The following is a 56,680-nucleotide window of genomic DNA, read 5'->3' on the forward strand; positions in this document are numbered from 1 at the left end:
CACACAGCGGGCAGGCGTTGCGGCAAGCGTAACAGCGTATGCAGCGGTCCATGCTCTCTTCCCAGAAGGCGAAACGGGCATCCGGCTCCATGGCATCCAGCTTGTCCAGCGTACTTTCCGGAGCTTCGCCGGTCATGTGGCAGCCATTGCGTTCCGTTACCATGTGGTCGTGAATGAGCGGAGTCTGACTCGGGCAGTTGTAGCATTTCTCCATCAGCACATCCTGCATGGGGATGGTGCGGACGCCTTCGTCCGTGGTGACGGAGACGATGTCCTTGCCTGCCTCCACGGAGCGCAGCCGTTGGCCGTCTGCGGCCTCGCGCACTTTACGGATGTTCACAGCGCCGGTGCAGGGGATGCCGAAGATGGTTATCTCGTCTCGGTTGATCAGCTTTTCCTGCAGCAGCTCGATAATAGTGCGGCTGTCGCAACCGCGTGTAACAATACCTACCTTGCGCCCCTTCAGGGACGGCAGATAGGCGGCAAGGTTCTGTACATGCATGGGGCCGAAATCCAGCTTGTCCAGATCATCCTCTGCCGTGATGAACAGCGGAGCACTGGCCAGTTGGTTGGAGCCGGATGTCCAAGCCAGCACCACGTCCAGTTCGGGCAGGGCCTGTGCGATGAGCTTACGAAGCTCCTGAGTATGCTGTACCATGCGTCGGTCTCCTCAGATGGCGGCCTTCATGCCGGTTTCTACCGTGACAGCAGGGCAGTTGCTGAAGGATGCCGCCGGGCCGAGTTCATGGATTCGGGCGGTGAAATCCGAGACTACCTGCTTCCACTTCTGCCCTTCGGAAGCGGAAACCCACGTGTAGTGGAAGCGCTCGGGCTGAATACCCATTACATCCAGCAGTTCACGCAGAACTTCCAGACGTCTGCGGGCGTAGAAGTTGCCTGCGGTATAATGACAATCGCCGGGGTGGCAGCCGGAAACGAGCACTCCGTCCGCGCCATTAAGGAAGGCACGCACCACAAAGAGCGGATTTACGCGCCCTGTGCAGGGCAGCTTGATGATGCGCAGGTCCGTTGGCTGGGCAAAGCGCCCAACCCCTGCAGTGTCTGCGCCACCGTAAGAGCACCAGTTGCAGAGAAATCCCACGATGCGGAGTTCTTTTCCTTCTAGTACGGGCATAAGGCGTTCACCTCGGCAAGAATCTGGTTATCGGTAAAGTGCTGGAGCTGAATGGCCCCCTGCGGACAGGTTACCGCGCATACGCCGCAACCCTGACAGACGGTTTCCACCACTGAGGCCTTGGGCATGCCGCGGAACTCCGTCATTTCGATGGCTCCGAAGGGGCAGGTTGACTCGCACTTTGCGCAGCCCACACAGCGCTGCATGGCAACGCTGGAAACCTGCGGATCGCTTGCGAGCTTGTCCTTGGAGAACAGCGACTGCACTTTGCTTGCAGCCGCACTGCCCTGAGCCACGGATGAGGGAATGTCTTTGGGGCCCTGACAGGAACCGGCCAGATAGACGCCTGCCGTGTTGGTTTCCACAGGCTTGAGCTTGGGATGCCCTTCCATGAAGAAGCCATAGCCGTCGTAGGAGATACGAAGTTTTTCTGCCAGTTCTCCCGCGCCCTTGGAGGCTTCTGCACCTACGGCGAGCACCACGAGATCGGCTTCCACTTCAACCTGCGTTCCCATGATGGTATCCGCGCCCTTGACCACATAGTGGCCGTTGCGGGGCTGAATGGTGGAAACTCGGCCGCGTATGTAACGAGCGCCATACTCTTCCATGGCCCTGCGGGTGAACTCGTCATAGAGCTTCCCGGGCGAGCGGATGTCCATGTAGAAAACGTGGGACTGAGAGTCCGGAATGTGATCTTTGGTCAGAATGGCCTGCTTGGCTGTATACATGCAGCAAAAACCGGAACAGTATGGGCGGTTCACGGAAGGGTCGCGCGAGCCCACACACTGGATGAACACGACGTTCCTGGGCTCCTTCCCGTCGGAGGGGCGCTTTATGTGCCCCCCCGTGGGGCCGGATGCCGAGAGCAGGCGTTCATATTGTATTGACGTGATGACATCGGGATATCTGCCGCCGCCGTATTCTCCGTAGAGGGTGTGGTCGAACAGATCGTAGCCGGTGGCCGCGATGATGGCGCCCACCTGTTCCTGAACGACTTCGTCCTGCTGCTCAAAGCGGATGGCCTGTGTGGGGCACAGCTTGGCGCAAGCTCCGCATTTGCCTTTGGAAAGCATGATGCAGGCGTTGGCATTGATTACGGCTTTTTTGGGAATAGCCTGCGGGAAGGGAATGTTGATGGCCGTGGTGGTACCCACGCCTTCGTTAAAGTGATCTTCTGCCTTTTTACTGGGGCATTTCTCCATACATTGTCCGCAACCGGTGCAGGCCTCCCAATCCACATAGGTGGCCTTTTTACGGATGGAGACATCAAAGTTGCCCACAAAGCCGTTCACGCTTTCCACTTCAGACATGGCATAGAGCGTGATGTTAGGGTGCTGGGCAACGTCCACCATACGGGGACCGAGAATGCAGCTTGAGCAGTCCACGGTGGGGAAGGTCTTGTCCAGCTTGGCCATCTTGCCGCCGATGCTGGATTCGCGTTCCACGAGAATCACCTCAAGTCCGCCGTCCGCACAGTCCAGTGCCGCCTGAATTCCCGCCACGCCGCCGCCGATGACCATGACACGCTTGTTAATCTCGAACTCGCCCGCGTGCAGCTCCGTATTGTTGCGCAGCTTGGCCACGGCCATCTTGACCAACTCAGTGGCCTTGTTGGTGTTAGCCTCCTTGTCCTTGCCGATCCACGACACGTGTTCGCGGATATTGGCCATTTCGAAGAGGTATTTGTTCAGACCGGCGCGTTCCAGCGTCTTGCGGAATGTGGCCTCGTGCATGCGCGGTGTGCAGGATGCGACGACTATGCCGTCCAGCCCGTATTCCTTAATGGCATCTATGATGCCCGCCTGCCCAGGCTCCGAACATGCGTACATGGTGTCTGTGGAGAAGGCCACGTCAGGGAAGCTGCGTGCGGCTTCCGCCACCTTCTCCGTATCCACGGTGCCTGCGATGTTGGATCCGCAGTGGCACACGAAAACTCCAATATTCATCGTGCACGCTCCTCTTGGGCAGGAGCCCCGACCTGTTGCAGGGCTTTTGCCGGGCTGACGCACAGCTTGTCCATACGCAGGCAGGATTCGCTCTGGCCCAGTGCCAGACCGGCAAGCTGGGTGTAATAGAAAATCGGCATGCTGTGCTGCGTTCCATTTGCTCTGTTGATCTGGTTTTGCCTCAGATCAAGGTTGAGCTGGCACATGGGGCAGGCCGTGACAATGGCGTCTGCCCCCAGCGAGGCTGCTGCGTCCAGAATGCGGCCTGAAAGACGGGTGACCAGCTCGCGACGCACGAGGCCCAGCGAGGCACCGCAGCAGTCCACCTTGTGCGGGAAGGGGAGCACTTCTGCCCCCAGTGCACCCATGAGTCTGTCCAGACTTGTGGGGTTTTCCGGATCATCAAAGGTCATGACATCCGGTGGGCGGTTCATGATGCATCCGTAGTAAGGCACCACCTTCAGGCTCTTGAGAGGCTTGGATACATGTTCAGCAATGGACTGCGGAGAGCAATGCTCTACAACGGTCTGCAGCACGGAACGTATGGGCAGATCGGCACGCACGGGGCGTTCCACAATGCTCTCCACCTTTTCATGAAAGTCCTTGCGCTGCATGCGCAGACTGGTGGTCTTCAGATTTTTCAGGCAGCTGGGGCAAGGGGTGATGATGCCTTCCACGTCCATGCTCTCGGCAATGGCAAGGTTACGGGCTACCAGGCTGGCTGAAAGAAGATGGTCGCTGGCATGCGCGGGGGTTGATCCGCAGCAGTTCCAGTCGGGAATATCCACCAGTTCCACACCCAGCGATTTGCACAGGGCGCGGGTGGAAATATCGTATTCAATGGAGGAGCCCATGGCGGAGCATCCCGGGTAATAGGCGTATTGCTTGCTCATGTCGCCTCCCTAAAGCTGTTCCCTGAAGCGGGCAAAAATGCGCTGCACTTCATCCGGATGTTTGATGCCGTGCGGACGCAGCCCCAACTTGCCCTTGCCCAAGGCAACGGGGGCGAGGTCGGCATCGGTCCAGAAGCGGCCTGTGCGACGAACGAAGTTGGCCATCATGCCTGCTTCGAACACGCGGCCGTATTTTTCCACGGAATTGAGAAAGGCATCCCACATGTGCCGGACAGGCGGCTCCGCCACCAGCCCTTCACGGCGCGCCATGTGGCGCAGCACATCCATGATGCGGGCAACGTCTATTTCGTTGGGGCAGCGGGTGGTGCAGGTTTCGCACGAGGCACATAGCCAGATGGCCTTGGAGGATAGCACCGCGTGCTTTTCTCCAGCCTGCAGCATGCGCATGATACGGTTGACCGGAATGTCATAGGCAAATGAAAGCGGACAGCCTGCCGTGCAGTTACCGCACTGGTAGCAGCGGGTGAGATTCTGTTCGCTCCCTTCCTGTACTTCCTTGAGGAAATTACTGTCAAAACGGTCGGTTGTGCTTGATGTGGGCATCAGTCTCTACTCCGTTTTTAGGCAAGGGGCTCCTGCTCCCTGCTGCGGGGATAGCGCAGCAGGGTTGGGCAAGAGCAAGGATGTTCGGGAGGGGGGAAGGGGGTTTCTCCCCCCCTGCTATGGGCTACAGAGCTGCCTGGTAGATGGCCATGACATCGCTGTCCTTGGGACGGCGGGGGTTAGTCAGACCGCAGGCATCCTTCTGCGCGTTGGAGGTCATGGTGGGGATATCTTCGGCCTTCACGTCCTTTCCGTAACGCTTGCCGAGTTCGATGAGACCGGCGGGAATGCCCACGTCTGCGGAAAGCTGACGGATGGCAACCAGCGCCTTTTCAGCAGCGGCTCTGGGGCTCAGGCCTTCAATGTTTTCACCCATCCACGTTGCCATTTCGGCGAAACGTTCAACTCTGGCAATGAGGTTGAACTGCTCTACGTGAGGCAGCAAGATGGCGTTGCACTCGCCGTGCGGCAGATCGTAGAAGCCGCCCAGCTGGTGAGCCATGGCGTGCACATGGCCGAGGCTTGCGTTGTTGAAAGCCATACCGGCGAGGTACTGTGCGTAGCACATGCCTTCGCGGGCTTCGATGTCCTGACCGTTGGCAACGGCACGGCGCAGGAACTGGAAAATAAGCTTGATTGCCTTTTCGGCACAGGCGTCGGTCATGGGAGTTGCAATGGTGGAAACATACGCTTCAACAGCATGGGTCAGGGCGTCCATACCGGTGGCAGCAGTCAGCGCCGGAGGCATGCCCATCATGAGCAGCGGATCGTCGATAGCGATGGTCGGGGTAACGCGCCAGTCAACAATGGCCATCTTCACCTTGCGGGAGGTATCGGTGATGATGCAGAAGCGGGTCATTTCAGAAGCGGTGCCTGCGGTGGTGTTTACCGCAATATAGGGGGGCATGGGCTTGGTGGACTTATCCACGCCTTCAAAGTCGTGAATCTTGCCGCCATTGGCGACGACAAGCCCCACACCTTTGCCACAGTCATGAGAACTACCGCCGCCAAGGGTGATCAGGGAGTCACACTTGTTCTTCTTGTAGACTTCAACGCCAGCGTGCACGTTCTTGTCGGTGGGGTTGGGTATGGTTTCGTCATAGACGATGCAGTCCATGCCATTTGCCTTCATCAAATCAACGATCTGTTGGGTGATGCCGACAGCGGTGATGCCCTTGTCGGTTACCAGCAGCGGCTTCTTGCTACCGAGAGCTTTAATCTTGTTGGGGATTTCCTTGTGGGAGCCAATGCCCATAAGGGTTACGCTGGGAATAAAGAAACCATACACTTCCTCTCGTACTGCCATAACGCTCTCCTACCATACAGGTAATGCTTGAGGTTGATGAGAAGTCTGAAACGGCTCGCCGCAACGTTGATACCTGTTATAGGCAAACGCTGTGCCAATTGTGATTATCTATTGTTTACAGTGCGTTATGTCGATTGACGATAGGAAGTGATGTGACACTTGCATTGAGGGGTGTGCAAATATCTCTGCACTCGGGAAAGATAACGAGTACATAATTCCTGCTTTGCCGGTAGGTTATGTGGCAGTGTCGAAATGACCCTGCGTGACGGATGAATTGGGTCAGAATGACACAGTGTTTCAAAGTGCTGCAAAATGAAGCGGAGCCTTCGATTGAAGGCTCCGCCAAAAAGAGATTATCTAGCTGTAATGTTAGGAAATAGAATACTTCTCAAGCTTCCGGTACAGAGTCTTCCTGCCTATGCCCAAGGCCTCTGCCGCGTGCTGGCGGTTACCATTGAAGAAATTGAGAGCCCGCAGAATGTGCTCCCGCTCCACCTCTTCCAGCAGGAATATGCCGTTGCCGCCATTGCGGCGTTCAGACGCCTTGCCCACCAGTTCCTGCGGCAGGGCACGGTCTGTAATGACATTGTTCTCGCAGAGGATGAGGCTGCGCTCCAGCACGTTACGGAGTTCACGCACGTTGCCCGGCCAGTTGTAAGCCAGAAGGGCCTGCATTGCCTTGTCTGATATGGTGGGTGTCTGCTGGCCGAAGTTGGCGGCCATGCGGCCAAGGAAGTGCTCCGCCAGCAGGGGCAGGTCTTCCTTGCGTTCCTTGAGCGGCGGAATCTGGATGTTGAAGACGTTTATCCGGTGATAGAGGGCCTCGTTAAAGGTGCCTTCCTCCACTCCCTGCGCAAGATTGCGGCTGGTGGCAAAGATGAAGCGAATGTCTATGCAGCGTTCTGTTTTCTCACCCACCCTGCGGTAGCGGCGAGCCTCGAGAACGCGGAGAAGCGAGCCTTGCAGCTCAAGGGGCAGTTCACCGATTTCGTCCAGAAAGAGGGTGCCCGTGTCGGCAAAACCCAGCAAACCTTCGCGGTCATCCGTGGCCCCGGTGAATGAGCCCCGGGTGTGCCCGAAGAGTTCACTGCGAATAAGTTCCTTCTGCAATGTCGCGCAGTTCTTGATGATGAATGGTTTTTCACTGCGGGCGCTTGCACTCTGGATGGAATGCGCCACAACGTCCTTGCCCGCACCGCTTTCGCCGGTGATTAGTACCGGCACCTCAGTGGGGGCCACCTTGTTGATGAGAAAACGCAAGTGTTTCACCACGGAAGAGTTGCCTATCAGCTTGGAGGGCGGGGTACTCTTCTTGCTGTGGCGATAGGTTCTGTTTTCCCGCTGCAGGCAGGAACGTTGATAGGCGCGTTCCACCACCAGTTCTATCCTGTCCAGATTGAAGGGCTTGGGAATGTAGTCATATGCGCCTATACGCATGGCCTCCACGGCATTGTCTATGTCTCCGTGGCCGGTGATGAGTATGATCTCCACGTCCGGATACATGCTGCGAAATTCTGTCAGCAGATCCAGCCCGTCCGCATCCGGCAAACGGATGTCGGAAATAATGACGTCGAAGCGCTTCTTATTCAGTTTTTCGCGAGCCGCACGCCCGCTTGCCGCTGTCTCAACCGAGCGTTCCGTGGTGGCCAGCTCGCGTTCCAGCAGCTTCAGAATGGATTTCTCGTCATCAATGACGAGAACGCTGTAACTCTTGCTATGCATGTACTCCTGCCTGTTTTTGCGGCAACGTGACAGTAAAGCACGTGCCTTCCCCGAGTGTACTCATTACGCTGATATCTCCCTCATGTTCCTGTACAATGGTGTAGCAGGTGGCAAGGCCGATACCGATGCCCTTGCCCACAGGTTTTGTGGTGAAAAAGGGCTCGAAAAGTTTGTTGAGTTTGTCTTCCGCAATGCCGCAGCCCGTGTCTTGCACCATAAGGTGCACCCCTTGTGCCTTTTGGGCAAAGGCAGTGCTCACGGTGAGGGTGCCGTTGTCCTCAATGGCATCCACGGCATTGGTCAGCAGGTTGAGAGCCACCTGCTTGAGCTGGGCCTCGTCACCGAAGATGTGCGGTAGTCCTTTCTGCAATTGCAGCACAACGTTGAGGCCGGGCCGCCTCTTGAAATGGTGTTGGAGAATTCGCACGGTATCTTCCACAACTGAATTGATATCCACCGGGAGAAAGGCGGATTTGGTCGGGCGGCTGAACGTGAGCAGGGTCTGCACAATGGCTTGGCAGCGTTGGCATTCCTTGAGGATGGTGTCCGTGTATTCCTTGAAGTCGTTGACGAGTTTATCGTCCACCTGTCCCTCAAGTTTGGGAATGCGTCTGCGTATGCCTTCCGCAAAGCCGGAAACCGCCGTGAGCGGATTGTTAATCTCATGTGCCACGCCTGCTGCCAGCATGCCCATGGTAGCCATCTTTTCAGCCTGATAGAACTTGGCCTGATACTCTTTTTCCATGGTCACGTTACGCTTGAAGATAACAACCTGATGCTCTTTCAGATGCGGGCTCTTCAGCGGCGAGGAAACCATTTCAAAATGCATGTTTCGGTTGCCGATGCGGAAAATGGCTGTTTCCTTGCTCACTGTGTCATAGCGAAGCGACTGAAAGGCCGGACACTTGGGGCAGGGCACGTTGTTGCCGGTGAACAGCTCATAGCAATACTTGCCGCGGGGGTCGCCGTCGGGAAATATCTCCATGAAAACATGATTCACGGATATTATGCGCATGTCTTCCGAGAGAACCATCATCAGGTCGGTTATGCCGTCGAAAATGGCGGCAATCTCCCTGCGCTGGGCTTCGGATTTTTCGTGGCTGGCCTTCAGTTCCACTATGGTTTTCTGCAATTCCTGAAAGAAGTTGAGCTTGCTGTGCTCAATGCCGATGAGATCCTGAATGGTAGTGTTCTCTATCACCATGCCTCCTCGCAGATGCGGGTCAGGTCTTCCCATGAAGCCTGTCTGGGGTTGGTTATGGTGCAGGTGTCTCGTTCCGCCATGCGGCAGATGGCCTCCAGATCGGAATTTGAAGGCAGAATCTCCCGTAACTGAGTGGTCACCCCGAGTCGGACAAACATCTCGTGCAGGGCGTCTATGCCCTTCTCGCCGAGGCAGCGTTCGGAGCAGATGCGTGGGCCGAGCACCTCCTTGCCGATGCGGGCCATCTTCTTCTCCGTGGCAGGCAGGTTGAAGCGCATGACCACGGGCAGCAGGATGGGGTGCACTAGTCCGTGCAGCACGTCGTAGCGTCCGCCGATGGAGTGCGCCAGAGAGTGCCCGATGCCGAGCCCCGCATTGCTGAAGGACATGCCCGCGGCCGTGCTGGCGATGCTGAGCTGTTCCAGAGCGTGGAGCGAGCGGGTTTCCACGGCTTCGTTGATGTTGTCCAGAATGAGACGGATGGAGAGCAGCGCCTGATGTTCCGTGAACGGAGATGCCGCCTTGGAGACATACGACTCCACGGCATGCGCCAGCGCATCTACGGCGGAAGCAATGATCAGTTCCGGCGTCTTGGTGGTAAGCATGGTGGGGTCGATGATGGAAAGGTTGGGTACCAGCGAACGGCTGATGATGGACATCTTCACCTGTCGCTCCACGTCGGTGATAATGCTGTATTGCGACATGTCCGAGCCACTGCCCGCCGTGGAGGGGATGAAGATCATGGGCGGCAGCGGGCGCATGATCTTGTTGGCGCCTTCGTAGTCGCGTATCTGGCCGCCGTTGCCCACGATAGTGGCAATGCCCTTGGCCGCGTCGATGGGGCTGCCACCGCCCAGCCCGATGATCACGTCAGCCTGTGACTCCCGATACAGAGCCGCCCCTTCGTGCACCTGATGATCGCGCGGATTGGAATCCACGTTGTTGAAATAGACGCAGTCCAGCAGGTCCTCTTCCAGCAGTCCTTTGACCATGGAGACCCAGCCTGCCCGTTCAAGGCCGTCATCGCTGACCAGCAGTACTCTGCGCGCGCCCAGTCTGCGAGCACATTGGGCGAGATGTTTTACGCTCCCTTTGCCGAAAATGATTTCCGGAATGGCAAATTTGGTTACCAGCATATTCCTTCCGATGCAGCTAAAGGTGACCCCCGATAAGACACGTAACCAGTACTGGCTGACATGCAGCGCTCAATTTACACGACAGCCCTATAGCAAGAAGGCGGCCAAAATGACCCACGCTGCTTGGATAATGATCTGCATGACTTCCATGATAGCGGGCTGCGGCAATAGACGTTATCTTGTGTTTCGAGTAATATACTGTAATGTATGAATAATTGCAGAATATCTATGCGCATTGATGTGCGGTGTAGCATGTCGCGTGGTGCTGTGTGTCCTTGCAGTAGCTGTTTACTTTCTCCCTTATTCGGGATGAGAGCTGGTTCTGCTGTGTCATAATGATACAGTCTACTGTGTCACAACGACACAGTAATGCAAGCCCTAAGTCCGAAGGGAGTATCGAGGACATTCAACGTCATCGATGAGATAAAATTGTGAGTTGGAGCTGGTCGGAGTTTGCACCTTTATTACAAGGCGACGGATAGTCAGTGTGGTTGAGCGTCTTCGGGTTGATCGAGGGTTACTCGATGTTCTACGTATAGATAATGGGCCTGAGTTTCTTTCAGGTGAGTTCGTGGCATGGGCAGAATCCGTTGAGATTGACAACTCGATACGTGTAGCAAAGAGATTTATCAACGAATTCTGGTAGGGAGATGGTAGGGAGGCAATGTTTCACAGAAAAAGGGCTTACGACAATGTGTCGTAAGCCCTTTATTTTTATGGTCGGAGAGACAGGATTCGAACCTGCGACCCTCTGGTCCCAAACCAGATGCGCTACCAACCTGCGCTACTCTCCGGAAGATGTATGCGGACAGATAGACGAAAGCCTTTTGGCTTGCAAGTAAAAATGTGGCTATTTCGCAAACTTCCGAATCCGGGGAAATGACAGCCTGCCTGAACGGAGTGGGGATGAACGGTGTTCGCGAATCGGCAGGATGGGGAACTTGGAGTTTCGGAAGGCGCGGGGCGCACCACAAGCCACTATCTGCGGAGCTTAGATGTCCGACACGGCCAGTGTGAGGGTGTCGAGTTCATCATTAATCGAGACAAGATAGTCTTCAGGGGTACTTCGCGTTGTCCGGGATGTGCAAGCTGGCGTAGCGGTGGCGTCTGATGTGGTGTTGGCGTCTGGCGTGTTGAGCATGTCGTAGAACAGCCATTCAAGCTCGCTCGCCAGTTGCATAACCTTTTCGGCTCCCACCGTGGCGGCTGCGCCTTTGAGGGAATGGGACGCTAAGCGTGCACCGTCAATGTCATCAGCCGCCAGCCGTTCTGCTATGCGTTGCAGCTTGTGCGGAGCATCTGTCTGAAAGGTGTTCAGGAGCAGGGCAAATAGTTCCCAGTCTCCCCCCATGCGTTTCAGGGCAGCTTCGATATTTATGGTCAGGTGCTGCGGCATCAGAATTCAATTCCCTTTTGTGCCGGTATGCCTTGCTTGTATGGATGCTTGATTTCCGTCATCTCGGTTATCAGGTCGGCCTCTTCTGCCAGCCACTCAGGGCAGCCCCGGCCGGAAAGCACAAGGTGGATGTTCCGTTCTCGTGCCTTGGCAATAAGACCGCGCAATTCATCTTCCTGCAGCAGGTTGGACTTGAGCGCGTACAGGGCTTCATCAAGAATGACCATGTCTGCGTTTTCAAGCTGTTCGGCAGCCCATTCGATGAGCGTTTCTGCGGCTGCCCGATGCGAAGGGAATTGTTCGGGGCGTGTCAGAAAGCCCTTGCCCTGCGCGTGGAAACGGTCGCCAAGGAGGCGGGCAAGCATCTTCTGCTCACCGGCCTGTTCGTTGCGCTTCATGAATTGCCCGAAGGATACGGTGAGGTCTTGTCCGAGGGCGCGGATGGCAAGTCCTACGGACGCGGTGGTCTTCCCTTTGCCGTTGCCAGTGTTGACGAGAATCATGGTGTGAGGCTCCAAATGCCGGGAATGCTGGTGCCGCACGTCTGGCAGACATGGGCTCCTTTGAAGAGAGTTCTGTAACCGGTTCGGCGGATTACAATCTTTCCGCAGGAAGGACAAGCAGTATGCTCGGACGGATGGCCGTGAACGTTGCCGAGATAGACGTATTCAAGCCCGCACTGTTTGCCGATTTCCCATGCGCGCTCAAGGCGTTCCAGCGGGGTGGGGGGCCTGTCCAGCATCCTGTGCGTGGGATGGAAGCGGGAAATGTGCCACGGCACGTGTTTGCCAAGTTCGTCCCGGATGAAACAGGCAATGTCATTCAGTTCCGCATCGGAGTCGTTGGCGCCGGGAATGAGCAGGGTGGTCACTTCAAGCCACCAGCCCATGGACACGATATGCTTGAGGTTGCGAAGCACCGGCTTGAGCTTTGCGCCGCAATGCGTTTCATAGAACTCTTCCGTAAAGGCCTTGAGATCAATGTTGCATGCGTGAATGAGCCCGTTCAGGGAATCAAGACATTCCTTGCTCTGAAAGCCGTTGGAGACCATGACGTTCATCAGGCCGTGCTCAATGGCGCGGGAGGCTGTGTCGGCCATGAGCTCGTAAAATATGGTCGGCTCTGAATATGTATAGGATATGGACTGGGCATTCAGACGCAGCGCCTCGTCAACGAGGACTTCGGGAGTCACAAGTTGTCCCTGTACCGGCACGCCATGATGCGGAGGGTCGGAAAGCGAGTAGTTCTGGCAGAAGGAGCAGCGCAGGTTGCAGCCCATGGTGCCGAACGAGAACGTGGTGGTGGAGGGCAGGAAGTGGTAGAGCGGTTTTTTCTCCACCGGATCAAGGTTGGCTGCGGCAATGCGGTCGTATGTTGCCGTGAACAGGGCACCTTCCATGTTGTGTCGCACGCCGCAGCGGCCAACTGCTCCGGCCTTGATAACACATGCGTGCGCGCAGAGCCGGCACTGAACCGTATCGTCCTTGAGCGTCTTCCAGTGTCTGGCAGGATGCATACCGCTACTCCCGGTTATTGATTGGGGACTGATTTTTCCAGCTTGGGCGTAATTTCTATATTGATGGAAGGCGGAGGCGTGGTAGAATCAGTTCCATTGCTTCCCTGATTGCTGGGGGATGGGGCAGAGCGCAGGATGGTGTCGCCGGTGTCCGGATCTGTGCCGAGCTGCATGCCTTCCGTGAATGTTCCTATGGTTCTGTCCTGTCGTTCCGTGTCGCCGGTGCCCATGGTGCTGGCAACAAGGGGGGAGGAAACGACCAGCAATGCAAGCAATGCGTAAAGGGGAATGCGCGCAAAGTTAGAAATGTGTTTGATAACATTATGTAATGATACGCTTTTAATGGCCATGAGAGTTCTCCTTGCTCTTTGGGCTCTAAAAGCCTATGAAGGGCTTCCGAAAATCTCGAACCTACGCTGTTTAAGGAGCTATATACATGTCTGAAGATCGTGCAAGAGCGTACACCGAGGCGGGGGTGGATATCAATGCCGGCAACGCCCTTGTCAGCAGAATAAAGAATATTGTCGCCCAAACGCACACCAACGGCGTTCTTTCGGATATCGGCGGATTCGGTGGCCTGTTCAAGCCCGACCTTTCCGGCATGGAAGAGCCGGTTCTGGTGGCGTCCACCGATGGTGTGGGTACCAAGCTCAAGCTGGCGTTCATGTTTGATAAGCATGATACTGTTGGTATCGACCTTGTTGCCATGAGTGTGAATGATATCCTTGTGCAGGGTGCAAAGCCCCTGTTCTTCCTCGACTATTTTGCAACGGGCAAGCTTGACGTGGATAAGGCGCAGCAGGTTGTCGCCGGTGTGGCGGAAGGCTGCAAGCGCGCCCGCTCCGCACTGCTTGGCGGTGAAACCGCGGAAATGCCCTCCATGTACGCCGACGGCGAGTACGATCTTGCCGGTTTCTGCGTGGGTATTGCTGACAATGCGCGCATTGTGGACGGTTCTTCCATCCGTGTGCATGACGTGGTTATCGGTCTTGCCTCAACGGGCCCTCACTCCAACGGGTATACCCTTGTCCGCAAGCTGCTGGACAAGAGCGGCCTGAAGCCTGCTGATACCTTCCCCGGTACTGACCGTACCGTGGCGGAAGTGCTGCTTGAGCCCACTGCCATTTACGTTGAAACCGTCCGCAACCTGATGCGCGACTTTGAGATCAAGGGCATGGTTCACGTTACAGGTGGTGGTTTCTACGACAACCTGCCTCGCGTGCTGCCTGCCTCCGTTCAGGCTAACATCAGTTTCGGCAGCTGGGATATCGAACCGGTTTTCCATTGGCTGAAAGAACAGGGCGAGCTTTCTTGGCCTGAAATGCTGCAGATCTTCAACACCGGCATCGGTTATGTGCTGATCGTCAGTGCGGATGTTTGCGAAGAAGTCATGGGCCGCCTTGAAGCTCTGCACCAGAACGCCTGGGTGATCGGTACGATAGAGCGCCGACAGCAGGACGATTCGGAACAGGTTCACGTGAACTTTCCTGAATAAAGCAAATGCAGATACCAAGAAGCCGGGGAAACCCGGCTTTTTTGTTACACCCGCACTTGCCTCTTTGACGCTGAACGCCTAGTTTGACTGTGTCGCTTCCAAGCGAACTTTCGCGGGCAGGCATGGCGCCGGAAGCAGTGCTCATTTCAGAGAACTGCCAATGCCTGAGGAAGGAAACATATAGTTCCCCCAGAGCAGTAATAATCGCACTATGAACAAGAATATATATTCTCCAAGAATGCTTTGTGCCGCCGCAGCCCTTGCGCTGTGCTTCGCAGGAAACGCAGAAGCCCGCATGGCAAGCGGTGAGTGGATGGACAAGTTGCCCGCAGGTGCAACCTTTGAGGTTGAGCCGATGCGTTCCAAGGAGCAGGCAAAGCAGGGGGCCTTCGCAGATGCCGTGCTCGCCGAATCGCTTGAGATTCTCCGCGGTGCCATTTCTGATGAACGCAAGGTGTATCTGCAGGAGTATCTTAAGCCCAAGGCTTCGCACTTCATCATGAGTTACACTGAGCTTGGCGTGGAGAGCATGCCGCAAGGCCAGAAGCTTACCGTGGATGTTCATGTGAACCGCGACTCCCTGCGTCAGGAACTGAAGCGTCTTGGCTTGTTTGCCTCCGCTGTCGCGCCGCTGGCATATAGCCCTCAGTACAGTTCCGTGCAGCCGGACATGTGGGAAACCCTTGGCAAACTGCATGTGCTCTATGGGCTTACCCCCAGTTCTGACGCGCCGCTTGAGCTGCGTCTTGATCATGCAGGCAAGGTGTGGACTGTATCGCTGGTGGACCGTAGTGTGGCGGGTGCAGAGCCCTTGTTTGCCACAGCGCAGACGCTTGAAGATGCATGGGGCAAGGTGTGGGGCAGCCATTTCGGCGGGATGAACGAGGATAAGGCCGTAACCTCTGCAGTTCTCCTGACGGTGGATGGTTGGTTTACTCCTGACGGCGTGGAAGCGTTTGATGCCATGTTGCAGGAATGGTCCGACGTGCTGGATACGGTTTCTCTGCAGGATGTTTCCATGGAATCGGCTGGCATAACCGGAAATTGGGCCGTGAACATCATCAATGCGGATGTGCTGCGTGAGCGTTTGCAGGACTATACGTCCAAGCGTCGTCTGTCTTTTGCCTTGAAGGATAGATAACCGCACGGGGGGTGCCGCGGATGCGCTTGCCCGTGTCAACCTGAAGGAGAGTGCGTCATGCGTGACCTTCGCTCCCATGGTTTCCCGGGTAGCTTGAGATTTGCCTTGCCGGTACTCATTTTGCTTGTTCCGGTGCTGGTCTGGCTGCAGGTTGCTCAGGCAGAGTATGTGTTACCTCTTTCCGGCAAGGCTCGGGTAACCTATGTCGAGGGTAGCGCCCGGCTTGTTGCAGAGTCGGGGGATGTACTGCTTGCGCAGGGAATGGAACTTGTTTCTCCCTGTACCGTCGATACCGGTGACTCCCGGTTGGAACTGCTCATGCCCGACGGCAGCGTGCTCAGATTTGCGGCAGCTACCCGTTTTTCGTTCACAAAAGCGGTGGTGGATACGCAGAACCGCAAGATAGAGGTGGACGTAGCCGTAGGGGATGCCTGGGCCAACGTGAAGGATTTTCTGGGTGAGGGCAGCTCGTTTGAGATTGCGGCACCCACTGCTGTGGCAGGCGTGGCGGGAACAACCTATCGCGTGCGCGTCAGTCAGGCGAGGGAAACCTCGGTGTTCGTGTATGACGGCAGGGTGCGTGTCCGTCAGCGCTGGGCACCTCAGGGCTCAGGTGAGCTTTCGGTATCAGGCGAGCCTGTCAGGGTGCAGGGGCCGGAGCGCATTGAAGGGCCCGTTCGTGTGGAGCAGGCCCTGTGGGAACGTATGGTTTCCATGGGCATGCAGTTTGACATCAGCGCTGCAGGAACTTTTTCAGAACCGATCCGATTTGATGCTCAGTTGATGGAGCAGGATGAGTGGGTGCGGTGGAATCTTGAGCGCGACAGGTTTGACAGTGCACGCTAGCGCTGCCAAGGGACAGAAAAAACAAATCCCGAAGCGCGCCGTGCTTCGGGATTTGTTTTGAGAAAAGATCCGTGCCCTGAGATGGTGTTAGGCGTCGTCGTCTTTCTTCTTGGAAGACGGAGTAACGTCGATTTCGTCAGGCTCGGTGGTTGCCTTCTTGAAATTCTTGATGGCCTGACCAAGTCCGCCGCCGATTTCAGGAAGCTTTTTGGCACCGAAAACGATCAGCACCACAAGGAGAATCAACAGAATTTCTTGCATTCCTAATCCGAACATACATTGCCTCCGTGGGATATTGATGCAGCCTATACACAGAGGGCAAGGTGAGGTCAAGGAAAAGTGATGCAGATAAAAAACCCTTTGTGGCGCTAACTGTCTGTAATTGCAAGGTCTGGCGACTTGGGCTACCATGCCGCCATATTCGAGAATAAGGAAGAGGAAGAGTATAATGCGACGTATAGTTGTTATCAGTTCCGGACTTGCAGGTGCGAAGGCCGCAACCCGCATCAAGCGCCTTTCCCCTGAGGTAGAGGTGAATCTTGTTGTTCCCGGTGGTGAAGAAACTGCCGGCGATGGGCCCTTCTCGCGTATGGGCGAAAGCCGCCGTGTTTCCGAGGCTCTGACGGAAGCCCGTCAGGTCGGGGTCATCAAGGCTTCCGAAGTGCAATTCGATTTTGAGCAGAATCAGGTGAACGTGCGTTCTCAGCGCGGCTTGCTGCAGATTCGTTTCAATGAAGTGGTGCTTGAGGTGGAGGCTTCAGCCCGTTTGCCTCGCAATCTGCGTGCCGCCGGCAACGTTGTGCCGTGGCCGCTTGAAGACAGTGCCGTACTCGATAGCTGGATTCAGGAGACAAAGCCCGGTCGTGCCGTCATTGTGGGCGGCGGCATTGCCCTTGAGCTGATTGCTCCCTTGCTGGAGTCCGGTCTGGCCGTCACGTGGGTACGCACCGAGGATGGTTCCTACGACCCCGACATGTGGGATGTCATTGAGCGTCGTATCATTGAAGCAGGCAATGGCCGTGTGGATGTGGAGGACTGGACCGACGTGCGTGTGGAATCTCTGGTGCCCGTTCTGGGCGAAGACGGTTCCGTCCAGTCCCTGCAGGATGGTCGTGGCGGCGAGGTTGCGGGTGATGCATTCTTCTGGACCATTCCCCAGCGTGCGCTGCATCCCATCATTGCCCAGCCCGGTGTCGAGCTTGATGCTTCCGGCCTGATTGCCGTGGACGAGCATTTCCGCTCCGGTCCTGAAGGTCTGCACATCATCGGCTCCGGTGTTTCACTGCCCCGTCTTCCCCGTAAGACAAACGGTTCGTCCGTGCCCTCCGTGGCCATGGGCGAAGCAGCCATTTTGGCCTCTGCCCGTGTTGTGGCAAACCATCTGGCCGGCTTTGTCGGCGACACTGCCGTCTGGCAGGGAGCTTCCGGCGTATTCCGCGCTTCCGCTCCGGGCGTAACGGTCTGCAAGCTGGGGCTTACCTCGGAAGAAGCCACCGCCAACGGATTCGATTCCGAGTTCGCCTTGCTGCGCACCTCGGCGTCGTTGTTCAGCAACGCTGAACCGGTGACCGTCAAGCTGATCTGCGACAAGCATTCGCACGTTCTTCTCGGGGCTCAGATCGTTGCTTCCGAATCGTGCGGACAGGCAGACACCATTGCCAACACTGTGAACGTGGCCATAGCCTCCTCCATGACCGTAGAGCGTCTTTCCGTGCTCGACTTTGCAGGCGGCGGTGGAGAGCTTCTGCAGCGTGCGGCCTCCATTCTGTCCAACAAACTCATGTATCGTTTCTACGGTATTTCTGCTGAAGAGCTGGTGGCTTCCAAGGAAGCTGGCGCCAACTTCTTCATGCTCGACCTGCGCGACAATATGGCGTGGAAGGATGGGCACATTCCCGATGCCTACAACATTCCCTACACCCAGCTGAAGAAGCGTCTGCAGGATGAAGTTCCCCGTTTCACCCCCATCGTGCTGATCAGCCGTACCTCTGACGTGGCCTATTCCGCAGCCTGTCAGCTGTACGGGCTCGGAGCGAAGGACCTCTATGTTCTGGACGGCGGCATGGAGATGTGGCCCTACGAAGTGATGAAGGGCTGATGAAACCCCTTGGTTCGACTACGCAAAACGTTCTTCGTATGCCCGGCGTGCATTGCGCACTGTATGCCGCCGGGCATTGCACTTACGAAGAACGGTTGAATCCCGGTTATGAAGGGGAGTGGCGGTGCGCCGAACTGCTTCGCTTCATGGCAATGTACGATGCGCTGCTTGAACAGGCGGACCGTTTTTCCCTTACGGAAGACGAGGTCACCTCGCTGTGGGAAAAACGGGTTGCGGCAACACGCGCACCGGGGGAGGGCTGCTCGGCGTATGCCCCGCGTTCGTCCGGCTGTCCGGGCTGCCGCAAGCCTTCGGGAGCGTGTGCTTCTGATCGTTCTGCAGGCAAGGCGCACGAAGCGCCTTCCGTCTCTGCCGAATGTGTCGGGCAGGAAGAGGTCGTATGTGCCTTTCCCGTGCAGGATTTCTCGTCTGTATTGGACTGCGTGCATGGTCTCGGCTCTGCCTGCATCCTGCTCATGCCGCGTTGCGACGGGGTCTGCGGCAGGTTTATCCATCGATCCGGCTGATATTCAATGAAATGGTGAGGAATAATGACGAAGTCTGATGCCCCGTTACTGTTGCACGTACCCGGTATGCAGCCTGAACTGGCAGGTTCCGGTCTTCCTTCGCAAGTGCGTTTTCTCTCTCCCGGGCTGCCGCGGACTGATGGCGAATTGTTCTGGGTTTCGGAGGAGCTGCCGTTCTCTCCGGCAGAGGCGCGGGCCTGTCTGAACGAGATGATCAACCTCGGTGAGCAGTTCAGGAATACCCGAGATCTGGTCACTCTTGCCCTGCAGCCTGAAGAGGATCCCTACGGGCGCGATGGTTCCATGCGTCGTGAAATGGCGGAGCTGGAACGTTTTGCTGCCACCGGTGAATCCGTTGGGCAGGTCAAGACTACCGAAACCGGCGAGCAGCTTCGGGCCGCTACTGCTGTTGCAGCCCAGAAGTCTCTGATTCTGGCTTGGAATCTTGAATCCCGTGTGCACGAACTGGATGCGCTTCAGGCATCCTTTTCAAAGACAGCCGACTCCTTCAAAGGGCTGGTTGGCGTGGACGAGGAAGATCTGGAAGAATTGCCCGGATTGAGCACCACTGTGGCATCTCTTGTCGGCTCTGCCACGGATGTATCCCGCTTGAGCTGGCGCACCGTGCTTGATGCCATGCTGCGCTTTACGCCGGACAACGCCGTGTTCGTGACTCGCGAAGAGCGCCTTGTGGCTGCTCTGGCTGAGTTGACCGAGATGGTGCAGCCGGACGATGATGTTGCAGGATATGCGGATTCCGAGACTGCCGGAATGTACCGGATTGCGGCATGGACCCTGCTCGGGCACAGCACTCCGCCGGAAAACCGGCCTTGGCTGGACCGTGAACTGCGTTTTCTGGTGCTTCAGAGCCGTTAATCTGCTTTCAGGAGGATGAGCGGTGTACATTACTGCCCATAATCTGCATGAGTCACACCCCGCCGGACTTGCAGGGGTGATTTTTGACTGCGACGGGGTCATGTTCGACACCCGTGACTGCAATATCCAGTACTACAATCTCATTCTCGAGCGCATGGGATTGGATCCCATGACCCCTGCGCAGGAAGATTTTGTGCATATAGCGACTGTGACCCAGTCTCTGGAATATATCGTGCCCCGTAAAAGGTGGGATGAAATCCCGCAGGCCCGCAAGTCCGTCAACTATGTGCAGGAGATCATGCCGCATATGGTTCCCGAGCCGGGGTTGTTTGAACTGCTGGAGACCCTGCGTTCCATGAATATCCGTATGGCTGTTTTCACCAACCGGACAAATACCATGGAACTGGTGCTGGAGCGCTGGAATATCACCAACTTCTTTTTTCCCGTCATGACGGCTCAGAAGGTGAAGGGCAAGCCCCATCCCGAAGGAGCGTTCAAGATTCTTGATGCGTGGGGGGCAAAGCCTTCTGACGTTGCTTTCATCGGCGACTCCTCGGCGGATCAGCAGGCCGCTGCGGCATCCGGTATTCCCTTCTGGGCATTCAAGAATGAAAGTCTTCTGGCACAGCGCCATATTCCGGACTTCTGGAGTGTGCGGCGTGCGCTCATTCAATGGAATGGAGAGCTCTGCTCTCGCTAACTGATTGATTTACGACTATTTTGGGATAAAAACGCGTCTTCTTCATTTTTTGCTTGATTTCGGCTTGCAGGAAATGGAAAGATGACAATTAAGGAGAATCTCCATAGGTCACATGGACCGTGGAGTACCTCCAAGAATATTCGGAGGCTACATGGAGTTGCTTGCAGGAAATTTTCTCGGGGCCATCGCCGGAGTTCTTAACGCGGTCCTTTCTCTCTACTTCTGGATCGTCATAGCCTCGGCGGTGCTCTCCTGGGTCAACCCCGACCCGTACAACCCCATTGTGCGTATCATTCGCAATTTGACGGAACCGGTTTTCTACAAGGTGAGAAAGCTGCTTCCGTTTACTTATGTTGGCGGTCTTGATCTTTCTCCCGTGGTGATTCTGCTCGGGATCGAATTCATCAAGATGTTCGTGATACGTTCCTTGTACCAGTTCGCCGGACACATGTAGGAGGTGGACATGTCTGTCAGCCGTATCGATATTCTCAATCAGAAATTTTCCCGCTCCGTGCGTGGATACAGTGTTTCCGAGGTGGACCGCTGCATGCAGGATGTGGCCGACACCATCGGGCGTCTGAGCGAGGATCGGTCGGGACTTGAGGCGCGCGTGACGGAGCTTGAAGCTCGCCTGCGCGATTTCAAGGACCGCGAGAATGCGCTGAGAGATACCTTGCTCACCGCCCAGAAAGTGACGGATGAGTTGAAGGCCACCGCGCAGCGCGAGGCTCAGCTCATCATAGATGCGGCCTATGCCAAGGCGGAGAACCTGATCAATCAGGGACACCAGCGGCTGGCCAAGATCCATGAGGAGATCAACGCATCCAAGAAGATGCGGGCACAGTTTGAAATGAAGGTTCAGGCCGTTATCGACGCGCATCAGCAGTTGATCGAAATGAACCGCAAAGAAGACGAGCAGTTGGACGCCATGGAAAAAAAGGTGGCGTTCTTGAAGGCTAACAACGGGTAGGCATGTCCCTGCCGGAATATATTGTACCGGAACCGGATGGCAGTCATATGCTGCTTGTCTGGGCTCAGCCCGGTGCCAAGAAGAATGAGGTGGTTGGTCCGCATCAGGGGCGTTTGAAGATTCGTCTGAACGCACCCGCGGTGGATAACAAGGCCAACAAGGCTCTCCTTGAGTTTGTCGCGAAGCTTCTGTCGGTTCGCTCCAGTCGTCTTGAACTGGTGGCGGGGCATACAAGCCGGCAGAAGAAGATCCGTATAGAGTCAGCAGAAGAACCCGTGTGGAACTCGCTGATCACGGGTGTTGCTGAATAACCTCCAAAGGAAGGAGTAAGGCTTATGGAAGCACGTGACCTCGAAATGCTTGAAAAGTATCTTCCGCAAGATCTTGAACTGAAGACCCTTTGGGATGAACACATCATCTTCAAGAAACAACTCGAAAAGCTCGAAAGTAAAATCGCCCGTACGCCCTCGGAGGATTTGACTCTGAAGGAGATAAAGAAACAGAAACTGGAAGGGAAAACGCGGCTCCAAGATATATTGGACCGCTATCGCAACGCGGAGGGATAAATGGAACTTACTGGGGCCAAGATCCTGTTGGAAAGCCTTAAACTGGAAGGCGTTGATGTTCTGTTCGGCTACCCCGGCGGTGCCGTGCTGGACATTTACAACGAGCTTCCCAAGCACGAGAGCCTGCGGCACGTGCTGGTGCGCCACGAACAGGGCGCAGTGCATGCTGCAGACGGATACGCCCGCGCGACCGGCAAGGTCGGTGTGTGTCTGGTTACCTCCGGTCCCGGTGCCACGAACACCGTTACCGGCATTGCCACGGCGTATTGCGATTCGATTCCGCTCGTAGTGCTGACAGGACAGGTCCCAACTCCCCTGATCGGTAACGATGCGTTTCAGGAAGTGGATATCGTCGGCATCACCAGACCGTGCACCAAGCACAACTATCTGGTGAAGGACATTACCAAACTGGCTTCTACAATCAAGGAAGCCTTCTACCTGGCGCGCTCGGGCCGTCCGGGGCCTGTTCTTGTGGATATACCCAAGGATGTGCAGAATCAGCTGTGTGAATTCAGGTATCCTGAAGAAATCAAGATGCGCAGCTACAACCCGACCTACAAGCCCAATCTTAACCAGCTACGCCGTGCCGTGGAGCATATCATGGCTTCCAAGCGGCCTCTGGTATTTGCGGGTGGCGGGGTCATCACGTCCAACGCCAGTGCGGAACTGGGCGAACTAGCCCGCTCCTTGCGCATTCCGGTTGTTGGCAGCCTTATGGGGCTGGGGGCTTTCCCCAGTGACGATCCTTTGTGGCTGGGTATGCTGGGCATGCACGGCACCTATGCGGCCAACAAAGCCGTGAGCAATGCCGATCTGATCATCGCGGCAGGTGCGCGGTTCGACGACCGTGTAACCGGCAAGCTGTCTACGTTTGCCCCCGGTGCCAAGATTATTCATATCGACATCGATCCCACATCCATCCGCAAGAACGTGGAAGTGCATGTTCCTGTGGTCGGTGACTGTCGGCAGGCCCTTGCCGGTATTCAGGAAATCGTGAACGCCCGACTGAGTGAGAAGGACTGGCAAGGCGAGCACGAAGAATGGATCCGTCAGGTTGAAGATTGGCGAGCCGCACAGCCGCTTACCTACATCAAGAATGGTAAGCTGAAACCCCAGAAGGTGGTGGAAACGATTTTCGAGCTTACCAAGGGCGAAGCGATCATTACCACCGAAGTAGGGCAGAACCAGATGTGGACTGCCCAGTTCTACAAGTTCCGCAAGCCGAGGACGCTGCTTACCTCGGGCGGACTGGGAACCATGGGATACGGTCTCCCCGCTGCAATCGGGGCGCAGATGGGCTTCCCGGACAAGCTGGTTATCGATATTGCGGGCGACGGCTCCATCCAGATGAACAGTCAGGAGCTTATGACCGCGGTATGTAACCGACTGCCGGTGAAGATCGTCATCCTGAACAACGGATTCCTCGGCATGGTCCGGCAGTGGCAGGAGCTTTTCTACCAGAGAAACTACTGCAACACCTGCATGGACGCGCAGCCAGACTTCGTAAAGCTGGCAGAAGCATACGGGGCGTCGGGCTACCGCGTCACGGAAGAGTCGCAGCTTGAATCCGTTCTGAAGGAAGCGTTCTCCAATCCCAACACCTGCATCATTGACGTGCATGTGGAGAGGGAAGAGAACGTGTACCCCATGGTACCTGCTGGTGCCTCCCTTGAAGAAATGCTGCTGGTGTAGGAGGTAACCATGCGTCACGTACTGTCGGTACTTGTTGAGAACGAACCCGGTGTGCTTTCCAGAGTGGCCGGTCTCTTCAGCGGACGCGGATTCAACGTGGATTCTCTGAACGTTGCTCCCACGCTGGAAGAGGGTGTTTCTCTTATGACTATTACCACCACCGGCGACGATCAGATCGTGGAGCAGATTGTAAAACAGCTCCGCAAGCTCGTTACGGTGATTAAAGTTGTTGACTTTCAGGACCTCGCTGCCGTAGAGCGAGAGATGGCGTTGATGAAGGTGTATGCGGAAGATAACCGCAGAGCTGAAATTCTTCGCATTGCCGATATATTCCGCTGCAAGGTAGTTGATGTGAGCATGAATGAACTGACCATAGAAGCCACGGGCGACCATGGCAAGATTGAAGCGATCATCGCACTACTAACGCGTTTCGGCATCAAGGAGATTGCACGGACCGGCACTGTCGCTATGCGTCGATCCATGCAACCCGAGAGTTAGACAAGCACGCTAGGCAACCCGCCTGAGCGCCGGTCGGCTCTCAGGCGGGTTTTTTTATACCCTAACCTAAACGTGTGTGCCGTGCTTTGCACGGCAGGGAGTAGTAATGAAGGTTTATTATGAACAGGATGCCAACCTGGACGTCTTGAAGGGCAAGACCGTAGCTATCATCGGTTACGGCAGCCAGGGCCACGCCCACGCACAGAACCTGCGCGACTCCGGTGTGAACGTCATTGTCGGTCAGCGCCCCGGTGGCGCCAACTATGAGCTCGCCAAGGAACATGGCTTTGCCCCCATGTCCGCCGCTGAAGCCGCCGCCAAGGCCGACCTGATCATGATCCTACTCCCCGACCAGACTCAGGCCGCTGTTTATGAAAATGATGTGAAGCCCAGCCTTACCGCCGGCAAGTCGCTGGTGTTTGCTCACGGCTTCAACATCCACTTCAACCAGATTGTTCCCCCCAAGGATGTCGACGTGTTCATGGTCGCTCCCAAGGGTCCGGGTCACCTCGTTCGCCGTACCTACACCGAAGGTGGCGGCGTTCCCTGTCTGTTCGCTATCCACCAAGATGCGACCGGCACGGCACGGGAGAAGGCTCTGGCCTATGCGAAGGGCGTTGGTGGTGCACGTTCCGGCGTCATCGAAACGACCTTCACTGAAGAGACCGTAACCGACCTCTTTGGCGAACAGGCTGTACTTTGCGGTGGCATCAGCGCCCTGATCAAGGCAGGTTTCGAAACTCTCGTGGAAGCCGGTTACCAGCCGGAAGTCGCGTACTTCGAATGTCTGCATGAAACCAAGCTTATCGTGGACCTTCTGTACGAAGGCGGCCTCGCCAAGATGCGCCATTCCATTTCCGACACCGCCGAATACGGCGACTACGTGACCGGACCCCGCATCATCACCGAGGAAACCAAGAAGGAAATGAAGCGCGTTCTGGAAGACATCCAGTACGGCCGCTTCGCACGGGACTTCATCCTTGAATCCAAGGCGAACTACCCCACCTTCACCGCCCGTCGTCGTATCGAAGCTGCACATCCCATTGAAGAAGTGGGTAAGCGTCTTCGCGACATGATGCCCTGGCTCAAGAAGTAATTGAGTTCAGGAATAGAATAAAAAAAGCCGCTTCGAGAGAAGCGGCTTTTTTTGTGGTCAGTTCTGGAGCAGGGGGGCGGTGCGAGCAAGTTGTTTTGCTCTGTAGCAGTATGTGTCTTGAATTGTCGCAATTCGGGGTATACTGTCGTGCCTCCTTTCCATCATGTAACTGACTGCCGGAGATTCCTGTGAAGGCTGCCGATATATTCCTTGCCGTGCTTGTTGCTCTTGTCTGGGGGGTCAACTTTGTGGTCATCAAGGTGGGGCTTGGGGCATTTCCTCCCATCCTGTTCGTGGCGCTGCGCTTCTTTTTTGCTGCCGTTCCGGCGGTTTTCTTCATTTCGCGCAAAGGGATTCCGTGGCGTTGGCTTATTGCCATCGGCATGACGCTTGGTGTCGTGAAGTTCGGTTTGCTGTTCGTGGGTATGAACATGGGCATGCCTGCAGGGCTTTCATCGCTGGTTCTGCAGTGTCAGGCCATATTCACGCTGTTCATGACGGCGTTAGTGCTGAAGGATGTGCCAACCAAATGGCAGGCGTGCGGTGTGGCCGTTGCCTGTGCGGGCATGGGCTTGCTCGTTTCAGACATGTCCGGCACGCCCAGCTTCACCGGTCTGATGCTGGTGATTGCCGCCGGTTTCTTCTGGGGCGTTTCCAATATTCTCATGAAGAAGGTGGGGAAGGTGGATATGCTTTCGCTCATCGTCTGGATGAGCCTTGTGCCGCCGCTGCCCCTGCTCGGGCTTTCCGCACTCATGGAAACAGGGCAGTGGGAGGCTGTAACACACATGACCCTGACCGGTGCCAGCGTGCTGTTCTACATCGCCATCATCTCGACGGTGTTTGCCTTCGGCATCTGGGCACATCTGTTCAAGCAGTATTCCCCCAACATGGTAGCCCCGTTTTCCCTGCTGGTCCCTATCTTCGGCATTGTGTCCGCCTCTGTCGTTCTGGGGGAAGAGTTTACCGCCGTGGAAATGACGGCATCCTGCCTCGTGCTTGGCGGCATATTCCTCGTGGTGTTCGGGAACAGGATTGCGGAGAGGGTGGGTAAGCTAAGGGCTGCTTAAGTCAATTGTGTTTTTCTGAACGTTGAGTAGTAAAAAGCCGCCCATCTTGCGATGGGCGGCTTCATTTATTCTAACCACTCAAACCGTAACTACACTGCAACTCGCGGTGCCGTAGCGGCAAGCTCCAGAGCTTCATCCAGCGTGGGATGCGCCCAGATGATGGAGTGTACATCCTCAACCGCCCACTGCTGCTTGACCATGATGGTGGCAGCGGAGATGAGGTGTGACACACCATGGCCCACGGCGGCGATGCCCGCCATTTTACCTTCCACCCACAGCACCTTCACGAAACCGTGCGTCGTGCCGTAGGACTGGGCAATGGGGTTTGCGATGAGCTGCGATACGGAAACCTCCACAGCCTTTCCGGCTGCCTTGAGCTCCGCAACGGTGTTGCCCACGCGCATGACTTCCGTGTGGCCGTAGATGCAGGCGGGCATGGGGCCGGACTCATAGTCGCCCTGTACCTTGCCGCAGATGTGGCGCACCACGTAGCGGGCCTGATGGTCTGCTGCATGGGCGAGCAGGGTGCGGCCGTTCACATCGCCGATTACGTACACGGAGCCGGAAGCCTTGAGGCAACCGTCCGTCACGACCCATCCGGCACCAACGGTCTTTGCGCCGATGGCATCCAGATTCAGGGAACCGCTTGCAGGCTTGCGCCCAGCCGCCATGAGCGACTTGTCAGCGGTCAGGCTTTCGCCGTCCTCGAAGGTGAGCACGGCCTTGCCGTCAACGGTCTTGAGCGAGGCAACCTTGCGGCCCGTATGGATCTTCCAGCCTTCGCGCTTGAGCTGCTTGGCGAGCACGTCACCGATGTCCGCGTCCTCAGTGGGCGCGAGTCGGTCCATGCCTTCCACGATGGTGATTTCCGTACCGAGACGGTTGAAGAAATCGCCCATCTCCAGCCCGATGGCACCGGCACCCACGATGATCATGGAGGCGGGCGCTTCGGTCAGGGTCAGCACATGCGAGGAGTGCAGCACACAGTCGCCGTCGGGTTCCAGCCCGGGAAAGGCCGTGGGCATGGAGCCGGTAGCCACGATGCAGTGCTTGAACCCAAGCTCGGTCACACCCTCGGTGCTCTGCACGGCAAGCGTGTTGGCATCCTTGAAGCTGGCGGTGCCGGTGTGCACGTCCACGCCCAGTGCCTGCAACTGCTTGCCAACGGCGGTGCGGCTTCCCTTGAGGAAACGGTCCTTGCGGGTCTGCATGGCAGGCAGGTCAAAGGCAAGCGAGCCGGAGGCGCTCTTCAGCTTTTCCTGACTGTGCAGCATGGGCGCGGCAGCAGTGGAACCGAGGAACAGCTTGGTGGGTATGCAGCCCCAGTTGAGGCAGGTGCCGCCAAGATCTTCCTTTTCCACCAGCGCGGTCTTCAGACCGGCCTGAGCCGATTCCATGGCGGCACGCATACCGCCGGGACCTGCTCCGATGACTATGCAATCGTACGTCATGACGTCACCTACGCAGGGTCGATGAGGATCATCGCACGGGCGGCCTTGGTTTCATCAAGGCGGCGCACATGGGTTGTCAGGGGTGCTTCCTGCAGGGCAACGGGATCGGTCTTTGCGCTTTCCAGAATCGCGATCAGGTCTTCAAGGAATGCGTCCAGCGTTTCCTTGCTTTCCGTTTCCGTAGGCTCATACATCATGCACTCCTTGACGATGAGCGGGAAGTAGATGGTAGGAGCGTGGTAGCCCTTGTCCAGCAGAGCCTTGGCAATGTCCAGCGCACGTACACCGCAGGCTGCCTGCTGGTCGCAGGCGGAGGCGACGAATTCGTGCATGCAGATCCGGTTGTAGGGGATGTGCATGAAGTCTTCCAGACGCTTGCGCATGTAGTTGGCGTTCAGGACCGCGTATTCGGAAACACGCCTCAGGCCTTCGCCGCCAAGACGCAGGATGTAGGCATATGCCTTCAGTACCACGCCGAAGTTGCCGTAGAAGGGCGCCATGAAGCCGATGGACTTGGGATAGTCGTAGTTCAGGAAGAAACGGCCGTCGCGCAGCTTGTCCACACGGGAAACAGGCAGATAGGGCTCAAGGCGTTCGGAAACGCCAACGGGACCGGAACCGGGACCGCCGCCGCCATGCGGGGTGGCAAAGGTCTTGTGCAGGTTCAGGTGCACTACGTCAAAGCCCACGTCGCCCACTCGCATTTTGCCCATGATGGCGTTCAGGTTTGCGCCGTCATAGTAGAGCAGAGCGTCAACCTTGCGCAGCTTTTCCACGATCTCGGGTAGATGCTTTTCAAACAGGCCCAGCGTGTTGGGGCAGGTCATCATCAGCGCGGCTACTTCATCATCCAGCACGGCGTCCAGAGCGGCGGGGTCGAGCATGCCGTCTTTGGATTCGATGTTGACGACTTCGTAACCGGCTAGAGCGGCGGACGCGGGGTTGGTGCCGTGTGCGGAGTCGGGGCAGATGACCTTGGTCTTCTTGTTGCCCTTGTCCTTGTGGTAGGCCGCGATGAGCATTGCGCCGGTGAGTTCGCCGTGTGCGCCCGCCATGGGATGCAGGGTGAAGGCGTTCATGCCGGTCACTTCGCAGAGCAGGCGTTCGGTTTCATACATTACTTCAAGGGCGCCCTGCGTATACAGGCCCGCACTCTTGATCTGCGGCAGAAGCGGGTGCAGCTTGGCGAAACCGGGCAGCGCAGCAACCTGTTCGGTGAACTTGGGGTTGTACTTCATGGTACAGGAACCCAGCGGATAGAAGTTGGAATCCACCCCGAAGTTCAGGCGGCTGAGGCGTGAGAAGTGGCGTACCACGTCCAGTTCGCTCAGCTCAGGCAGTGCGGGCTTCTTGGCGCGCATCAGGCTCTTGGGGATGAAGGTTTCCGCGCGTTCTTCCGGCATGGGGGGCAGACAGGCGGTGCGTCCGGGGACGGATTGTGCGAATACGGTCTTCATTACAGTATCCCTCCCAGCATTTCGGCCAGAATGCCGACCTGTTCAAAGGTGTGTTTTTCCGTGCAGGCCATGAGCAGAACGTCGTCCATGTCCTTGTAGTAGCGACCGAGCGGCACACCGGCCACGTAGCCGCGTTCCACCAGCTTGTCCACGGCTTCGAAGGCGCTGATGGGCAGGCGGATGGCCACTTCGTTGCCGAAGGGGGCTTCGTTCAGCAGCTCCACGCCGGGAATGGCGGTGAGGCGGTCTGCGAGATAATGGGCACGCTCCATGGAAAGCTCAGCCGTGCGGATGAGGCCTTCAGGTCCGAGCAGGCACATGTGGATGAGCGCACGCAGCGCACACAGGGCCTGGTTGGAGCAGATGTTGGAGGTCGCCTTGGCGCGGCGGATGTGCTGTTCACGGGCTTGCAGGGTGAGCACGTAGCCTTCGCGGCCTTCAATGTCTTCGGTGCGGCCGACGATACGGCCGGGCATCTGGCGGATGAGCTTTTCAGTACAGGCCATCATGCCGAGGTAGGGGCCGCCGAAGGAAAGGGGCTGGCCGAGGCTCTGGCCTTCAGCCACGGCGATGTCGGCACCCATTTCGCCGGGGGTCTTCAGCACGGACTGCATGACCGGATACACGGAGATGATGCCCAGTGCCTTCTTTTCATGTGCATGGGCGAAGAGTTCGGTGAAGTCGCTGACGTTGCCGAAGAAGTTGGGGTTCTGCACCACCACGGCTGCGCACTTGTCGTCAATGGCGGCCTTGAGTCCCTCTATGTCGGTCATGCCTTCATTGTGGGGCACGGTGACGAATTCGAGGTTCAGGTTGGAGGTGTAGGAGGTGAGCATGGTGCGGTAGATGGGGCTCACTGCTTCGGAAACGACGATTTTGGTGCGCTTGGTGGCGCGTACGGCCATCATCATGGCTTCGAAGATGGCGGAACCGCCGTCGTACACGGAAGCGTTAGAAGCATCCATGTCCATGAGGCGGCAGACTGCGGTCTGGAATTCGAAAATGGCCTGCAGGGTGCCCTGCGAGGATTCAGGCTGGTAGGGAGTGTAGGCCGTGTAGAATTCGCCGCGGGAAATGAGGCCGTCGATAGCCTTGGGAATATGATGGTCGTAGAATCCGGCGCCGAGGAAGCTGACAAGGTCGGTGCGGTTCTTTCCGGCAAGCTGTTCAAGGTACGAGCAGACTTCCATTTCGCTCATGCCTTCCGGCAGATCGAAACTCTTGGGGCGCATGGATGCGGGAATGTCTGCGAAAAGGTCTTCCATGGTGGTGACGCCGATGACGTCCAGCATGGCCTTCAGATCATCCTGAGTATGAGGAACGAAAGGCATATGGCCTCCTGTGGCCTGTGCGCTGGGAAAACGCGTGTCTTCTGCTTGCTAGGCAGTGATATGGGGGAACGGCGTGAAACAGGGGAAGCCGTTCCCGACCGGAAGACGCTTGGGGCGGATAAGGGCGGCACGTAACGCATTGCGCTGAACGGCAGACAGTGGATGCACCAACAGGACACGACTTCCATTGCGACGATGAGCAGTGTTGGCTGCTTTCGCAAGCAATGCGTGGCGCGCTAAGCGGTATCTGGTCTGGCTGCCGATTGCGCCAATGCCGAACGGCCGTCAGCTACATCTGCTTATGAAGGCAGGATGAAGACGGCGTTCGTGCATGCGGCCCTGGCCGCGGCTTAGTGGTCTTCGCTGGCAGCCAGTTCAGCGTATTCGGAGGCGGAAAGCAGGTTCGCAGGCTCGTCAGAGATGCGGACCTTGATCAGCCAGCCTTCTTCGAACGCAGACTCGTTGACCTTCTCGGGATTGTCCTCAAGGGCTTCATTCACGGCGATGACTTCACCGCTGACAGGGGCATAGAGTTCGCTGGCAGCCTTTACAGATTCGATGGAACCCATTTCGGTGCCTGCTTCCACAGTGTCACCCACGGCAGGCAGTTCGACAAAGGTGATGTCGCCGAGCAATTCCTGCGCATAGTCGGTGATGCCGACAACTGCGATGTCGCCGTCGATGTCGGCCCATTCGTGGGACTTGCTGTAGAGGAGATTTTCAGGGGTTTTCATAGAGGGGAGCCTCCTGCGTTAGGTGTTGTTGCGGTTGTGGTGTGCGGGCAGAGCCCGCGAGTGGTTCTTCGTTCTGCATACCTCCGGTCTCGGCTGTGGGCAAGACCTGAAGTGGCGTTTTCTGCAAAAAAAGATCAAATTAGTGATCAAAGACTCAGAAGTACTCAAAAATAAATGGCCAGCTCACACGGGGTGGGGCTGGCCATTGATATTGCTCAAATCTGGTTATTGGGCAGACTTCTCAAGGACGACACCCAGAGACTGGATTTCATCCAGAAGAGTCTGCTTGCGGATGGGTTTGACGATGTAGCTGATGGCGTCGCCAAGAAAGAACGCATCGTGCACTTCCTTGTTGTCATCCAGACCGGAAATCATGATGACCTTGGCAGCCTTGTCGTTAGCTATGCCCATTTCCTTTTCAACTTCACGGATTTCGCGCAGGGCATCCTGACCGTCCATGTTGGGCATCATGATATCAAGCGTAATGACATCATAAGGATCACCATCCTTGAGGGCAGCACGGAATGCCTCCACACCTTCCTCTCCGTCAGCCGCTACTTCGACATATCCGTAGGGGTGCAGAATTTTCTGAACCAGTCGGCGGCTGTCAAAGTCATCATCAATGACAAGAAATTTCATTCAATTCCTCCAAATGTTCCAGAGAGGTATCGCCCGTGACTCTACGCTCCATCCTCTCAGTCGTCAACAAACTTAGACCCCTGCAGCGACAAAGGCATCTGCCACTATCTGTCGCGCTTCCGCCTGCAGGGTTTTAAGGTGTTCCGCTCCGGCAAAGCTTTCAGTGTAAATCTTGTACACGTCTTCCGTGCCGGAGGGGCGGGCTGCGAACCAGCCTTCTTCAGTAACAACCTTCAAGCCTCCGATGGCCGCGCCGTTGCCCGGAGCCTTGGTGAGCTTGGCCGTAATAGGATTTCCGGCCAGTGTGTCAGCCTTGACCGCTTCCGGCGAAAGGTTCTTCAGCGCTGTCTTTTGCGTGGCATTGGCCGGTGCTTCAAGACGTTCGTAAATGGGGGTGCCGTGGCGTTCGGTGAGTTCCGTATACAACTGTTGCGGATCCTTGCCGGTGACGGCAAGAATTTCACAGGCCAGCAGGTTCATGATGATGCCGTCCTTGTCCGTCGACCAGACCTTGCCGTTCTTGCGAAGAAAGCTTGCCCCGGCACTTTCTTCGCCGCCGAAACCGTAGGAGCCGTCGATGAGCCCGTTCACGAACCACTTGAACCCAACGGGCACTTCGCTCACTGCGCGGCCCAGCTCCTTGCCAACCCTGTCTATCATGGAGCTTGAAACCAGCGTCTTGCCTATGGAGGCGTCTGCCTTCCATGCGGTGCGGTGGGTGAACAGGTACTGAATGGCTGCAGCCAGATAGTGATTGGGGTTCATAAGACCGGAACGGGTAACAATGCCGTGGCGGTCCGTATCGGGATCGTTCCCGAAGGCAATGTCATAGGAGGAACTCAGGCGGATCATGTCGCTCATGGCCCATTTGGAAGAGCAGTCCATGCGGATTTTTCCGTCCTTGTCCACGGGCATGAAGCGGAAGGTGGGGTCATTTTCCTTGTTCACCACCGTGATATCCAGCTTGTAGCGCTTGGCAATGGGTTCCCAGTAAGCAAGCCCGGCTCCGCCGAGAGGGTCTACACCGACCTTGAGTCCGGCTTTGCCGATGGCTTCCATGTCGAGAATTGAGCTAAGATCCCGTACATACGGGGAAATATAGTCGTAGCTGCGGGTCGTGTCCGCCTTGCGGGCACGGAGCAGGGGGATGCGACGAACCTCGGTGTTTCCTGCTGCAATCAGTTCATTCGCCCTTTTTTCAATCCAGGCGGTTGTTTCCGTATCCGCAGGGCCTCCGTGAGGCGGGTTGTACTTGAAACCGCCGTCATCTGGAGGGTTGTGCGAAGGGGTGATGACAATGCCGTCCGCAACGCTGCCGCCAGCCGCATTGTAGGAAAGGATGGCGTGGGAAATGACCGGGGTGGGAACATATCCGTCCTGCGCATCTATGCAGACAGTAACGCCATTGGCCGCGAGCACTTCAAGGGCGGTGTCATGTGCGGGTTCCGAAAGGGCATGGGTATCGCGCCCCATGAAGAGGGGCCCGCTAATGCCTTTCTGTCTGCGATAGTCACATACTGCCTGCGTGATGGCTGCGATGTGCGTCTCGTTGAAGCTGTGTTTCAGGGAGCTGCCACGGTGGCCGGAAGTGCCGAAAGATACTCGTTGGGAAGGTTCCTGTACGTCAGGCTGCAGCGTGAAATAAGCGGAAACAAGTTTGGGAATATTGACGAGAAGCTCAGAAGGGCACTTTTTGCCCGCCATGGGATGAATGGCCATGTGATGTCCTGTTCAGGTATGCAGGTTAATCCGGTTATTGACCTGTTCTATACCTTCAGGATTGCAGAATCTCAAGGGATGAAGAGAAGTTATAAAAGGTGGGGGACGGAACGGGGGGGACGGGGGACCGGCGAGAACCTCTTATGTGTATTTTACTTTTTAAGTGTGTTGATCTCTTAGCCGGAATCCCGTCGCCCACGCTCCGTTGTCTGAATTGAAGCAATACTTGTGCCGAATGGTGTGGAGCTGCAATTGGCGTAAAGTGGGGGGGGCCGGGTTGTGCGGCGTCAGGATCGGTGCCACTTGATAACTCCAAGCGGATATAAGAATTATTGGTCAGGCAGGAGAGTGTCGATGGATGCGAGATAGGCCTCCGTTTCCGCTACGGTCTGATGGATGCCGAGACGGAGGTCTGGCAGAAGTTGCATGGCCTGCGTCAAATCTTCGGCTCCGGCGGCATCCTCCATTCTCTTGGCCAACTCAGCCAATTCGTTGGCACCCACGTTTCGAATGGACGATTTCATGGAGTGGGCAAGACGTTGCAATTCCGTACAGTTGCCTTTCATGAGGCATTCTTCCAGAGAGGCTGTCGTGGCAGGCATGGTCTCGGAATACAGAGTAAGCAAGGTCACTATCACATTCTTTTTGTTGGAAAGAAGACGGCATATTTCTTCAAAGTCTGAGATGGCGGGGGATGAAGTACCATTTTCCGTAGAAGGCGGCAGGGCTTCAGGTGTGTGGGCATCACTGGCGAGATGCGGGAAGATATCGGCAAGAAGCAGGCGCAGGTCGTCAACCACCAGAGGTTTGGAGAGGTAGGCGTTGAAACCGGCGTCGCCGAACCGAAGTTGTTCCTCCGAGCGGATATGCGCACTCAGAGCAACGACAGGAATCTGCGCCGGTATGGCGGGGCGCATGCCAGAGCGTATGATCTGTGTTGTGTCTATGCCGTCCAGAACCGGCATCTGGATATCCATGAAAACAAGGTCGAACTGGTGCTTTTCAAGGAGCTCCAGTGCCTGTTCACCATTGCCGGCTATGGTCACGTTGTGTTTGTCGAATTCCAGCATCTGGGAAATGACAATCTGATTGAAAGGATTGTCTTCGGCTACAAGCATGCGTAGCCCCTGAACCAGCCTGTTGCTTGCTGACTCAGATGGGCTGGGATTTGTGAGTGAAAAGAGAGACTCCTCTGCAGCATGGTAGTGGCCGAACGGGATGGTGACTGTGAACGTCGTTCCCTCTCCCTCGCGGCTTGCAACCGAAATTGTGCCCCCCATCATCTCTATCAGGTGTTTTGATATCGCAAGGCCTAACCCTGCGCCGCCGTATCTGCGGGTGACCGAACCGTCTGCCTGTGCAAAGCTTTGGAATATGAGCGCGATCTTGTCGCTTGGTATGCCTATGCCCGTGTCGGTGATGGTGAATGTCAGCCAGACAGGAGATGGTTGATCTGGCGTTGCTGCGGCTGTTGTTGTTTCTTGTGTGTCTTGTTGACCGGTATGCGAGCAGGTGAGGGTAACTGAACCGCTTTCTGTAAATTTGACTGCGTTGCCCACGAGGTTGATAAGTACCTGTCGCAACCTGTCCCGGTCACCCAGAACGCGAGAGGGAAGAAGGGGCGGGCAGTCTGCGTTCAGGGAAATCCCCTTGTTCTGTGCTTCAAGTTTGAGCAGGTCATGGACGCCGATGATGAGCTTGCGCGGGCTGAAGTCCATGTTCTCCAGTTCTATAGCGTCGGCTTCGATTCTGGCAAAGTCCAGCAATTGGTTCAGCAGCTTGAGAAGAGAGGAGGCGGCATCCCTGAGCACATGAAGATTGTGGGCCTTTTTAGGGTCGTTTTCGGTTCGTAGATTCAGGTCGGCCATGCCTAGAATGGCCATCATGGGCGTTCTGATTTCATGGCTGATGTTTGCAAGAAACTGGCTTTTGGCCTTGTTGGCAGTTTCCGCCGTCTCCTTGGCTTCGATCAGGAGGTTTTCCGCATGCTTTTGCGGGGTGATGTCGTGAATGAATCCTTCAAAAGCTCCTATTCCTTCGGGCGTGGTGAAGGTTCTTGCGTTTTCTACGATCCATAGCTTCTTCCCTGTACGGGTCACGGCCTGGGTTTCGAAATTCTGTACGTAACCGAGTGTTGCCATGCGGCGTAAATATTCCCGTCGGGTGGGTGGTTCTGCATATAAGTGATCAAGATTGTCTTGCAGGGCCGCCCGCATCTCCTCTTCACTGCCATATTCGAACATGGCGACCATGGTGGGGTTCAGGCTGAGTAATTGTCCATCTTTCGTGCTCTGGTAGATTCCATAGGGAGCGTTGCGGAAAATAGATCTGTAGTTTTCTTCAGCCACAGCGAGTGCGGCAAGAGTGCGTTGCTGGTCCGTAATGTCTTCAAAGCTGTCCACTGCACCGATGAGCTTGCCTTTGAAGTCGAACAGCGGTTCCCTGTTTTTGAGAATACTGCGGGATACACCGGCTTTTGTTCGTATTTCATACTGGATGCCGCGGCTGGAGACGGGGTCGATTACTTTCCTGCTTATTAAAGCGGGAGATGTGGCGGAATGGAAAAAGGTGAAGTGCTTGCCAATGGCTTCTTCCGCAGTGTAGCCGCTGATTTCTTCCGCACGGTTGTTCCACGCGGTTATCAGGCCTGACTCGTCCATGGAAAATACTGCGCTGGGAATAACCTTGTTGATCTTTTCTGCCTGGCTGCGCAGGGTCACTTCCCGCTCTTCAGCATTCTTTCTGTCCCGTATTTCCTGTTGAAGCAGGGTGTTATGAAGCTGAATCTGCTCCTTATTCTTGCCTGATTCCTCAAGCCGGGCTTTAAGCGAAGTGTTCCTGAGGTCCATGCGGACGGCAATCAGCGCCGTTATGAGAGTGACTAATGCGATAAGGGAAAGCAGCAGGAGCTTTAATTGCGGGTGGGCTAGACTGTAGATGTCGTTCAGTTCAAAGGTAGCTACCAAGCCGTAGGAAGAGTTGGGAATGGAAATGCGTATGGCCCAATGATGATGCAGTATTTTATTATCATCCGTAGTTGTTTCAATAGATTCCACAATTCCGGGTTGCAATGCTCTGAGTTTGTGCAGGGGGAATGCAATCGATTCAACGTTGGAGAGCGGTGTAGGGAGAGCCTGATCATGCAACAGAAATGACATGTGGGGCTCATCGGTTGCCGTGAGTCCAAGATATCCAGTCAAAGATTGGATGGGAATGGTCGCATAAATATACCCCCTGATGCTTCTGTCATGGACGTACGGTAAGATGATCAAAAAAAGCTTGGTGGAGGCCTGGGGGATGAATAGCTTGGTGGTGCCGTCATAACTGTCCAGAGCGGAGTGCAGCATGCTCTCTGAAAGGCACTGGTCTGTCTGGTGATGGGCTCTTTTAAGTATGAAGAGGTTCTTGTCTATATCTCTGTAGCCTGCTTGGCAGTATATGGGGCTGCCACTGATGAAGCTGCGGGAGATAAACCGTTCAAACTGGCTTTCCAGGAGGCTGATGCTGGCATCAAGCCCGTATTGGCGCGACATGCCGAGTTCCTGGTTTCGATAGTAGCCGGACATGGCCGGATGCTGTGCAAGTTCTGCGACATCAAGCAGACGGGATTGAAAAAAATACGATATGGCCCGGGCTTCACTGTCGACGGTGGCAAGGAGGTGCTTTTGCCGTGTCTCCCTGAGTGTGATGTTCTGTTCATGCAGTTTTGTGATGAGCCAGAACAGAAAAATGCCCACGGCAAACACTGCGGCGTACAGAGCGAGCCGTGTATGCTTTATTTTTCGGTTCCTGATTGTCGGTTCAGTACTTTGTTGCATACTTGAGATTGTCGAAATAAGTATCGAAGTATCGTGCAGCGTCAGGGTAATATTTATTAATCAGAACATCGTAACTGCCATCTGCCATGCAATTTTGCAGAAAAATATTGAATTCTTCAAGCAGTTCTACAGATTCTGGGGCAAAGGCAGCAGCCATGTGTTGTTCTTTCGAGACCGGACCAATGACTTTCAGTTTTCCGGGCCATGTGTTCAGAGCGGCCAGTGCGTTTGGAACGTCAACAAGTATGGCATCTACGTCTTCATTCATCAGCGTCGTTATATGAAGGCTGAACACTGAACTGGAGTAACGTATTCGGGCTCCGGTATGCTGAATGCCATACATGTGGGGGTCAATGCTGGTGTTTTTTATGCCGAGTATCGCTTTTCCTCCAATCTGCTTCAATACCTGACGAATGTCTTCATCGATGGTAGCGGTCGGGGCTATGGGCGAAAGTGGGGATTCGGCTTTGGCGAGCAGCCAGACTTGTGTCGGGAATGTCGGATTTGAAAAATGGAGAATCGAACTCCGCAATGGAGTGACTGTAAGGCCGTTTGCGGCAATGTCTCCAAGTATGGAGGCTGGATCTGTAAAGAGCAGTTCTGCTCCGTTCTGACGATACTGCTTTCCGGTCAGGTCTGCGAAAATCGTATCCGGAGTAGATTCGACAAACTCATACCGGACCCCGAGGTGTTTTGCGAACAGGCGTATGAGGTCTACGTCCAGACCATTTCGGTTTTCGGTTACGAACTGGGAATAGGGGAAGCCAATGTGGCGCAAGACTCCGCGTTCACGTATTTCCTGAAGCGTGACGGCTGCGGATGGGGAGCTGTCTGCACAGAAGAGCAAAAAAACAACGCCGAGGATAATCTGGAAAAACAGATTTCCCCGGCGTTTGCTGTTCTGTGGCATGAAATCCTCCGGTGTTTGGGTTCTGCTTTGTGCAGAACCTGATACTCACTGGAGGAGTACACTACTAAACATTGAAAAGGAAGTGAACCACATCCCCGTCTTTGACGATGTATTCCTTGCCTTCAGAGCGAAGGACCCCGGCGGAGCGGCATGCTGCTTCGGTTCGGTACTGAATGAAGTCGTTGTAGCCGATGACTTCCGCGCGGATGAAACCGCGTTCGAAATCGGAGTGGATTACGCCGGCGGCCTGAGGTGCGGTCCAGCCGTTACGGATGGTCCATGCGCGCACTTCCTTTACACCAACAGTGAAGTAGCTGATGAGGCCGAGGGTGTGGTAGCCGGTGCGGATGACCTGAACAAGACCGCTTTCGCTGATGCCGAAAGATTCCAGCATTTCCTGCGCTTCGGCCTCTTCAAGGCCCTGCAGTTCTTCTTCGACCTTGGCGCAGATCTTGACCATGTCGCAGCCGCGGGAAGCGGCAAATTCGGCAAGGCGCTGCACGTGAGAGTTGTCTTCCAGCAGGCCGTTTTCATCAACGTTTGCACAGTAGATGATCTTCTTGTCGCTAAGAAGCGCCAGTTCCTTGAACTGTGCTGCAAGGCAGTCAAGCTTGCGCTCCGGGAAGCTGGCAGCCGGCTTGCCTTCGCTCAGGAAAGCGAGAAGGCGTTCCATTGCCTCCACGGTGGGACGCATGGTCTTGTCGCCTTTGGAAGCGCGCTGAAGCTTGTCCAGACGCTTTTCAACGGCCTGAATGTCGGCCAGAAGCAGTTCGGTTTCAATGGTGTCTATATCGCGCAGAGGATCGACGGAGCCTTCCACGTGAGTGATGTTCTCGTCATCGAAACAGCGCACAACTTCAAGGATGGCGGCTGCTTCGCGGATGTTGCCCAGAAACTGGTTGCCCAGACCTTCACCCTTGCTTGCGCCGCGAACAAGGCCGGCGATGTCGATGAAGTCAACGGTGGCGTTAAGGGTCTTCTGCGGCTTGGCTATTTCGGTCAGCGTGTCGACGCGCTTGTCCGGCACAGGAACCGTGGCCTTGTTGGGCTCGATGGTGCAGAAGGGATAGTTTGCGGATTCCGCGTTCTGCGCCTTGGTCAATGCGTTGAAAAGAGTGGATTTTCCCACATTGGGAAGTCCTACGATGCCGATGCTCAGTGCCATGATGATACTCCGGAAAAAAAGATGGGAACGCTATTCGTCCGCGGGGCTAATACGTCTTTTTTCCGTGAAACACAAAGGAAAATTGCACTCCCCGGCCGGGATGAAAAGTGGGGCGGCGTGGGGGACCTGGCCAAGAAAAAGCCCCCGAATTGCTTCGGGGGCCGGGTGTCATGCTGTTGCAGCCGGTTAGGGCACTACGCGCATGATGTATGCGGATTCGGGCTTGAGGTATTTGCGCGCCACATTTCGCAGATCCGCAGCCGTCAGTTTGTCAGCTTTTTCAATGGCTTCCTTGTTCATGTCCAGCGGGTAACCGGATGCGGAAAGCGAGGCAGCTTCCGAACTGCGACTGCTCAGGCTCTGGTGGTCGCGATAATAGTCCCCGCGCAGCAGGTTTTTGCCGCGATTGAGCTGTTCTTCCGGCAGCAGGTTTGCATGAAGGTCGGCGATAACCCGCTTGAATCCGTCCAATGCCTGCTGTTCCTTGGCAGGTTCGGTTCCGATGTAGAACGCGAGAAGTCCTGTGAGGTCCGACTGCCACGGGAAGGCGGTGACGGTGTATCCAAGGCCATGCTTGTCCCGAAGGTCGCTGAAGAGCAGGCCGCTCTGACCGGCAAGTATGGTCTGCAGCAGATCAAGGGCGGGGCCGTCCTCGGAACCGAGCGGAGCCGTCTTGAAGATCATGAGCAGGTGGGCCTGGTTTCTGTCCTTGAGGGTAAGGGTTTTCTCCCGTTCGGCTCCCCATTCCGGCTGGAGTGCCGCAGCCTTTTCCACTTCGGGAGCGGGCAGACTGCTGGCAAGCCTGAGCATGGCATCGCGGTCATAGTTTCCGCAGACGGCAAGGGTCCAGGGGCGGACAACCTGCTGCTTCCAGAATGTCTTGATGGAATCCGGGGTGAATGTGCCAAGGCTTTCTTCACTGCCGAGCTGATAGAAGCCGTACGAGTGATTTTTGAACAGGAAGGGGAACATATGACGGAAGGCAAGTCCGAGGGGCTGGTCTTCACGTGATTTTATGGCCGCTTTCATGTTCTGGATTTCGCGCTCCACTTCTTCCGGGGCAAACGCCGGTTCGGTCAGTACGTCCCTGAAGAGTCCCAGCATGTCGGAACTGAATCGTTCAGGGAACTTGGCACGCAGGGTGAATGTTTGCCTGCCGGAACCTGCCCCGATGTCGGAAGCCCTGTTGGACTGGAATTCTTCCATGGCGGTGGCGTCGAGCTTGGCCGTCCCCTTGGTGAGCGTGCGTGCCGTAAGCTCTGCCAGTCCCTGATGCTCTGCATCAGAAAGGCTGTCTCCGCCCTGGAAGATGAGATCCATGGAAATGTAGGGCAGGGTGTTGTCGGGAATGAGGATAAGGGTGCGTCCCTTGCCAAGGTCAATGGTTTCCGTACCTGTCGGGTGCTGTCTGCTGTCGGCTTTCTTCACTGCTACAGCGTTGACCGGCCAGATGCTTCGTGTGGATTTCTCCAGCGCCGTGGCATTCACCTCAGCCTTTTCGGGCAGCAGAATCACGGAGTGCAGGCGTTCGGGACGCACGTAGGTGTTGATGACGTCCTGCAGCTGTTCGCGGCCGGTCTGACGCAGGGTTTGAATGTAGTTTGCCTCGCCCTGCTCGCCGCCGCTGAAGAACTGGAACATGCCCACCTTGGAAGCGAGTCCGGGCAGGGTTTCCTTGGTCCGGTACATGGAGTCTTCAAGGTTGAGACGGGCTCGTTGCAACTCTTCTTCGGTGAAGTCGCCTGCGTTTACCGTGGCAAGAGTCTTCATCAGTTCCTGCCAGAAGGTGTCTACCTTGTCGGCATCCAGCGATGCGCTGAGGTACAGGAAACCGACCCGTTCAAAGGCATATGCGCCAAGGGAAATGTCATCCACAAGCTGGCGTTCGTATTTGAAGGTCTTGTAGAGGGTGGAGGTGCGGTCGCCGCCCAGAAGCTGCGCCAGCACTTCCAGCGCAGTCGCGCGGGAATCGTTAAAGCCGTGAATGGGCAGGGCTACGCTCATGTAAGCCTTGTTCCATTTACCGTGCTCCACTGTTACAGAGGGGCCGTCAGTGAACTGGGCAAGGTCAATGGCTGCAGGCGGAATGCTTTCGCGGGTATTGACCAGGGAGCCGAACTGCTCCTTCGCTTCGCGCAGCACTTCAGCCTTGTCGACCTTGCCGTTCACAACCAGCAGCATGGACTGCGGCTGATAGTATGTAGAGATGTAGTCCTTGATGTCCTGTCTGCTGAATCCGCTTACCGTCTCCCGGTAGCCGATGATGGGCCGCGCGTAGGGAGTATTGGGCAGGCTGCGGGCGGATATGCGCTTGAACAGCAGCTGGCCGGGATTGTCTTCACCGCGTTCAAGTTCGGAAAGAACGACCTTTTTTTCCGATTCAAGCTCTTCCGGGTCAATAGTGGCGTTGAAGGCCATGTCCTTCAGAACATCCATGCCGGTTTTCCAGTGTGCAGCAGGCACATCGGCAAGGTAGACGGTGTAGTCGAAGCTGGTTGCCGCGTTGATGTAGCCCCCAATAGCTTCGATATCACCGGCTGCACCACCTTTGGGACGTTTGTCGGTGCCTTTGAAGACCATGTGCTCCAGCAGGTGGCTGATGCCTGCCTGTGCCGGGGTTTCATATGCGGAGCCCGCATGCACGTAAAGGCGGATGGAGGCCAGGGGGAATCGGTCATCTTCCTGAATGAGAACGGTAAGACCGTTGGGCAGGTGGGTCACCGAAGCGCCCCACGGCGGGGGATCCATTGCGGGAATATCGGCACCGGCGGGCTTGGCGCCGGATTCGGGAGCAGACATGTGGGGAGAGGTGGTGGACAACGTCTTCTCGTTTGTTTTTTCTGTTGGTTTATCGATAAAAATATACATCGAGATCATCGTGATCATGACGATGATACCGAACAGGAAGCCGGAGAACCGCTGAAACATCGTTGAAGCTCCTGTGGTCGAACATTGCGGAAAAAATGACAGCCCTAAGGGCATGATACTTCAGATGCGGCATCAGGCACAGCCTATGTGCCGGATTGAATACAGGTAATCGCAAAAGTCCTCAAGGCAAGGATTGTTCATAATAATTTGCCCCCGAGATGAAAAATGGTAATGTTCCCGAAGCGCTTGCGACAGGCCGGAGGCCTGATGTACTTTGGCCGCATGGCGGGACATCCGTCAATGGAGAGATTTATGCCTGAGGCACTATTGGAACAGTTTTATCGTCATTCAGCAAACCTTGTGAACGAGCTTGAACCTTACCTGCTGGAATTGGAGGTAACGGATGAACAGGCCGATTCCGAACTTCTCGGGCGTATTCTCCGCGTCTTGACCAGCGTCCGTACCGGTGCGGCGCTGCTTGATGCCGAGCTTTTGTACCGGCTGGCGCGCCTGCTTGAAATCGTGCTGGAGCGTATGCGCTCCTCCTCTCTTCCTCTGACGCACGAGGCGGTTCGTACTGTGCTGCGTGGATGTTCCGTGCTGAGCGCCGTTGCAGCGGGTGAAGAGACCTCCAAGTATGAAGGGGCTGTGAGTTCGCTTGAAGCCTTTGCAATAAAGGATCTGTCTTCGGCCGACGTCTTTGAGCTGCGTCATCCCATACTTCTCGCAGACGGCAGGCAGATCATGCTGCTGTCCGATTATGAGCTTGAGCAATGCAGCGGCAGCGAAACCTTTTTGTATATTCTGATTTTCAATCTGCAGACCGATATTGCGTCCAAGGATATAACGCCCATTGATGTTCTGGAGTTCCTGCAGAAGAGTGGGCATGTGGTGGCTACGCATTGCGAATGTGATCTTGCGGCCTCGGTCTGTTGCGGCACGGACGCTCAAGGGATGTTGTATGTTCTGTTTTCCTCCATCCTTGAGCGTGACCTCGTTGAAGCCGTTTTCATGCTGGAAGAGCGGCAGATACAGCCCATAGATGTGACACAGTTGCTTGCAGGGGCGGTTGCCTTGCCGGAAAGGGAAGGCGACTCTGCTACGGATGACGACATGTTCAACCAGCCTGTCACCGATGCTCCCATGGAGGGGCTTGATGCTTTGATGGCCGAATACGATCGTGCCATGAACGAACTGCGCGAGGCTTCGAAGGTTCCGTTTGAACCGTGGGATTCTTCAGATATCCCGACTGCGACGTTTATGACCCCGTCAGACACGCAGGACATTTTTGATTCCATAGTGGATGAGGTGGAAGCAACCGTTCTGCAAAGGGAAGCTCCCCCTACCGGTCTATCAGTCGGCCATGATGAGCGGCATGATCCGTTTGACGATCTGGCTCCTGTTGATGAACTGCTTGATGGTGAATCCTCTGAAGTCTCCGCCAGTCCGGATGCAGGGAGTCCATCTTCCGACGATTCCGATGCCTTGCTGGAGGAACTGCTCGGTGGAAGCAGCGTTGATTCTTCCGGCATGGCCAGCTCCATAGCCCATGCTGCAGGCGACCTGTTCGTACAGGGGGATATTGACGCGGTTCTTGCGGCAGATGTCTGGCAGGCGGAAGAGGGCGATGAGGAGGCCATTGTTGTTGATGCCGAAGTTCTAACGGTCGATGATGACGGCTTGCGGCAGGCTGGTGGAGAGCTGCATGTCGCTTTGGCTGAAGATTTTGCAGATGAGGAAGAGCTGTCAGTCGAGGGTGAAATGATGCAGACAGTGTCCTTCGCAGCAGAAGAGGCTGATGCAGATGTTTCCCGCAATGACAATGAACTTATAGCGGCTCCTGAAACGTTCGGTTTTGTCGCTATGGATACCCAAGAGGCGTCCGGCGCTGTTGAAGATGGTGCCGTGGCAGCCGGATATGATGAGGTGGACAGTGACCAGAGTCAGCTTGCTGCTCTGGAGGCCGAGTTTGAGGCGGCCCTGCTTGAAGAGGCCCGGGCTGCGGGAATTGTGGTGCCAGATGATGACCCGCAGTTGGCAGAGCTTGATACTCTTTCCATGAATCATGCAGATACTGAGATGGCTGTTTTTGATGAATCGGGCTCTTATTCGGCTCTGCCAGATGGAGAACACGCACCGGAGGATGGCATGATTACTGATCCTGATGCCGATTTGTTCATGGATTCCGGAGCAACGCCGGACCTTTCATATCTTGATTTGCCTTCACGCGAGGCAAATGATGGGGGCATTGTTCTCTCCATGGATGATCAGGGGGAAAAGCTTCACGGCTTCCCGGTCTCAGTGGACGCGAGCGGGGTTGTTGTTGATCTTTCGGGCGATATGACCATCGCTTCTGCCGAACGGTTGCGCGATCTGTTACTCGACCTCCTGCAGGAGCATGCTGTTGTCGAGCTTGATATGAGCGGGACTGACGTTGTGGATGTAACGTTCATCCAGATTCTGGTTGCCGGGGCGCGTTTTGCGCAGGGGCACGGCGTGCAGCTCAAGATTAAGCCGGGCGCTTCCTCCACTGTTATGGATACGTTTGAGCAGTGCGGTTTGAACAAAGAGGTGCGTGAGCGGCTGTCGCTCACGTCCGTTTTCTTTCAGTAACCGCTTTGAATGGAATAAAAAAAGGGAGGCTTTCGCCTCCCTTTTTTTATTCCATGTGTTGAGCTGTTTTGGTGAGCCTGAAGTCCAGCAGGCCGAAGTCGGGAACGACCGCCAGAATCAGCTTCAGCGGAGAGACATACAGGTCGGACCAGTCAAAGGTAACGTCCATTCCTGATTCCGTCAGTTCAATCTTGTGGAATATGGGACGGATATCGACCGTGCGTTCTCCCTTCTTGGTTTCGCGGGTCCACTCGAAATGTTCCAGCTTCTTGAATGCGTCAAAGGCTGCCTTGAACTGTTCAAGGCGTTCAGGCGCACCGGAGTATTCCAGCTTGAAGTCTTCTGCAATGGCCTGCGGCTGTACCCTGCGGAAGTCCAGCAGTTCAATGCGGGTGGGATGCATGCCTTTGGGAAAGGCGGTCGCAATGGCATTAAACAGGTCCTGAGATCCCATGGGCTCGCGCAGGTAGATGTTTACCCATTCGGCCGTACTTGCAACCCCCACCGGCAGCGCTTTGCCGAAGGAGATGAGCGGCAGGGGATGGAAGCCCTGCGAGAAGGTCATGGGCAGACCGGCCCTGCGGAACACTTTTTCGAAGACGGCCTGCAGTTCGAGCTGCGAGAGGAAGATGGAAGGTCCTTCCTTCGTATACCAGATGCGGTAGTGCACGGCCTTGTGTCCAAGTTCCTGAGCAAGCTGGGGCGGGGTGCTGCTCTCTGATTGCTGCTGGATGACGTTGCCGCGCTCGTCTGTTTCCGGTTCGTGCGTCTGCTGGTCGCGCTCCTGCAGGTTCAGGATGTTGCGGTAGGTAGTGTCCGGCGTCAGGCGGTCAAGCAGGGAAGGATTCTTGCCTACGTCGCAGGTGCCGCAAAGATGGCAGCTACCGTACCGGCAGTCGTCCGTAATGGCCATATCATAGGCGCGCTGGCGTTCCTTGAGCAGATACTCGCGGGAGACACCGCTTACGATATGATCCCACGGCAGGGCATGGTTTACATCGCGCTCGGCAATGTATTCCTCATAGGTGAGGCCATGTTCGGCAAGGGCTTCCATATACGGTTCGAGCTTGAAGTGTTCCATCCAGCTGCTGAAAACTGCGCCTTTGCGGTAGGCTGTTTCCACCACATCCCCAAGGCGGCGGTCGCCGCGTGAGAAGATGCCTTCAAGGGCGCTTGAGGTGGGCTCATGCCAACGCATGCGCATGCTCTTCTCTTTCTTGAAGGCGTCACGCAGGTAGAAAATGCGGTTCTTGATTTCCTCAAGCGGGATCTGGGCTTCCCACTGGAAGGGCGTATGGGCCTTGGGAACGAAGGGGGAAATGGATGCCGTCACATTCAGGCGCTTCACATAGCCTGCGGCTCCGCGAACCTTGCGGCACAGCTCGACGATGGCATCAAGGTCTTCGTAGGTTTCCGTGGGCAGGCCGATCATGAAATAGAGTTTTACCTGCTGCCAGCCATGCTGGAACAGTTTGCGGATGTGCAGAAGGAGTTGCTCTTCGGTAATGCCCTTGTTGATGACGTCGCGCAGGCGCTGGCTTCCGGCTTCCGGCGCAAGGGTCGCACCGGTGCGGCGGATGCCGGCCATGCGGGCCATGATGTCGTCGTCAATGGAGCCGACGCGGAGCGAAGGCAGGGATACGGAAATCTGTTCGTCACTGCAGCGGTCCACGGTGCGGGTGAAGAGGGTCTTGAGCGCCGAGAAGTCGCCCGTGGACAGGGAAAGGAACGAAAGTTCGTCGTAGCCCGTGGAGGTGAGGGTTTCGTGCAGAATGCGCTCGATTTCCTCAACTGAGCGTTCGCGGGCGGGGCGGTAGATCATGCCCGCCTGACAGAAACGGCAGCCGCGGGTGCAGCCCCGGCCAATTTCCAGCGCAAGACGGCTGTGCACCGCGCCGAAGGGAACAGGCTGGGAAACGGGGAAAGCGGCCGTGTTCATGTCCGGTATGACGCGACGGGCAGGGGCCGTATGATCGTCATACAGCGGCACAAGGGGCTGGTCCTTGCCCTTGAATTCGAAGAAAGAGGGAATGTAGATGCCGTGCAGGCGCGATGCGCGTCGCAGGAATTCGTGACGGGTGGTGTTTTCCTTCTTGCACTGCTGCAGAAGGTCCAGCACTTCCACCATCACTTCCTCACCTTCGCCCAGCACCATCAGGTCGATGAAGGGGGCAAGAGGTTCCGCAGCAAGCGTGCAGCCGCCCCCAGCCATTACCAGCGGAATGTCCAGCGAGTCACCGCGGTCTGCGGAACGGAGCGGAATGCCGCCCAGATCAAGCATGTAAAGAATGTTCGTGTAGCAAAGTTCATGTGTTACATGAAAGCCCACGAGGTCGAGCTGTGAGAGTGGCGTATCGGACTCCAGCGTTGCAAGCTGGGTGTTGTGCTCGCGCAGTACCGCTGCGGTATCCACGCAGGGGGTGAAGACGCGTTCTGCCCACCAGTCTTCGCGGTTGTTGATGATTCCGTACAGAATCTTCTGACCGAGATAGGACATGCCCACTTCGTACATATCGGGAAAAGCGAGGGCCAGATGCAGGGTAACGGCATCCTTTTGTTTATGTACGGCCCCTTCCTCGATACCGAGATAGCGAGTGGGTTTGGGGATGAGGGAGAGCAGTTCGCGCATCAGGTGCTCCTTACGCCGGTGGAAAGTGTGAACAGTCTGCCATGTGTTCGCGCGGCATGACTGATAAGTATTTGTCAGGATAACAAAGGGGGGTGGCATGCGCCACCCCCCTTGCGGGTCGATGAATCGGGGCGATGCTACTTGAGCAGCTTGGAAATGTCGGAAACCTTGCCGGCACCGGGATTCTGGAGATTCAGACCGCCAAGACCGCCCGTGCTGAGGGTCAGGTTGGAGATGGCTTCAACGTACTTGGTCTTCAGCTCGTCAGGGCAGCTCTTGTACTCGTAGAGCACGTGAGCCGTATCAATGGAGCCGTCGAAATCCTGTTCAAAAGGATAGCCGAAAGGCAGAAGCATCATCTGTACCCCCTGCTGGGTGGGAACTGTCTGCAGGGCAGCAACCTCGGTCAGTTTGCCAATTTCAACACCGGCCTTGCCGATGACCAGATCTCCGCTTACCAGCTTAACCAGCTTCACTTCATATGCCATGAGATTACTCCTTGGGGGTTGTTACCGCGCAATAGGTAGGGCTTAGCCCTTTAGCTGTCAAGCTGCGAGGTGATTCTGGCGAATGTTCTGGTGGCCGGAAGACAGGTTAGGCCCGTCAGCCCCAGTATGATGAAGCCCAATCCGAAGCTGCCCATATCGCCGCAGAGGCTGATCATGGCCGGAGTTCCGCCGGATGCTATCAGCACTACCAGCGGCATGGTCATGGACAACACCAATGACCGCTCAGTCGGAGAGAAGGCATTGGCGAACATCTTGAAAATGGCTGGAAACATCAGGGCAGGCAGGGCAGCCTGCACGAAAAGGACCGGCGTAAGCCAATGTCCGTGCACGGCGGCAATAAGCATGATGCTCACCACACTGCCTGCAAATGTAATCAGCAATATGCGCTCTTCTCCTATCCTGTCCGTGAGCCAGCCGCCTGCAAGCGCCAGAAGTGGCGTAGGGATGCGCGTGAGCGCCACAAGGGCATTAGCAGAGGTTCTGTCCATACCTTCCGCATTGACCAGAAACAGCGGCAGGATGCTGTACGGGGCCCATTCCATGGCAATGGCCACGCCGATGATCAGAACGAACAGCCACGTATCCTTGCGTTTCAGCAGGGCCGGAACGGTACTTTTTCCGGGCGGTTCCCCATGGAAGCGTCCGCCTCTGCCTGCAAGCAGAAACAGCAGGGCTCCGGTTACGGCAATGCCTCCCATAAGCTGCAATGTGCCGCGCCAGTCCGTGAACTGCAGGGTGGCTTCGGCAAAGGAGGGAGCAAGAATGAAGGCGAGGTTCGGGGCTAGCTCATGAACTGAAATGGTTTTTCCCCAGTGCTTACGGTCCACAATGGAGCCGAGCGCCGCCAGGCCTGAAGGGAAGTAGAGACCGCCTGCCATGCCGCACAACGCAAATCCGAGTCGCAGGTCATCCGGCGAACTGGCATGGGAGAGCGAAATCAGGGCAAGGCCGTAGCAGCCCACGGAAAGTGGAATGACATATCTGTGCTGAAGTCTGCTTGAAAGAAAGCCGCTGCAGAAGATGCTGAAAGCGTTTCCCATGGATGTGAACAGCAGCAGGGTGCCCGTTGCCGTATGTGAAAGCCCGAATTCTGCCTGCAGGGGAACCAGAAGGGGAGACAGCAGCATGCGCGAGGTCTGGTTCAGAAAGAACATCAGCGTGATGAACAGGATCCACGGCAGCGCTTTGCCGAAGGGAGTTGTCGATGTGGTTGTGTGTGCCGTAGTCATGGGGAATTAAATGGTATGTGTGCGTATGTGCATGCTTTTTGCTGTCTTGCGACCAGAACGTCGATCCGGAAAAGATTGCCGCATTCAGGACAAGCCGTTGAATCGGTTGTTTTTGAGACGGTACCTTTATGGGTTGCAAGGAACAAGGAGCAAGGGATGCAGACCACATTATCGTTCATGGGTAAGATGCTGCTGGTCCTTCTGGTTGCCTTTGCCGGTTACAGTATCGGGAGCAGCTATTCCGAGAGGATAACCAGTGTGGCCAAAGGCAAAGGGCAGCATTCCATCCGGCGTAGTGTGACTCCTCCGGCATATTTTTCTGTCGGAAGTCAGTTCGTCTCGGACGGCAGTGGAAACTAGCCGTCATGTTTGCAGCAGGTTGGTAGTGGCTTCGTTTCGCTGCGGACATTGAAAAGGGGGCCCATGGGCCCCCTTTACTTCGGTGTTGCCGCCAGTGCTACAGACCCATGCGTTCCTTCAGATAGCTGAAGTCGATGGCCGAGCTGACCAGCTGGGCGCCCTGACGAATCTTGATGACGTCCCGCAGCTTGTGGCGGGAGAGGATAATCTCCATCTTCTTGGCGACGGTGTACGTGTCGTCGCGCACCACAACGATCGGAATGTTGAGCACTTCCGAACGGGTGAGAATGATGTCGTTGGGGTAGAGGTTGCCGGTGAGCACAAGACAGGGGCAGTTGCCTTCAAGCGCCACAAGCTGAACGTCAGAACGGTCGCCGCCGACGATGATGGCGGAGTTCTTGTTCTTGCGGAAGTGGGTCATGAAGTTTTCCACCTGCATGGTGCCGATGAGGAAGTTTTCCACCACCTTGTCGGACTTGTTCTGCGCAGAGATGACCTTTCCGCCCAGACGCTCGGCCAGATCGCCAACCTTGATGGCTCCCATGAGGGGATCCTTGGGAATGACGCCCAGCACCTTCACGCCGTTCTTTTCAAGGAATGGGCGGATGAGGCCGTCCACTTCATTCATGAAGTTCGGGGGAATGTCGTTGAGGACCACGCCGGCCATATTGTCGCCCAGTGTGTCCTTGAGAACGACGAGGTAGTCGTAGTTGAGTTCCTTCTGCAGACGGTCGATGACCACTGCCTGAAGGTTCAGTTCCCGCACGACACGGATGCCGTCAACGTTGCAGTAACGGCCGGAGTACATGCTGCCGGAGCCCGCCACGACCATGACGTCCTTGCCCTGCTGCAGCGTGTTGTAGCCGTTGACGATGGAGGGCATGAGGTCGTCGCACTGTCCGCTGAAGGCGCGAACCTTGAAGTCCTGCGTCACCACTACAGGGGTGACCACGTTGGCAGGCGCGTCCTGCCCCAGAATATCCTGTACGAAGTAAGCGTCCTCGTCGCCGAGAATGCCGTCACGTTCTTCGGGCATGGCACCAACGGGCTTCATGTAGCCCACGTTGAGGCCTTCCTTCTGCAGGCGAAGCCCGATGCCCATGACGACCATGTTCTTGCCGGAATAACCGGCAGTCGATCCAATGTAGATACCGGCAGCCATAGTCTCCTCCTCTGGTGTTGCCGTACGGGTGCGAAATGTGTCTGTCCACTTGCATGCGTGTCCCGCGCATACGAGCAAGGCGCGTTATCCAGATCCGGCCCGTTTGCGGGCATTGCCTGCCGCTGGCAGGTCAGTGCTCCGGGGCGAGAATCACGCGCACATCCGCGACCCATGCTCCTGTACTATTGACAAGGACGGGATTGAATTCTGCCTCATGAATCTCCGGAAAATCAAGTGATAACTGCGACATGATCAAAAGAATGTCTTCAATGGCCGTGAAATTGACGGATTCTTCACCCCGCACTCCCCGCAATAGAGGAAACGATTTGATTTCACGTATCATTTCCTGCGCATCACTCAGCGAGAGTGGAGCAAGCCTGCACGATATGTCCTTGAGCACTTCCACATAGATGCCGCCAAGGCCGAAGATGATCATGGGGCCGAACTGGGGGTCGCGTTTGAAACCGATGATGACTTCCTTGGCATTGCGGGCAACCATTCCCTGCACAAGGCAGCCCATGACATAGGCGTCCTTGCGTTGCCGCTGCGCTCTGGAGGTGATGTCCAGAAAGGCGGCCTGTACCTCTTCAGGCGTTTTCAGGTTGACCTTTACCCCGCCCACGTCACTTTTATGGGATATCTGGGGAGAGGCGATTTTGAGAACCACAGGGTAGCCTATCTGCTTGGCTGCGCTGACGGCTTCATCGCTGGTGCGGCAAAGCCTTGTTTCCGGAATCGGCAGTTCATATGCTTTGAGAAGGCCCTGAGCCTGAAACTCCACAATTTCCTGCGTACCCTGCGCCAATGCCTGCCGAATGATCTCCCGCGCCTTGCCGATATCGCGCCTGTAGCAGACCTCCACCGGCATGGGCTGGTCCTTCCATTCCCGATAGTTATTCATGGCTTCTATGGCCTGAATCGCAGGTTCCGGAAAATCGTAGCAGGGAATGCCGGCACGGACGAGTATATCCCGGCCTTCCGCTACGGCGGGGCCTCCCATGAGGCAGGCAAATACCGGTTTGCTGTGCTTGGACACCACTTCAACAATTGCCTTGGCGACATCGGACACACCTGTTCGTGCCGTGGGGGAAACCAGCACAAGCAGGGAGTGGATCAGTTCGTCTTGCAGAACAATGTCTATGGCGCCGGAGAAGCGGTCTGCCTTGGCGTCGCCTATCACGTCCACGGGGTTGTAGAAGGCTGCGAAGGGGGGGAGTATCGCCTTGAGCGCATCAACCGTTTTAACGGAGAGCGGCGCCATGAAGAGACGGGATAGCTCGATGGCGTCAGCCGAAAGAATGCCGGGACCGCCGGAATTGGTTACCACGGCCACATTGGGGCCTGCGGGAAGCGGCAGGTGAGAAAATGCCTGCGCAAAGTTGAAGAGATCCCTCAGGGCGTTTACGCGCATGATGCCGGTCTGGGAAAATGCCGCTTCATATGCCTGATCAGCTCCGGCCATGGCCCCCGTGTGGGAAGAGGCCGCTTTGGCTCCCGCGCCGGTCTTGCCGGATTTGATCATGATGACGGGTTTCTCGCGGGTTACGTTCTGCGCGACTTTCAAAAAACGCTGGCCGGACTCCACTCCTTCCACGTAGCCGATGATGACCTTGGTGTCAGGATCTTCAGCAAGAAAGGCAAGAATATCAGACTCATCGAGAATGGCCTTGTTGCCTATGCTGATGAATTTTGAGAAGCCCAGATTACGGTCTTTGGCCCAGTCCAGAATGGAGACGCACAAGGCGCCTGACTGTGAGAAAAAGGCTATATTGCCCTTGGCCGGTTGTCCTACGGCAAATGTGGTGTTGAGGTTGGCGCCGGTGTTGATCAGGCCGAGGCAATTGGGACCAAGAAGGGCCATGCCGTACTGGTTTGCCAACTTTTTGACATTCTCTTCCAGATACCACCCGCTACCGCCGATTTCCTTGAATCCTGCAGTGATGACTACTACGGCCTTGACGCCTTTCATGCCGAGTTCCTCCACCGCACCGGCAACTTCTGCCGGTGGGATGCAGATAACGGCAAGGTCAACGGAATCAGGCAGGTCACGGATGTTGCGGACAACCCTGCAACCCAGTATAGTCTCGGACTTCGGGTTCACGGGATATATCTTGCCGCCGAAACCGGCTTCCAGCAGGTTCGCCAGAACCACGTTGCCGATTTTGCCGGTTGTGGCAGAGGCTCCGATAATGGCGACGCTTTCGGGGTTGAACAGGGCCGGTATGTTGGTGTGATATGTCATGGGCCCCCACTTCGGAGAAAAGGTGAAAATGCTCAACACTCTACAGAATTCTATCCACTATCGCTTCAAGCAAGTCAAGTTGCTGGAAACGGCGCTGACCCACAGTTCGCACGCAAACGAGCAGGGTGGCGACATTGAACATAATGAACGCTTTGAATTTCTTGGGGATGCCGTGCTGGAACTGTGTGTTTCGGAGCGACTCTTCAACATGTTCCCGACTGCCCGTGAAGGTCACCTGACGCGCATGCGCGCAAAACTGGTGAGTAAACCTTCTTTGGCTGAATTGGCCAAGGAGTTGAAGCTGGACGCTTGTCTCTTGTTAGGCAGGGGAGAAGAAAGCCAAGGGGGAAGGGATCGCCATTCCTTGCTTAGCGACGCGCTGGAAGCTGTGCTGGGAGCCGTTTTTCTTGATGGCGGCTACCAACGCGCACTGGAAGTGGTTGATGTCATCTTTGCATCCCGCTGGCCCAACGAGCCGGAAGGGGGCAAAAGCAAAGATTACAAAAGCAGATTGCAGGAACTTACACAGAAACGCTTCAGGGAGCGTCCCGTGTATTCCCTAGTCGGCAGCAAAGGGCCGGAGCACGAGAAAGTCTTCGAAGTATTGCTTACATTACCCGACGGTCGCAGTGTCTCTGCTGAAGGTCCCAGTGTGAAACGGGCAGAGCAGAAGGCCGCCGGACTGGCGCTAAAGCATTTTGAAAATTAAGGAAACCGAATGACTTGTTGAAAGGGCCGGGGAGGGGGAGCTCCCCGGCCTTTTCTGTCTTTGGTCGCCTTGAACAATGTGCGATGTGCGGTACTATTAGCCGCCGATAAGCTGCATTGCCATTTGCGGCAGAGAGTTTGCCTGCGAGAGCATGGCCACTGCTGCCTGCGTCAGAATCTGGTTCCGCACGAATTCCGTCATTTCCGTGGCAACGTCCACGTCGGAGATTCGGGATTCAGAAGCCTGCAGGTTTTCTGCCTGGATGGTAAGGTTCGAGATCGTGTTCTCAAGGCGGTTTTGCAGGGCACCCAAAGCGGCACGGATCTTGTCCTTGGAAATAATTGCCTGGTCAATGGCGTTCAGGGCCGCCTGTGCGGCGGACTGGGTGGAGATGGTATAGCCACCGTGCGTGATGCTGGTGCTGTTGCCGATACCCAGTGCAGAGGCGGTGGATATGCCGATCTGGATGTAGTAGTAGTCTTCTGCCGAGTCGTTGCCTGTACCGAAGTGCACCTTCAGCTTACCCGTGGAGTTCAGACCGGAGCCGTTGTGCGTGTTGCCGGAAAGGGTGCCGTTCAGCAGGTGAATGCCGTTGAAGTCGGTGGCGTTGGCGATTCGGGTAATTTCTGAAGCCATTGCCTGGTATTCGGACTCGATCATGAGACGCTGGTCGGAGTTGTAGGTACCGGTGGCTGCCTGTTCCGCCAGTTCCTTCATTCTGATCAGTTTTTCGTCGATGATCTGCAGAGCACCGTCGGCAGTCTGGATCATGGAGATCGCGTCGTTTGCGTTACGGATCCCCTGGTTCATTGTGGAAATATCTGCCCGCATAAGTTCGCGGATTGCCAGACCGGCTGCGTCGTCCGCTGCGGTTCCCACGCGCAGGCCGGAAGACAGGCGGCGGGTGGAATCTGACAGTCTCGTGTAACTTGCATTCAAGTTACGAGACGCGTTCATCGCCATCAGGTTGTGATTTATGACCAAAGACATGGTATAACCTCCTTGTTGTACTGCCCATGAGAAGCAATGGCGATGCCAAATATAAAAAAACAATAAAATACAGATAGTTGAAAAAGGACAAAAACGCACCGTATGCGTGTTTTAAGCCAGATGGTCAATATTTTCCCCCTGATGGGGCGGATATTCGACGCATTTGCGGGGGTGGGAAAAATGTTCACTACCCTAAAGATGATTAAAGGATCGTCGATAAGATGGATGTAAGGTGATAGTCCCATTCCGGCATTGTGCCGGTTTTCAAACCGGGAGGATTCGTCATGAGACTGCACGATATTGAAAGCGGTCTGCTCCATTCCTATGGCGAGCCCGGCCTGTTAAGGCCGGACCCCGGAAGCAACGTTCATGCTGCGCATATTACCAGACAGAATTCTCAAGTGTACGTTGGCGAGACCGGGGACAGGAGCAGTGCAGAGCCTACCGCACCTGTCAATGAAAAGGACGTCAGAGAGGCTGCCCAGGAGCTTCAGAAGCGTATGGAAGAACAAGGCGTTCATCTGAAGTTTGAAGTTGTTCATGCAAAGGACGGGCAGATAGAAGTGGAGGTTACGGATGAAGACCGGAGCAAGGTTCTCATGCGTATTCCCCCAAAAGGTGTGCTCAGGATCAATGCTCAGGGAAAGAGCGCCGTTGGCAATTTTCTGAATCTGCGCTCCTGAGTCTCGCGCGATACATGTGTTTAAAAGGCATGGTGCAACCATGCCTTTTTTTATGTTCAAAACAAAAATCCCGCCTTCGGGTAAGGCGGGATTTTCGGGTGGCAGACGGTTTCGGGGCCGGCTGCCGTATATGGTCGATCAATCTAGTTGTTACCGCTTCATCATGATGACTTCGTTGAGCATGGTGTCGGTTGTTGTGATGACCTTTGAGTTGGCCTGGAAGCCTCTCTGGGTGGTGATCATCTGGACGAATTCCTTGGCGAGGTCCACGTTGGATTGCTCAAGGGAGTTCGAATACACCGCTCCAAGTCCGTTGTTGTTGGCAGGTCCGGGCAGCGCTTCACCGGAGTCGCGCGTTGCCGAGAACAGGTTGCCGCCTTCCCTGCGCAGATTGTGTTCGCTCTGGAAGTCGTAGAGCGTGATCTGGTACAGGTCCAGAATGATGCCGTTGGAGTAGCGTCCGCGCATGATGCCGTCGCGGTCAACGGTTACGTTCTGCAGGAAGCCGAAGGTGTAACCGTCCTGACTCTGCAGCAGAGTGGATGATGCCCCTGCGAAGCTGGTAGTAGCTGAGGACTGCCGCTCCGTGTTGTTGCCAAGGGACATGAGATTGCCCGCGTTGCTGCCGACGGTGAGAGCCGTGTTGGCTGAACCGCCGTTGATCAGGTTGGCCGAGGTGCTTGTGTACTTGAGGCCAAGATTCAATTCCATGAGCGAGCCCGATACGTTGGTTGCAAGACCGGGAGTAACGAAGCTTGCGTTGGAAAGATTGGTGAAGTTTGCCGTAAACAGGGGATACCCGTTTGTTGAATATGTTGTGGGTGCCCAGTTTGAAAGGTTCTTGAGGTCCACCCCTGCATTGCTCTTGAGGGTAAAGGCAGACTGGTCGACAAGCTGGCCCGAGCTGTCGAAGCTCAGGGTACCCATCATCAGGATGCCGGCTGCGGACGTCGTGTTCACGTTCGTGCCGTTAAAGACGCGTCCGTCTTCTCCCGGTTCCACGGTTACCATGTATTCCCAGTAACGACGGCCGCTTGCTGCGCCGGAAATGGTGTCGGATGCTACCTGG

51 protein-coding genes, 1 tRNA gene and 1 pseudogene (2 of these 53 only partly in view) are annotated in these 56,680 nt (G+C 56.0%); 21 read left to right on the plus strand and 32 right to left on the minus strand.

The window, feature by feature from the left end:
- The 9 genes from N1030_RS03905 to N1030_RS03945 all read right to left on the minus strand — a co-directional run.
- Positions 1 to 658: the 5' portion of a 4Fe-4S dicluster domain-containing protein gene (locus N1030_RS03905; RefSeq protein ID WP_265827801.1), read on the minus strand. Its footprint begins 305 nt before the window's first position; 658 of the gene's 963 nt are visible here — the first part of the coding sequence; its start codon is at positions 656 to 658; its stop codon lies beyond the left edge, outside the window.
- A gap of 12 nt (positions 659 to 670) precedes the next feature.
- Positions 671 to 1,135, minus strand: coding sequence for a hydrogenase iron-sulfur subunit (locus N1030_RS03910; RefSeq protein ID WP_265827803.1), 465 nt, complete (start codon positions 1,133 to 1,135; stop codon positions 671 to 673).
- Positions 1,123 to 3,081 carry a CoB--CoM heterodisulfide reductase iron-sulfur subunit A family protein gene (locus N1030_RS03915; protein WP_265827804.1) on the minus strand — a complete coding sequence of 653 codons (1,959 nt, stop codon included), beginning with the start codon at positions 3,079 to 3,081 and terminating at the stop codon, positions 1,123 to 1,125. The genes N1030_RS03910 and N1030_RS03915 overlap by 13 nt, the downstream gene beginning before the upstream one ends.
- Complete coding sequence (locus tag N1030_RS03920) at positions 3,078 to 3,974, minus strand: CoB--CoM heterodisulfide reductase iron-sulfur subunit B family protein (protein ID WP_265827805.1); 897 nt, start codon at positions 3,972 to 3,974, stop codon at positions 3,078 to 3,080. The genes N1030_RS03915 and N1030_RS03920 overlap by 4 nt, the downstream gene beginning before the upstream one ends.
- Before the next feature lie 9 nt (positions 3,975 to 3,983).
- Entirely contained in the window at positions 3,984 to 4,538 is a 555-nt protein-coding gene (locus N1030_RS03925; protein WP_265827806.1) for a 4Fe-4S dicluster domain-containing protein, read from the minus strand.
- 124 nt (positions 4,539 to 4,662) lie between these two features.
- Positions 4,663 to 5,844 (minus strand): iron-containing alcohol dehydrogenase, encoded by a 1,182-nt coding sequence (locus tag N1030_RS03930; RefSeq protein WP_265827807.1) that lies wholly within the window; start codon positions 5,842 to 5,844, stop codon positions 4,663 to 4,665.
- Positions 5,845 to 6,213: 369 nt separating this feature from the next.
- Entirely contained in the window at positions 6,214 to 7,566 is a 1,353-nt protein-coding gene (locus N1030_RS03935) for a sigma-54-dependent transcriptional regulator (RefSeq protein ID WP_265827808.1), read from the minus strand.
- Complete coding sequence (locus tag N1030_RS03940; RefSeq protein ID WP_265827809.1) at positions 7,559 to 8,770, minus strand: two-component system sensor histidine kinase NtrB; 1,212 nt, start codon at positions 8,768 to 8,770, stop codon at positions 7,559 to 7,561. The genes N1030_RS03935 and N1030_RS03940 overlap by 8 nt, the downstream gene beginning before the upstream one ends.
- Positions 8,764 to 9,906: an iron-containing alcohol dehydrogenase gene (locus N1030_RS03945; RefSeq protein WP_265827811.1), complete on the minus strand. Its 1,143-nt coding sequence runs from the start codon at positions 9,904 to 9,906 to the stop codon at positions 8,764 to 8,766. The genes N1030_RS03940 and N1030_RS03945 overlap by 7 nt, the downstream gene beginning before the upstream one ends.
- 399 nt (positions 9,907 to 10,305) lie before the next feature.
- On the opposite strand from N1030_RS03945, the pseudogene N1030_RS03950 reads away from it, so the two are divergent.
- Positions 10,306 to 10,495 (plus strand): annotated as a pseudogene (locus tag N1030_RS03950) (IS3 family transposase); the annotation flags it as partial.
- Between the two features lie 128 nt (positions 10,496 to 10,623).
- Here N1030_RS03950 and N1030_RS03955 read toward each other — a convergent pair.
- The 5 genes from N1030_RS03955 to N1030_RS03975 form a co-directional block, all read right to left on the minus strand.
- Positions 10,624 to 10,700 (minus strand) — tRNA-Pro (locus N1030_RS03955).
- A gap of 197 nt (positions 10,701 to 10,897) precedes the next feature.
- Positions 10,898 to 11,302: an Hpt domain-containing protein gene (locus N1030_RS03960; RefSeq protein ID WP_265827812.1), complete on the minus strand. Its 405-nt coding sequence runs from the start codon at positions 11,300 to 11,302 to the stop codon at positions 10,898 to 10,900.
- Positions 11,302 to 11,805, minus strand: coding sequence for a cob(I)yrinic acid a,c-diamide adenosyltransferase (locus tag N1030_RS03965; RefSeq protein ID WP_265827813.1), 504 nt, complete (start codon positions 11,803 to 11,805; stop codon positions 11,302 to 11,304). The genes N1030_RS03960 and N1030_RS03965 overlap by 1 nt, the downstream gene beginning before the upstream one ends.
- Positions 11,802 to 12,818: an AmmeMemoRadiSam system radical SAM enzyme gene (gene amrS / locus N1030_RS03970; protein WP_265827814.1), complete on the minus strand. Its 1,017-nt coding sequence runs from the start codon at positions 12,816 to 12,818 to the stop codon at positions 11,802 to 11,804. Before amrS ends, N1030_RS03965 begins: the two co-directional genes overlap by 4 nt.
- 14 nt (positions 12,819 to 12,832) lie before the next feature.
- Entirely contained in the window at positions 12,833 to 13,168 is a 336-nt protein-coding gene (locus N1030_RS03975) for a hypothetical protein (RefSeq protein ID WP_265827815.1), read from the minus strand.
- Positions 13,169 to 13,254: 86 nt separating this feature from the next.
- Here N1030_RS03975 and purM point away from each other — a divergent pair, with 86 nt between their 5' ends.
- The 3 genes from purM (at position 13,255) to N1030_RS03990 (ending at position 16,300) form a co-directional block, all read left to right on the plus strand.
- Positions 13,255 to 14,313: a phosphoribosylformylglycinamidine cyclo-ligase gene (gene purM / locus N1030_RS03980; RefSeq protein ID WP_265827817.1), complete on the plus strand. Its 1,059-nt coding sequence runs from the start codon at positions 13,255 to 13,257 to the stop codon at positions 14,311 to 14,313.
- A 211-nt stretch (positions 14,314 to 14,524) separates the two neighbouring features.
- Positions 14,525 to 15,454, plus strand: coding sequence for a hypothetical protein (locus N1030_RS03985; protein WP_265827819.1), 930 nt, complete (start codon positions 14,525 to 14,527; stop codon positions 15,452 to 15,454).
- A gap of 57 nt (positions 15,455 to 15,511) precedes the next feature.
- Positions 15,512 to 16,300 (plus strand): FecR family protein, encoded by a 789-nt coding sequence (locus N1030_RS03990; protein WP_265827821.1) that lies wholly within the window; start codon positions 15,512 to 15,514, stop codon positions 16,298 to 16,300.
- An 87-nt stretch (positions 16,301 to 16,387) separates the two neighbouring features.
- Here N1030_RS03990 and N1030_RS03995 read toward each other — a convergent pair whose 3' ends face one another.
- On the minus strand, positions 16,388 to 16,576 hold the full coding sequence (locus N1030_RS03995; protein WP_265827823.1) for a twin-arginine translocase TatA/TatE family subunit: 189 nt from the start codon (positions 16,574 to 16,576) through the stop codon (positions 16,388 to 16,390).
- A gap of 86 nt (positions 16,577 to 16,662) precedes the next feature.
- Here N1030_RS03995 and N1030_RS17695 point away from each other — a divergent pair, with 86 nt between their 5' ends.
- The 13 genes from N1030_RS17695 (at position 16,663) to N1030_RS04055 (ending at position 26,393) form a co-directional block, all read left to right on the plus strand.
- Positions 16,663 to 16,731: an SWIM zinc finger family protein gene (locus N1030_RS17695; RefSeq protein ID WP_420842839.1), complete on the plus strand. Its 69-nt coding sequence runs from the start codon at positions 16,663 to 16,665 to the stop codon at positions 16,729 to 16,731.
- 17 nt (positions 16,732 to 16,748) lie between these two features.
- Entirely contained in the window at positions 16,749 to 18,398 is a 1,650-nt protein-coding gene (locus N1030_RS04000) for an FAD-dependent oxidoreductase (protein ID WP_265827825.1), read from the plus strand.
- Positions 18,398 to 18,925: a hypothetical protein gene (locus tag N1030_RS04005; protein WP_265827826.1), complete on the plus strand. Its 528-nt coding sequence runs from the start codon at positions 18,398 to 18,400 to the stop codon at positions 18,923 to 18,925. The genes N1030_RS04000 and N1030_RS04005 overlap by 1 nt, the downstream gene beginning before the upstream one ends.
- 24 nt (positions 18,926 to 18,949) lie before the next feature.
- Positions 18,950 to 19,801 (plus strand): hypothetical protein, encoded by an 852-nt coding sequence (locus N1030_RS04010; RefSeq protein ID WP_265827827.1) that lies wholly within the window; start codon positions 18,950 to 18,952, stop codon positions 19,799 to 19,801.
- Positions 19,802 to 19,823: 22 nt separating this feature from the next.
- On the plus strand, positions 19,824 to 20,501 hold the full coding sequence (locus N1030_RS04015; protein ID WP_265827829.1) for an HAD family hydrolase: 678 nt from the start codon (positions 19,824 to 19,826) through the stop codon (positions 20,499 to 20,501).
- A 151-nt stretch (positions 20,502 to 20,652) separates the two neighbouring features.
- Positions 20,653 to 20,955, plus strand: a complete 303-nt coding sequence (locus N1030_RS04020) for a YggT family protein (RefSeq protein WP_265827830.1) — start codon at positions 20,653 to 20,655, stop codon at positions 20,953 to 20,955.
- A gap of 9 nt (positions 20,956 to 20,964) precedes the next feature.
- Positions 20,965 to 21,471, plus strand: a complete 507-nt coding sequence (locus N1030_RS04025; protein ID WP_265827831.1) for a DivIVA domain-containing protein — start codon at positions 20,965 to 20,967, stop codon at positions 21,469 to 21,471.
- Between the two features lie 2 nt (positions 21,472 to 21,473).
- The gene (locus N1030_RS04030) at positions 21,474 to 21,782 is read left to right on the plus strand and encodes a DUF167 domain-containing protein (RefSeq protein WP_265827833.1); all 309 of its coding nucleotides are present in this window, start codon (positions 21,474 to 21,476) and stop codon (positions 21,780 to 21,782) included.
- A gap of 24 nt (positions 21,783 to 21,806) precedes the next feature.
- On the plus strand, positions 21,807 to 22,037 hold the full coding sequence (locus tag N1030_RS04035; RefSeq protein ID WP_265827835.1) for a DUF465 domain-containing protein: 231 nt from the start codon (positions 21,807 to 21,809) through the stop codon (positions 22,035 to 22,037).
- Positions 22,038 to 23,729 (plus strand): biosynthetic-type acetolactate synthase large subunit, encoded by a 1,692-nt coding sequence (gene ilvB, locus N1030_RS04040; RefSeq protein WP_265827836.1) that lies wholly within the window; start codon positions 22,038 to 22,040, stop codon positions 23,727 to 23,729.
- A gap of 9 nt (positions 23,730 to 23,738) precedes the next feature.
- Positions 23,739 to 24,227: an acetolactate synthase small subunit gene (gene ilvN, locus N1030_RS04045; RefSeq protein WP_265827837.1), complete on the plus strand. Its 489-nt coding sequence runs from the start codon at positions 23,739 to 23,741 to the stop codon at positions 24,225 to 24,227.
- A 106-nt stretch (positions 24,228 to 24,333) separates the two neighbouring features.
- Complete coding sequence (gene ilvC / locus N1030_RS04050) at positions 24,334 to 25,323, plus strand: ketol-acid reductoisomerase (protein ID WP_265827838.1); 990 nt, start codon at positions 24,334 to 24,336, stop codon at positions 25,321 to 25,323.
- A 188-nt stretch (positions 25,324 to 25,511) separates the two neighbouring features.
- Positions 25,512 to 26,393 (plus strand): EamA family transporter, encoded by an 882-nt coding sequence (locus N1030_RS04055; protein ID WP_265827839.1) that lies wholly within the window; start codon positions 25,512 to 25,514, stop codon positions 26,391 to 26,393.
- Between the two features lie 89 nt (positions 26,394 to 26,482).
- On the opposite strand, the gene N1030_RS04060 is transcribed toward N1030_RS04055, so the two are convergent.
- The 10 genes from N1030_RS04060 to N1030_RS04105 form a co-directional block, all read right to left on the minus strand.
- Entirely contained in the window at positions 26,483 to 27,844 is a 1,362-nt protein-coding gene (locus N1030_RS04060; RefSeq protein ID WP_265827840.1) for a dihydrolipoyl dehydrogenase family protein, read from the minus strand.
- Positions 27,845 to 27,852: 8 nt separating this feature from the next.
- Positions 27,853 to 29,301: an aminomethyl-transferring glycine dehydrogenase subunit GcvPB gene (gene gcvPB, locus N1030_RS04065; protein ID WP_265827841.1), complete on the minus strand. Its 1,449-nt coding sequence runs from the start codon at positions 29,299 to 29,301 to the stop codon at positions 27,853 to 27,855.
- Positions 29,301 to 30,632, minus strand: a complete 1,332-nt coding sequence (gcvPA, locus tag N1030_RS04070) for an aminomethyl-transferring glycine dehydrogenase subunit GcvPA (RefSeq protein ID WP_265827842.1) — start codon at positions 30,630 to 30,632, stop codon at positions 29,301 to 29,303. The genes gcvPB and gcvPA overlap by 1 nt, the downstream gene beginning before the upstream one ends.
- 350 nt (positions 30,633 to 30,982) lie before the next feature.
- Positions 30,983 to 31,366 carry a glycine cleavage system protein GcvH gene (gcvH, locus tag N1030_RS04075; protein ID WP_265827843.1) on the minus strand — a complete coding sequence of 128 codons (384 nt, stop codon included), beginning with the start codon at positions 31,364 to 31,366 and terminating at the stop codon, positions 30,983 to 30,985.
- A 225-nt stretch (positions 31,367 to 31,591) separates the two neighbouring features.
- Positions 31,592 to 32,005 carry a response regulator gene (locus N1030_RS04080; RefSeq protein WP_265827844.1) on the minus strand — a complete coding sequence of 138 codons (414 nt, stop codon included), beginning with the start codon at positions 32,003 to 32,005 and terminating at the stop codon, positions 31,592 to 31,594.
- Between the two features lie 72 nt (positions 32,006 to 32,077).
- Complete coding sequence (gene pgm, locus N1030_RS04085) at positions 32,078 to 33,724, minus strand: phosphoglucomutase (alpha-D-glucose-1,6-bisphosphate-dependent) (protein WP_265827845.1); 1,647 nt, start codon at positions 33,722 to 33,724, stop codon at positions 32,078 to 32,080.
- Between the two features lie 329 nt (positions 33,725 to 34,053).
- Complete coding sequence (locus N1030_RS04090; RefSeq protein ID WP_265827846.1) at positions 34,054 to 37,461, minus strand: PAS domain-containing hybrid sensor histidine kinase/response regulator; 3,408 nt, start codon at positions 37,459 to 37,461, stop codon at positions 34,054 to 34,056.
- A gap of 64 nt (positions 37,462 to 37,525) precedes the next feature.
- Complete coding sequence (locus N1030_RS04095) at positions 37,526 to 38,452, minus strand: transporter substrate-binding domain-containing protein (RefSeq protein WP_265827847.1); 927 nt, start codon at positions 38,450 to 38,452, stop codon at positions 37,526 to 37,528.
- A 64-nt stretch (positions 38,453 to 38,516) separates the two neighbouring features.
- Entirely contained in the window at positions 38,517 to 39,617 is a 1,101-nt protein-coding gene (ychF, locus tag N1030_RS04100) for a redox-regulated ATPase YchF (RefSeq protein ID WP_265827848.1), read from the minus strand.
- A 186-nt stretch (positions 39,618 to 39,803) separates the two neighbouring features.
- Positions 39,804 to 42,545: a M16 family metallopeptidase gene (locus N1030_RS04105; protein WP_265827849.1), complete on the minus strand. Its 2,742-nt coding sequence runs from the start codon at positions 42,543 to 42,545 to the stop codon at positions 39,804 to 39,806.
- Positions 42,546 to 42,797: 252 nt separating this feature from the next.
- Between N1030_RS04105 and N1030_RS04110 the strand changes: the two genes are divergently transcribed.
- Positions 42,798 to 45,098, plus strand: coding sequence for an STAS domain-containing protein (locus N1030_RS04110; RefSeq protein ID WP_265827850.1), 2,301 nt, complete (start codon positions 42,798 to 42,800; stop codon positions 45,096 to 45,098).
- 46 nt (positions 45,099 to 45,144) lie between these two features.
- Here the strand turns inward: N1030_RS04110 and N1030_RS04115 are convergent, their stop codons facing one another.
- The 3 genes from N1030_RS04115 to N1030_RS04125 form a co-directional block, all read right to left on the minus strand.
- A complete protein-coding gene (locus N1030_RS04115; RefSeq protein ID WP_265827851.1) occupies positions 45,145 to 47,727 on the minus strand; it encodes a TIGR03960 family B12-binding radical SAM protein in 2,583 nt (860 codons plus the stop codon).
- Between the two features lie 137 nt (positions 47,728 to 47,864).
- A complete protein-coding gene (locus tag N1030_RS04120; RefSeq protein WP_265827853.1) occupies positions 47,865 to 48,215 on the minus strand; it encodes a hypothetical protein in 351 nt (116 codons plus the stop codon).
- Between the two features lie 50 nt (positions 48,216 to 48,265).
- Positions 48,266 to 49,465: an MFS transporter gene (locus N1030_RS04125; protein WP_265827854.1), complete on the minus strand. Its 1,200-nt coding sequence runs from the start codon at positions 49,463 to 49,465 to the stop codon at positions 48,266 to 48,268.
- A gap of 156 nt (positions 49,466 to 49,621) precedes the next feature.
- Here N1030_RS04125 and N1030_RS04130 point away from each other — a divergent pair, with 156 nt between their 5' ends.
- Positions 49,622 to 49,825, plus strand: coding sequence for a hypothetical protein (locus tag N1030_RS04130; protein ID WP_265827855.1), 204 nt, complete (start codon positions 49,622 to 49,624; stop codon positions 49,823 to 49,825).
- Positions 49,826 to 49,922: 97 nt separating this feature from the next.
- On the opposite strand, the gene N1030_RS04135 is transcribed toward N1030_RS04130, so the two are convergent.
- Both N1030_RS04135 and acs read right to left on the minus strand, forming a co-directional pair.
- Positions 49,923 to 50,987, minus strand: a complete 1,065-nt coding sequence (locus N1030_RS04135) for a phosphotransacetylase family protein (RefSeq protein ID WP_265827856.1) — start codon at positions 50,985 to 50,987, stop codon at positions 49,923 to 49,925.
- 130 nt (positions 50,988 to 51,117) lie between these two features.
- Entirely contained in the window at positions 51,118 to 53,229 is a 2,112-nt protein-coding gene (gene acs, locus N1030_RS04140) for an acetate--CoA ligase alpha subunit (protein ID WP_265827857.1), read from the minus strand.
- 28 nt (positions 53,230 to 53,257) lie between these two features.
- On the opposite strand from acs, the gene rnc reads away from it, so the two are divergent.
- Positions 53,258 to 53,938 carry a ribonuclease III gene (rnc, locus tag N1030_RS04145; protein ID WP_265829014.1) on the plus strand — a complete coding sequence of 227 codons (681 nt, stop codon included), beginning with the start codon at positions 53,258 to 53,260 and terminating at the stop codon, positions 53,936 to 53,938.
- 96 nt (positions 53,939 to 54,034) lie between these two features.
- Here the strand turns inward: rnc and N1030_RS04150 are convergent, their stop codons facing one another.
- Positions 54,035 to 54,928: a flagellin N-terminal helical domain-containing protein gene (locus N1030_RS04150; protein WP_265827859.1), complete on the minus strand. Its 894-nt coding sequence runs from the start codon at positions 54,926 to 54,928 to the stop codon at positions 54,035 to 54,037.
- Positions 54,929 to 55,212: 284 nt separating this feature from the next.
- Here N1030_RS04150 and N1030_RS04155 point away from each other — a divergent pair, with 284 nt between their 5' ends.
- On the plus strand, positions 55,213 to 55,611 hold the full coding sequence (locus N1030_RS04155; protein ID WP_265827860.1) for a flagellar protein FlaG: 399 nt from the start codon (positions 55,213 to 55,215) through the stop codon (positions 55,609 to 55,611).
- 150 nt (positions 55,612 to 55,761) lie between these two features.
- Here the strand turns inward: N1030_RS04155 and N1030_RS04160 are convergent, their stop codons facing one another.
- On the minus strand, positions 55,762 to 56,680 hold the 3' portion of the coding sequence (locus tag N1030_RS04160) for a flagellar hook protein FlgE (RefSeq protein ID WP_265827861.1). 731 nt of this gene lie beyond the right edge of the window; 919 of the gene's 1,650 nt are visible here — the last part of the coding sequence; its start codon lies beyond the right edge, outside the window — the gene reads right to left on this strand; its stop codon occupies positions 55,762 to 55,764.

The sequence above is a fragment of the Desulfovibrio mangrovi genome (genome assembly GCF_026230175.1).
GTDB lineage: Bacteria > Desulfobacterota > Desulfovibrionia > Desulfovibrionales > Desulfovibrionaceae > Halodesulfovibrio > Halodesulfovibrio mangrovi.

Excerpts from the sequence above, each read along its gene's own strand:
- N1030_RS03910 (WP_265827803.1), bottom strand. The coding sequence starts at position 1,135 with ATGCCCGTACTAGAAGGAAAAGAACTCCGCATCGTGGGATTTCTCTGC.
- N1030_RS03915 (WP_265827804.1), bottom strand. The coding sequence starts at position 3,081 with ATGAATATTGGAGTTTTCGTGTGCCACTGCGGATCCAACATCGCAGGC.
- N1030_RS03920 (WP_265827805.1), bottom strand. The coding sequence starts at position 3,974 with ATGAGCAAGCAATACGCCTATTACCCGGGATGCTCCGCCATGGGCTCC.
- N1030_RS03925 (WP_265827806.1), bottom strand. The coding sequence starts at position 4,538 with ATGCCCACATCAAGCACAACCGACCGTTTTGACAGTAATTTCCTCAAG.
- N1030_RS03930 (WP_265827807.1), bottom strand. The coding sequence starts at position 5,844 with ATGGCAGTACGAGAGGAAGTGTATGGTTTCTTTATTCCCAGCGTAACC.
- N1030_RS03935 (WP_265827808.1), bottom strand. The coding sequence starts at position 7,566 with ATGCATAGCAAGAGTTACAGCGTTCTCGTCATTGATGACGAGAAATCC.
- N1030_RS03940 (WP_265827809.1), bottom strand. The coding sequence starts at position 8,770 with ATGGTGATAGAGAACACTACCATTCAGGATCTCATCGGCATTGAGCAC.
- N1030_RS03945 (WP_265827811.1), bottom strand. The coding sequence starts at position 9,906 with ATGCTGGTAACCAAATTTGCCATTCCGGAAATCATTTTCGGCAAAGGG.
- N1030_RS03960 (WP_265827812.1), bottom strand. The coding sequence starts at position 11,302 with ATGCCGCAGCACCTGACCATAAATATCGAAGCTGCCCTGAAACGCATG.
- N1030_RS03965 (WP_265827813.1), bottom strand. The coding sequence starts at position 11,805 with ATGATTCTCGTCAACACTGGCAACGGCAAAGGGAAGACCACCGCGTCC.
- amrS (WP_265827814.1), bottom strand. The coding sequence starts at position 12,818 with ATGCATCCTGCCAGACACTGGAAGACGCTCAAGGACGATACGGTTCAG.
- N1030_RS03975 (WP_265827815.1), bottom strand. The coding sequence starts at position 13,168 with ATGGCCATTAAAAGCGTATCATTACATAATGTTATCAAACACATTTCT.
- purM (WP_265827817.1), top strand. The coding sequence starts at position 13,255 with ATGTCTGAAGATCGTGCAAGAGCGTACACCGAGGCGGGGGTGGATATC.
- N1030_RS03985 (WP_265827819.1), top strand. The coding sequence starts at position 14,525 with ATGAACAAGAATATATATTCTCCAAGAATGCTTTGTGCCGCCGCAGCC.
- N1030_RS03990 (WP_265827821.1), top strand. The coding sequence starts at position 15,512 with ATGCGTGACCTTCGCTCCCATGGTTTCCCGGGTAGCTTGAGATTTGCC.
- N1030_RS03995 (WP_265827823.1), bottom strand. The coding sequence starts at position 16,576 with ATGTTCGGATTAGGAATGCAAGAAATTCTGTTGATTCTCCTTGTGGTG.
- N1030_RS04000 (WP_265827825.1), top strand. The coding sequence starts at position 16,749 with ATGCGACGTATAGTTGTTATCAGTTCCGGACTTGCAGGTGCGAAGGCC.
- N1030_RS04005 (WP_265827826.1), top strand. The coding sequence starts at position 18,398 with ATGAAACCCCTTGGTTCGACTACGCAAAACGTTCTTCGTATGCCCGGC.
- N1030_RS04010 (WP_265827827.1), top strand. The coding sequence starts at position 18,950 with ATGACGAAGTCTGATGCCCCGTTACTGTTGCACGTACCCGGTATGCAG.
- N1030_RS04020 (WP_265827830.1), top strand. The coding sequence starts at position 20,653 with ATGGAGTTGCTTGCAGGAAATTTTCTCGGGGCCATCGCCGGAGTTCTT.
- N1030_RS04025 (WP_265827831.1), top strand. The coding sequence starts at position 20,965 with ATGTCTGTCAGCCGTATCGATATTCTCAATCAGAAATTTTCCCGCTCC.
- N1030_RS04030 (WP_265827833.1), top strand. The coding sequence starts at position 21,474 with ATGTCCCTGCCGGAATATATTGTACCGGAACCGGATGGCAGTCATATG.
- N1030_RS04035 (WP_265827835.1), top strand. The coding sequence starts at position 21,807 with ATGGAAGCACGTGACCTCGAAATGCTTGAAAAGTATCTTCCGCAAGAT.
- ilvB (WP_265827836.1), top strand. The coding sequence starts at position 22,038 with ATGGAACTTACTGGGGCCAAGATCCTGTTGGAAAGCCTTAAACTGGAA.
- ilvN (WP_265827837.1), top strand. The coding sequence starts at position 23,739 with ATGCGTCACGTACTGTCGGTACTTGTTGAGAACGAACCCGGTGTGCTT.
- ilvC (WP_265827838.1), top strand. The coding sequence starts at position 24,334 with ATGAAGGTTTATTATGAACAGGATGCCAACCTGGACGTCTTGAAGGGC.
- N1030_RS04060 (WP_265827840.1), bottom strand. The coding sequence starts at position 27,844 with ATGACGTACGATTGCATAGTCATCGGAGCAGGTCCCGGCGGTATGCGT.
- gcvPB (WP_265827841.1), bottom strand. The coding sequence starts at position 29,301 with ATGAAGACCGTATTCGCACAATCCGTCCCCGGACGCACCGCCTGTCTG.
- gcvPA (WP_265827842.1), bottom strand. The coding sequence starts at position 30,632 with ATGCCTTTCGTTCCTCATACTCAGGATGATCTGAAGGCCATGCTGGAC.
- gcvH (WP_265827843.1), bottom strand. The coding sequence starts at position 31,366 with ATGAAAACCCCTGAAAATCTCCTCTACAGCAAGTCCCACGAATGGGCC.
- N1030_RS04080 (WP_265827844.1), bottom strand. The coding sequence starts at position 32,005 with ATGAAATTTCTTGTCATTGATGATGACTTTGACAGCCGCCGACTGGTT.
- pgm (WP_265827845.1), bottom strand. The coding sequence starts at position 33,724 with ATGGCCATTCATCCCATGGCGGGCAAAAAGTGCCCTTCTGAGCTTCTC.
- N1030_RS04095 (WP_265827847.1), bottom strand. The coding sequence starts at position 38,452 with ATGCCACAGAACAGCAAACGCCGGGGAAATCTGTTTTTCCAGATTATC.
- ychF (WP_265827848.1), bottom strand. The coding sequence starts at position 39,617 with ATGGCACTGAGCATCGGCATCGTAGGACTTCCCAATGTGGGAAAATCC.
- N1030_RS04105 (WP_265827849.1), bottom strand. The coding sequence starts at position 42,545 with ATGTTTCAGCGGTTCTCCGGCTTCCTGTTCGGTATCATCGTCATGATC.
- N1030_RS04110 (WP_265827850.1), top strand. The coding sequence starts at position 42,798 with ATGCCTGAGGCACTATTGGAACAGTTTTATCGTCATTCAGCAAACCTT.
- N1030_RS04115 (WP_265827851.1), bottom strand. The coding sequence starts at position 47,727 with ATGCGCGAACTGCTCTCCCTCATCCCCAAACCCACTCGCTATCTCGGT.
- N1030_RS04120 (WP_265827853.1), bottom strand. The coding sequence starts at position 48,215 with ATGGCATATGAAGTGAAGCTGGTTAAGCTGGTAAGCGGAGATCTGGTC.
- N1030_RS04125 (WP_265827854.1), bottom strand. The coding sequence starts at position 49,465 with ATGACTACGGCACACACAACCACATCGACAACTCCCTTCGGCAAAGCG.
- N1030_RS04130 (WP_265827855.1), top strand. The coding sequence starts at position 49,622 with ATGCAGACCACATTATCGTTCATGGGTAAGATGCTGCTGGTCCTTCTG.
- N1030_RS04135 (WP_265827856.1), bottom strand. The coding sequence starts at position 50,987 with ATGGCTGCCGGTATCTACATTGGATCGACTGCCGGTTATTCCGGCAAG.
- acs (WP_265827857.1), bottom strand. The coding sequence starts at position 53,229 with ATGACATATCACACCAACATACCGGCCCTGTTCAACCCCGAAAGCGTC.
- rnc (WP_265829014.1), top strand. The coding sequence starts at position 53,258 with ATGCTCAACACTCTACAGAATTCTATCCACTATCGCTTCAAGCAAGTC.
- N1030_RS04150 (WP_265827859.1), bottom strand. The coding sequence starts at position 54,928 with ATGTCTTTGGTCATAAATCACAACCTGATGGCGATGAACGCGTCTCGT.
- N1030_RS04155 (WP_265827860.1), top strand. The coding sequence starts at position 55,213 with ATGAGACTGCACGATATTGAAAGCGGTCTGCTCCATTCCTATGGCGAG.